The organism is Rathayibacter sp. PhB152 (assembly GCF_003751395.1).
Classification (GTDB): domain Bacteria; phylum Actinomycetota; class Actinomycetes; order Actinomycetales; family Microbacteriaceae; genus Rathayibacter; species Rathayibacter festucae.
Window position 1 is genome coordinate 57,672 of sequence record NZ_RJUT01000006.1, and the last position, 56,589, is coordinate 114,260.

A 56,589-nucleotide genomic window follows, 5' to 3' on the forward strand; every position below is an offset into this window, starting at 1 on the left:
GAAGGCGATCGCCTTCGTGACCGCCTCGTTCGCCGAGGACACCTCCGCGATCGACGCCGAGAAGGACCCGACCACGCCGGAGCCGGAGCCCACCACCCCGCCGTTCGTGCTCCCCACCAGGGAGCAGGTCCTCGGGCTGATCGCCGCCGGCCTCTCGCCGCGCGAGATCGCGGCCGAGCTCGGCATCACCGAGGCGATCGCGCGTCCCTACGTGCAGCAGATCATCGACCGCTACGGCGTCACCGACCGGGCGAGCGCTGAGCGCCTGATCCGCGAGTACCTCGCCGACCGCGGCGTGCTCATCGGCGCGTAGCCACCGCACCACCCGAGGCGTCCCGCTCCGGTCGACGCGTCCCGCTCCGGCAGGACGCCTCGACGGGGGCGGGACGCCTCGCTCGTTCGCGGCGGGCCGCCGCCGACCCGGACCGCTCGCACTGAACGACGGATGTCGTTGATAGCCTCGCGAGCGATGGAGCCTTCCTGGATCGTCGTCGTGGCCGCGGGCGAGCGGACCGGCGAGCCCGCCGTCCGGCCGCGGCGCGTGTTCGCCGGCGTGATCGCCGTCGCCCTGCTCCTGATCCTCGGCATCAGCGCCCTCGACGTCCAGGCTGCGCGGACGCTCGCGGAGTCCGAGGCCGTCGCCGACGCCTCCGACACCGCCGATCTCCTCGCGGAGGTGATCGTCGAGCCGGCTCTCGCGGACGCCGTGCTCACCGGCGACCCGGCGGCGCTGGAGCTCGTCGACCGCGAGGTCCGGGCGCACGTGCTCGACGACTCCCTGGTGCGCGTGAAGCTCTGGGACCGCTCGGGTCGCATCCTCTACTCCGACGACCGGCGCCTGGAGGGGCGGACCTTCACCCTGGACGAGGACGATCTGGAGGCCTTCGCCGACGTCGCTGTGCACGCCGAGGTCTCCGACCTGCAGGCCCCGGAGAACGTGTACGAGCGCGACAGCGGACGCCTCCTCGAGGCCTACCGGACCGTGCGGACGCCGTCGGGGACTCCGCTCCTGTTCGAGAGCTACTTCCGCTACGACGAGGTCGTCGAGCGCAGCGGCGAGCTCTGGCGCAGCTTCGCCGTCATCTCGATCGCGAGCACGGTGCTGCTGGTGCTCGTGCTGCTGCCGGTGCTCGCGCGCCTGCTCGCGCTGATCGGGCGGTCGCGGCGGAGTCGCGAGGCACTGCTGCAGCGCGCCCTGGACGCCTCGGCGGACGAGCGCCGGCGGATCGCGGCGACCGTCCACGACGGTGCCGTGCAGGACCTCGTCGCCGCCTCCTTCGCCGTGCACGGGCGGGCGGAGCGGGCCGAGGCGGACGGCGATCCCGCCCTCGCCGCGGATCTCCGCGAGGTCGCCGCGACCGTCCGCACCGGCCTCGGCGGTCTGCGGTCGCTGCTCGTCGACATCTACCCGCCGAGCCTCGCCGACGCGGGGCTCGCCGCCGCTCTGGAGGATCTCGCCGTCACGACCCGCGCGCGCGGACTGGACGTGGTGGTCGAGGCGCCGCCGCGCACCGGCCTGACCGCGGACGACGAGCGGCTCCTCTACCGGGTCGCGCACGAGGCGCTGACGAACGCGGTCAAGCACTCCGGCGCGCGGAGCGTCCTCGTCCGGCTGCGGCGCGCAGGCGATCGCACGGGCCGCTCGCTCGCGCTCGACGTCGTCGACGACGGGTGCGGCTTCGACGCGGCGACGGCGCTCGCGCACCCGGAGGCGGGACACCTCGGGCTGAGCATTCTGCGCGACCTCGCCCGCGAGCGCGGCGCCGAGCTGCGCCTCCTGACGGCTCCAGGCCGGGGGACGCACTGGCGACTGGAGCCGGCGCCGTGATCCGCGTCCTGATCGTCGACGGATCATCCGCTCGTCCGCGCGGGCCTCGCCGCGCTGATCTCGAGCGCGCCGGACCTGCTGCTCGTCGGGCAGGCGGGCAGCGGCGAGGAGGCGCTCGGATCGGCGGCGGAGTCCGCGCCCGACGTCGTCCTGATGGACCTGTCGATGCCGGGCATGGACGGCATCGAGGCGACCGCGCGGATGCTCGCCCTGCACCCGGCGATCCGCGTCGTGGTCCTGACCTCGTTCGACGACCGGGGCCGCGTCCTCGCCGCGCTGCGGGCGGGTGCCCAGGGGTACCAGCTCAAGGACGCCGACCCCGCCGTGGTGCTCGACGCGGTCCGCTCGGCGGCGGCGGGGCACGCCCCGCTGGATCCTCGGGCGGCCCGGGCTCTGCTGCCGGGCGGTGCCGGCGCCGCCCTGCCCGCGCTCAGCACTCGCGAGGAGCAGGTGCTGCGGCTGATCGCCTCCGGCCGAGCGAACAAGGAGATCGCGCGAGAGCTCGGGATCGCGGAGCGGACGGTCAAGGTGCACGTCGGGCACGCCTTCACGCGCATCGGCGTGCGCGATCGCACGAGCGCCGCGCTGTGGGTGCGCGACCACCTGCCCGGGTACTAGTACCAAGGTCCGATTGCCGCGCGGCGCGGCGCGGGCGAGGGTTGCCTCCTACCCGCACCGGCCCGGCGCCGGTCGACAGGAAGGCCACGATGTCCCCCCTCAGCAGAACCGCCCGCACTGCGGCGATCGCCGCGATCGCGCTGCTCCTCACCGGCCTCGCGGCCTCGCCCGCGCAGGCCAAGACCTCGTCCGTCGGAGGCGACTACTCCGTCACCGTGAACGGCACCACCTACGACCCGGCCGCCGGCAAGGACGTGAAGCTCAAGGACGTCGCCGTCGCCGGGACCATCGCCGTGCGCGGCGTCAACAACCGCTTCGACCTCCGCGTGTCGACGCTGGGCGTCTACGACTACACGCTCACCGGCGCCCCCGACACGCAGCGGATGGTCACCTCGCCGACGGTGGTCTTCGCGTCCAAGGTGCCGACGCTCACCGCGGCGCAGCTCGCGGGCGCGCGGCTCGACTCGCTGGAGGTGAAGGACGACACCCTGGTGGTGATCCTCCGGACCGCGGCCGGCAAGCTCAAGGTGCAGGCGAAGGACGGCGCGCAGGGCGGCATCTTCCAGATGGAGCCCGAGTTCGCCGGGAACGTCGAGCTCGTGCACACCCTCGGCCCCGGGCTGTTCTACTTCGTCAACAGCTTCACCGGCAAGATCAACTTCGGCAGTGGAGTCGACGCAGTGACCCCGGCCCAGAGCGCGACGGGCTACCACTCGATGCTGCTCGGCAAGGACAGCCCGCAGGTCGCCACGAAGACCTTCCAGAGCGGCACGGTCACGAAGTGGACCGTCGCCCCGGGTGGCCGCCTCGGCGGGGTGCTCGGCGAGGACGCCGTCGAGCTCTCGCAGGGAGCGACCAACTGCACGAGCCAGTGCCAGGCGCAGAACCGCATCAACGGCTCGCTGCCCGTTCCGCCGGACCCCGTGAACCCGACCCCGATCGGCTGAGCCGACCCGGACGCCCGAGGCGTCCCGTCCCTGTCGAGGAGTCCCGCTGCTGCTGGACGCCTCGACGGGAACGGGACGCCTCACGCGTTCCCTGCGTCCGCTTCCGGGCGGTCGGGCCCGCGTCAGGAACGGCGGGCGCGGGCGAAGGCCTCCTCGACGTCCTCGTCCGGGTCGGCGAGGAGGCGGAGGGTCGCGAGGGCGTGGAAGCGGCGGGGGTCCTCCTCCGAGCGCGCGGCGGCCTCGAGGACGGGGCCCGCGGCGTCGCCGAGCATCAGCAGCGCGCGGGTGAGGGCGCGCTGGTCCGGGCGGTCGCGCTCGCCGAGGTGCTCCGCGAGCTGCCGGGCCAGCGCGGGCCGCTCGGAGTCCGGGGCGAGCCGGGCGGCGGTGCGCCAGGCCGCGTGCGCGACCGCGGGGTGCTCGTCGTGCAGCAGCGCGGGCGTGATCGCCCGGAACGCGCGCGGATCGCCCACCTTCGACAGCGTGTGCAGCGCCTGGCTGCGGGCCTGCGGCGTCTCGGACTCGAGCTCGGGCAGCAGCAGGTCGACGGTGACCGCCGGATCGTGCCGGGTGAGCGCCCAGGTGAGCATCTCGCGCACGCCGAAGTCGGGCTCGACGGCGCAGCGGGCCACGAGCACCGGGGCGTACTCGCCGGCGGGCCGGGTGCCGGCGGTCATCGCCGCCTGCAGCCGGGACGACGCGTCGGGGGCGGTCAGGGCGGCGCGGAGCCTGTCGGCGGGCCGGTTCTCGTCAGTCATCGCCGTCCATTCGACACCCGCCGCCCGAAAGGACGTCGAGTGCCCCCCTCTGTCCCCGGCCGCGAGATGCCACTTGTGACGCGATTCCTCGGCGTGTCGCGTGCACAAGTGGCATCTCGCGGGAGGGGCGGGGCTTCCCGCCGCGGCGGCGCACGGTGTTCACTGGGGCCATGCGAGCCATCTGGAAGGGCGCGATCACCTTCGGCCTGGTCAACGTGCCGGTGAAGATCTACAGCGCCACCGAGGACCACGACGTCCCCCTGCACCAGGTGCACGACAAGGACGGCGGCCGGATCCGCTACGCCCGCAAGTGCGAGATCTGCGGCGAGGTCGTGACCTTCGATCACATCGACAAGGCGTACGACGACGGCGAGCGCACGGTCGTGCTGACCAAGGACGAGCTGAAGGCGCTGCCGGAGGAGCGCGACCGCGAGATCGACGTCGTGCAGTTCGTGCCGAGCGAGCAGGTCGACCCGATCATGTTCGACCGCGCCTACATCCTCGAGCCGGACTCCTCCTCCCCCAAGGCCTACGTGCTGCTGCGCCGCACCCTCGAGGAGACGGACCGCACCGCCATCGTCGAGTTCGCGCTCCGGCAGAAGACCCGGCTCGCGGCGCTGCGGGTGCGCGGCAAGCTGCTGATGCTGCAGACGCTGCTCTGGGCGGACGAGGTGCGCGAGGTCGAGTTCCCGTCGCTCGAGGGCACCACCCGGATCGCCGCCCGCGAGCTGGAGATGTCCTCGCACCTGGTCGACTCCTACTCGGAGGACTTCGACGCGTCGAAGTTCCAGGACTCCTACCAGGCCGAGCTGCGCACCCTCATCGACGCGAAGATCGAGCAGGGCGACGCCCTCGACACCTCCGCCACCTTCGGTGAGAAGCCCGAGGAGGAGGGCGGCGGCGAGGTGCTCGACCTGATGGAGGCGCTGAAGCGCTCGGTCGAGCGCAGCCGCGGGGCGAAGGCGGGGGCGAAGGCGGACCCCGAGGAGAAGGCGCCGGCGAAGAAGCGGGCGACGAGGAAGAAGGCGGACGAGGACTCCTCCGCCGACGAGGACTCGGCGCCGAAGAAGACCGCCGCCAAGAAGCCGCCGGCGAAGAAGAGCGCCGCGAAGAGCGACGACGAGAAGGCCGCTCCGGAGAAGATCACTCCGAAGAAGAAGCCCGCGGCGAAGAAGGCGGCCTCAACGGCCGAAGCGGAGGAGGAGAAGGCGGCGTCCTGACCCCCTCCGGCCCGGAGGATCGGCTCAGGCGAGCTCGTCCACGTCGTCGAGGTCGACCGCGACCGAGCTGACCAGCGCGAGCAGCGCCTCCGCATAGGCGTTCTCGGCGATCTCGTCCTCGAAGTCGCGCTGCTCGCCGGCGAGCTCGACGGTCACGGCGAAGCGCACCGGCCCGCCGTCCGCGACGCGGCGCAGCGAGCGGAACGTGCCGCGGAGCAGCTCGCGCAGCTGGTCCTCGCGCGGCAGCCAGAGCGAGTCGTCGAGCGCCACGGAGTCGAGCGCCCACTCGGTCGTGCCGTTGAAGCCGAGGACCGTGCCGGTCTCGTACTCGTGCGCCTCGATGGTCATGTCGCTCACGGTGAAGACGTCGCCGTCGAACCCCTCGCGCTCGATGCGGAAGCGGTCGCCGGTGACCGGTGCCCAGCGCAGCCCAGCGGTGCGCAGCGCCCTGGCCAGTTCTAAGGAGATCATCCCCCGATCATGGCGCGCGTTCCCGGACGGAGGCCGCGAAGACGGGACCGCGGCCCCGATGTCGGTGGGTGAGTTTACGTTCATGAAACGTCCGGTTCACAGGCCGGGCACCCGCACTGCATAGCGTGGCTCACTGTGCCCCTTTCAGGGGCGAAGGGTCGCCGTCGCCGTGCGGTGACGCACCACCGCTCTCCGGAGCGGCGATCGAGAGGACCACCATGCCCGACTCCCCCGCACCCCTCGCGGACAGGCCTCGCGCCCGCACACCGAGGAGGCGCCTCGCCCTCGCGGCCCTCGCCGGTCTCGCCCTGGTCGCCACGCCGCTGGTCGCGACCCCCGCCACCGCGGCTCCGAGCGGAGACGAGCTGGTCATCAGCGAGATCTTCGCCCGCGGCGGCTCGGCCGGCGCGACCTACAGCAACCGCTTCGTCGAGCTCTACAACCCGACCGGCGCCGACGTCGCGCTCTCGGGCCTCTCGCTGCAGTACCGCTCGGCCACCGGCACGGCGAACCCGACGACGACCGTCGCGCTCACCGGCACCGTCCCCGCCGAGGGCCACTTCCTGATCGCCGGTGCGAGCAACGGCAGCAACGGCGCGCCGCTCCCCGCCGCCGACCAGACCGCGAACGGCCTCAACATCGCGGCCGCGGGCGGCACGCTCTTCCTGGTCGAGGGCACCGCGACCCTCGTCGCCCCGCCGACCGGCACCGCCGAGCAGCCCGACGCGGTCCTCGACCTGCTCGGCTACGGCACCTCCAACACCTTCGAGTCGGCGGCCGCCACCGCGCCGACGCTGACCGAGTCGATCGCCCGCGCCGACACCGCGACCGGCGACACCGACTCCAACGCCGCCGACTTCACCGTCGGCGCGATGACCCCCGAGTCCGCCGGCGGCGGCGCCACCCCGGAGCCGACGCCCGCGCCGACCGGGACGCCGACCCCCACCGCGACCCCGACCGCCCCGCCGACCACTCCGCCGACGACGCCGCCCACCACCGCGCCAACCGTCTCGATCGCCGAGATCCAGGGCACCGGAGCCGCGTCTCCGCTCGTCGGGCAGACCGTCACCACCACCGGCGTCGTCACCGCGCGCTACCCCTCCGGCGGCTACAGCGGCTACGTGATCCAGACCGCCGGCACCGGCGCGCAGACCACCGGCCGCACCGCCTCCGACGCCGTCTTCGTCTACTCCTCCGCCTCGGTCGGCGCGGTCGCGATCGGCGACAACGTGCGCATCACCGGCGCCGTCAGCGAGTTCAACGGCCTCACCGAGCTCACCCCGACCTCGGCCGCGACCGTCGAGAAGCTCGGCACCCCGGCCGTCGCGCCGATCCCGGCCGCCGTCGGCCTGCCGCGCTCCACGGAGGAGCGCGAGACGCTCGAGAGCATGCTGATCGCCCCGCAGGGCGCGTTCACCGTGACCGACACCTTCGACCTCAACAGCTTCGGCTCCGTCGGCCTCGCCGCCGGCGACTCGCCGCTGCTGACCCCGACCGAGGTCGCCCGCCCCGGAACGCCCGAGCTGGCCGCGGTCGTCGCCGACAACGCCGCCCGCGCGATCGTCCTCGACGACGGCGCCTCGATCAACTTCCTCGGCGCCGCCGCGAACAAGGCGATCCCGCTGCCCTACCTCACCCCGACCGAGCCGATCCGCGTGGGCGCCCCGGCGACCTTCACGACCCCGGTCGTCCTCGACTACCGCAACGGCGGCTGGTCCTTCCAGCCGACGACGCAGCTGACGGTCGAGAACGCCGCGACCGTCCAGCCCGCGACCTTCGCGAACACCCGCGAGGCGGCCCCCGAGGCCGTCGGCGGCGACCTCTCGATCGCGTCCTTCAACGTGCTCAACTACTTCTCCACCACGGGTGACTCGATCACCGGCTGCACCTTCTACACCGACCGCGACGGCGACCCCGTCACGGTCAACAGCGGCTGCGACGCCCGCGGCGCCGCGAACGCGGACGACCTCGAGCGCCAGCAGGCCAAGATCGTCACCGCGATCAACAGCCTCGGCGCCGGCGTCGTCTCCCTCGAGGAGATCGAGAACTCGGCCAAGTTCGGCAAGCCGCGCGACGAGGCCCTCGCCACGCTGACCGCCGCGCTCAACACCGCCGCCGGCTCGGAGCTGTGGGCGTACGTGCCCTCGCCCGCCGCCCTCCCCGCGCTCGCGGACGAGGACGTCATCCGCACGGCGTTCATCTACAAGAAGGCCGTCATCGAGCCGGTCGGCGAGTCCGTCGTCCTGAACGACGGCGTCGCCTTCTCCAACGCCCGCAAGCCCCTCGCCCAGGAGTTCCGCCTGATCGGCGACAGCGCCAGCGAGTTCGTCGCGATCGTGAACCACTTCAAGTCGAAGGGCTCCGGCTCCGGAGTCGACGCGGACCAGGGCGACGGCCAGGGCGCCTCGAACGCCTCCCGCGTCAACCAGGCCACCGCGCTCGTCGCGTTCGCCGACCGCCTGAAGACCGAGAAGGCGACGGACCTCGTCTACCTGCTCGGCGACTTCAACGCCTACTCGCAGGAGGACCCGATCCAGGTCCTGCGCGACGCGGGCTACATCGACCAGGGCGCGAAGGACGGGAAGTACTCCTACTCCTTCGACGGCGCGGTCGGCTCGCTCGACCACGTCTTCGCCTCCCCGGCGGCCGACGCGACCGTGACCGGTGTCGACACCTGGAACATCAACAGCGGAGAGTCGGTGGCGCTGGAGTACAGCCGCTACGACTACAACGCGACGATCTTCTACGACACCTCGGCCTACCGCTCGAGCGACCACGACCCGGTCGTCGTCGGCCTGGACCTGCCCGAAACCGCGCCGGCGACCGTGATCGACGTCGCGACCAGCGCGAAGACCACGCGCCTCGCCGTGCTCCGCACGCTGACGGTCACGGCTGTCAACAACGGCCCGGAGGCGGTCGCGATCGAGATCTCGACGCCCTACGGCACTCGGACGAAGAGCTCGGTGAAGCCGGGCCAGTCGTTCACGACCTCCTACCTCACGGTGCTCCGCCCGATCAAGGCCGGTACCGCGACGATCGAGGTCACCGCGAAGGACGGCACGGAGCGGACGTACCAGCAGGCGTACAGCGCCCGCTAGAGCGCTAGCCCGCTAGCCGAGGCACGACCGACCGCCGGGGCGGGCCCGCTGAGAAGCGGGCCCGCCCTCGTCGCGCCACCCCTGACGTCGTCCGGGTCCGGCTCCTAGAGTGCGGAGCATGCCCGAGGGAGACAGCGTCCACCGTCTCGCCGCCCGTCTGAGGCGGTCAGCGGACGGCCGCACCGTCACGGACGGCGAGCTGCGCTCGGGCGACGCGGCCGGCAGCTCGCTCGAGGGCCTGCGGATCCTCGAGCACGACACGCACGGCAAGCACCTGCTCACCCGCTTCTCCGGTGACCTGACCCTGCACACCCACCTCCGGATGCAGGGCTCGTGGACGGTCACCTCGCCCGGCCGCTCCGTCCCGCGGGCCGTGCAGAAGGACGTCCGCGTCCGGCTCCGGCTCGACGACGGGGTGACCCTCTGGGGCGTCGACCTCCCCGTCGTCGAGCTGCTGCCGACCCGCGACGAGGCGCGCGCGGTCGCCCACCTCGGGCCGGATCCGCTCCGCGCCGACTGGAGCGCGGAGGAGGCCGTCGCCCGCCTCTCCCGCACACCGGAGCGGCCGGTCATCGCCGCCCTGCTCGATCAGCGCCTGATGGCCGGCCTCGGCAACCTCTGGGCGAACGAGGTCTGCTTCCTCCGCGGGCTCTTCCCCTGGCGGCCCGTCGGCACCGTCGACGTCCGCGCCCTGGTCGCCACCGCCGCCCGGGGCCTGCGCGCGTCCGTCACGGTGCCCGGGATGTTCCAGACCACCACCGGCGACACCCGCCGCGGCGAGCGGCACTGGGTCGCGGGCCGCGCCGGCCGGCCGTGCCTGCGCTGCGGCACCACGGTCCTCGTCCGCGCCGAGGTCCGCGACGACCCGGAGCAGCGGCGCACCTGGTGGTGCCCGCACTGCCAGCCCGAGCTCCCCTGAGGCGGGCCGTGCCCTCGACCGCCCGCCTGCGTAGGCTGGGCGGAACGAGCGGAGGGGTGTCATGAGCGACAACGTCTGGGGGTCCCCGGACCCGTCGGCCCGGCGCGATCAGCCGTCGGCGACCGGGGTCGAACGGAGCTCCGCAGCGCAGCCGCCTGCCGAGAACGGCGCCGAGACGCCGGCGGAGGCCGAGCTCGCCCGCCCCGAGGACATCGAGCGGGCGCAGGCCGTCAAGGACCTCAAGCGCCGCCGCGACTTCGCCGGCTCGGTCGGCGGCTGGGCGAGCGTCTCCGCGATCACCACCGGCGTCTGGTTCGCGACCGGCGCCGACGGCTACTTCTGGCCGATCTGGCCGATGCTCGGCATCGGCATCGGGGTGGTCAGCCAGGCCGCCGCCCTCTGGGGCCCGGCGAAGAAGGAGATCACCGAGGCGGACATCGCCGCCCAGATGCGCAAGCGCGAGTCCCGCGGCCGCTGACCCCCGGTCGCCCGCCTCCATGCTGGTCGAGTAGCCGCGCAGCGACGTATCGAGACCCACCGTCCTCAGCAGGGCGGGACTGCAGACTCCCGTCCTGACGCAGGTGGATCTCGATACGCCCGCTCCGCGGGCTACTCGATCACCATGACTCCCTCAATGCCGGCCGCGTCGCCGCTTGCATGCTGGTCGAGTAGCCGCGTAGCGGCGTATCGAGACCCACCCCGACAGCACCCGCCACCCCCTCCCAGGAGTCCCGTCGACCCCGGCTGCTAGGGTGCGTGTCGAGCGCGCCGACGTCCCGACGGCTGCGCTCACGGCACAGCGTGGCGCGCCGGACCCGAGGCGTGCCGCCTCCGGCACCGCCCACTGACGGTTTGGACACCCTTGGCCGACTCCTCCTCGCCCTCCTCCGCGCAGCCTCCCTTCGACGCGTCGCAGTTCCACGAGCTCCCGCCGAAGCGGCCCTCCCGTCGAGCCGTCGTGCTCGGCGCGGTCGGTGCCGGCCTCGGCCTCGTCGCCCTCGGCGGCGGCGGCTACGCCGCCTACCGCGCCCTGCAGCCCGACCAGCCCGGGGTCTCCGGCGAGCCGGGCACCCCGGCCGCCGAGCTCGACCTGCTGGCCGGCGTCCCGACTCCGACGCCCTCCTTCGGCCCGAACGGCACCCACTGGCCCTCGCGGACCCCGTGGTTCACCGGCGACGTCGACCTCGAGGTCGAGGTGGAGTGCTCCTGGTCGGCGATCAGCGAGGCGATCACCACCGCGCTCGACACCGCGGGCCCCGCCGACACCGTCCGCATCCTCGTCGCACCGGGCGAGCTGCCCGGCGGCGGCGCCGGATCGAGCTCGTCCCCGATGATGCAGGACATCGGCACGCTCGATCGCGACACCCGCGTCCTCGTCTACCCGCGCGACGGCTGGGGCACGGTCACCACCGCCAACTCCTGGCGTCTGCTCCGCGTCTACAACGTCGCGCTGGTCGGCATCGTCACCAACGGCGCCTTCCTCGCCTCCGGCTGCAGCAGCTCGGCCTTCGCGCGGATCACCACCAACGCCTACAACGTCTACGGCGTCGACGGCACCGACTTCACCGAGAACGTCGAGCTCGTCGAGGTGGTCGTCCCGGACGCCCAGCTCCGCGACGAGGACGTCTCGAGCATGCGCACCCCCACCGACGGCGCGGGCGGCCTCCGCCACATCTTCCGGATCGGCTGCTACACCGCCCCGGCGTACAAGGAGAAGGGCTCCGGCGCGCACACCGACACCGTGCAGTTCTCCGGCCAGGGCGGCAACTACTACGGCGACATCACGAGCATCGACTGCATCGACTTCGCCTCGACGAACACCGCGTTCCAGATCGGCTCGGCCGAGAACGTGCGCTACCAGCACTGCCTGGTCGTCGGAGCGGACGTCGTGAAGCGGGTCTTCCCGGTGCCGGACGAGGCCGATCAGGACGGCAGCTTCGGCGCCTCCAACGGCCCCGGCGTCGAGTTCGGCTGCTCGGCGCTCGACAGCACCTTCATCGGACCGATGGGCGCGGCGACCTGGGCGTCGGTGACGAACTCGACCGCCGGCTACGAGACCACCGGCGCGGCACCGAAGGAGGGCGAGTGGATCATCGACGAGTCGATCCTCGAGTGGAGCGCCGACGACGTGCACGAGCGCAGCCCGCAGGTGACGAGCGAGTACCTAGCCCAGATCTGGGCCTGACCGGCCGGGCGCTCGGGCGCGCGGCTTCCGGCGCTCAGCCCGCGTGCCGCCCGGCCCGCGCCGGTCGCGTCAGCGCGACGAGCGGCGCCGGCACCGTGAAGAGCGGATCCCCCGGGATCAGCGCCAGCACCCGGCGGATCCCGAGCGACAGCGCGACGATCGCCGCCGTGAGCACCAGCGGGTAGAGCAGCGCCGCGACCGGCTTCTCGAGCAGCCCCGTCAGCCAGGCGGCGTCCGGGTTCGCGACGAGCGACCACAGCCCGAGCAGCGGCACCTGCAGCAGGTAGATCGGCAGCGTCCGCCGCCCGATCGCCGAGCCGACCCGCGCCGCCGGCGCCCAGCGGCAGAGCAGAGCCGCGCAGGCCACGGCGAGCGGAATCGCGCTCGCGCTCACCACGAAGCCCGCGATCTGCCCGGCCGCCCCGTCGACGACACGCCCGCCCACGACCGCTACCAGGAACACCCCGAGCGGCACGAGCAGCACCAGCACGCCCGGCCGCGAGAAGCGGCGCAGCTGCTCCGCCCCGAGGACGCCGAGCGCGAAGAAGACGAAGTTGGCCAGCAGCGCGTCGCCGAAGAGGATCACCCGCAGGTTCGTCGCCAGGAACCAGGCGGCGGTGCCGAGCAGCAGGATCCCCCACCACGGCACCCGCAGCGCCCGCAGCAGCACCAGCACGAGCGGGTAGAGCGCGAGCGCGAAGAGGAACCAGAGCGTGGTCGTCGGGAAGACGAACTGCAGCAGGACGCGGTCGAGCGAGTCGATCGAGTGCGGGAAGTCCGGGCGCGCGAGCAGGGCGAAGAACACCGCGTAGAGCACGACCCACACCGCGTAGAGGTAGTAGTTCGAGACGAGCCGCACCCGCGCGGAGCCGCGACGCCAGCCGCGCAGCAGGCCGGACTGCGCGAGGAGCCCCGCCAGCGCGAAGAGGATCGGCATCCGGATGCGCCCGAGCGAGCCGCCGACCTGGTCCCAGAGCGCGGCGATCGAGGATCCGGGATCCGCGACGGTGGCGAAGCTCCAGATCAGGACGTGGAAGAGGACGACCGCGAGGACGCCGAGGCCGCGGGTCGTGTCGATCCAGGCGAGCCGCTCGCGCGCGACGAGCGCGTCCCCTGATCCCGTTGCCACGCGAACCAGTATGCGGGCTCGATGTGTCGCGGAAAACGCGACGTGCGGCGCGCGGCGTCGGTGCGCGGTGGTGGCTCGCGGTGTTCGATCACGCGTCGGCCGCCGATTCGCGCCGTCAGCTCGCCCCGTCGAGCCGCCCGACCGCGGTGACCCGCACGACCGCCGCACCCGCCTCGTCCGACTCCGCGAGATCGACCGTGGCGGAGATCCCCCAGTCGTGATCACCGGCCGGATCGTCCAGGATCTGCCGCACCCGCCACTCGGTCGGCGTCTCGGTGACGAGCAGCATCTTCGGACCGCGGGCGTCCGGCCCGATCCCGATCGAGTCGTGCTCGTCGTAGTAGTCGTCGAGCGCCTCTCCCCAGGCGTCGGCGTCGAAGCCGGCCGCCGCGTCCAGCTCGCCGAGCGCCTCGTGGTCGTCCAGCGCCGCGAGCGTGACCCGCCGGAACAGCTCGTTGCGCACCAGCACCCGGAAGGCGCGCTGGTTCGCTGTCAGTCGGCGCGGCGCGGGCGGCACGATCGCCTGGTCGGCGGCGTGCAGGGCCGGGTTGACCAGCTCCTCCCACTCGTCGACCAGCGAGGAGTCGACCTGGCGCACCAGCTCGCCGAGCCACTCGATCAGATCGTGCAGCTCCTCGTTCTTGATCTCGTCCGGGATGGTCTGCCGGGCGGCCCGGAACGCGTCGGAGAGGTAGCGCAGCACCAGGCCCTCCGAGCGGGAGAGCTTGTAGAACGCGCAGTACTCGCCGAACGACATCGCGCGCTCGTACATGTCGCGCACGACCGACTTGGGCGAGAGCTCGAAGTCGCGCACCCACGGCTGCACGGCGGTGTAGGTCTCGAAGGTCGCCTCGAGCAGCTCCTGGAGCGGCTTGGGGTGCGTGACGCTCTCGAGCAGCTCCATCCGCTCCTCGTACTCGATGCCGTCCGCCTTCATCGCGGCGACCGCGTCGCCCCTGGCCTGGAACTGCTGGGCGCCGAGGATCTGCCGCGGGTCGTCGAGCGTGGCCTCGAGCACCGAGATCACGTCCAGCGCGAAGGTCGGCGACTCCGGGTCGAGCACGTCGAACACGGCGAGCGCGAACGGCGAGAGCGGCTGGTTGAGCGCGAAGTTCGGCTGCAGATCGACGGTCAGCCGGATGCGGACCACGCCATCGGCGTCGACGATCTGCTCGACGACCTCCGCGGTGCGGAGCGTGCGGTAGATGCCCAGCGCCCGGCGGGCCAGCTGCAGCTGCCGCTTCCACGGCTCGTGGTTGTCGAAGATCAGCGCGTGCACGTTCGCGAAGACATCGCCGCCGCGCGCGATCACGTTGAGCAGCATCGCGGAGGTGATCGTCATGTGCGAGGTGAGCGTCTCGGGCTCGGCGTCGACGAGCTTGCGGAAGCTCGGCTCGCCCCAGCTGACGAAGCCCTGCGGCGCGCGCTTGCCGACCCATTTGCGCCGCTTCTTCGGGTCGTCGCCCATCTTGTCGAGCGCCTTACGATTCTCCGACTCGTGCTCGGGCGCCTGCACCACCACGGTGCCCGCGGTGTCGTAGCCCGCGCGGCCGGCCCGCCCGGCGATCTGGTGGAACTCGCGCGCCGAGAGCTGGCGGCTCTTCACGCCGTCGTACTTGGTCAGCGCGCTGAGCAGGACCGTCCGGATCGGCACGTTGATGCCGACGCCGAGGGTGTCCGTCCCGCAGATCACCCGCAGCATGCCCTGCTGGGCCAGCTGCTCGACCAGGCGGCGGTACTTGGGCAGCATGCCCGCGTGGTGCACGCCGATCCCGAGCCGGAGCAGGCGCGAGAGGGTCTTGCCGAACGCGGTCGTGAAGCGGAAGCCGCCGATCACCTCGGCGATGCGGTCGCGGTGCTCGCGGGTGGCGATGTTCGCGCTGGTCAGCGCCTGCGCGCGCTCGAGCGCGGCGGCCTGGGAGAAGTGCACGATGTAGACCGGCGCCTGGTTCGTCGAGAGCAGCTCCTCGATCGAGTCGTGGATCGGCGCGATCTCGTAGAAGAAGTGCAGCGGCACCGGCCGCTCGACGCCGGTGACCGTCGCGGTCTCGCGCCCCGTGCGCCGGGTGAGGTCCGCTGCGAGCGCCGTCACATCGCCCAGCGTCGCCGACATCAGCACGAACTGCACGTGCGGCAGCGTCAGCAGCGGTACCTGCCAGGCCCAGCCGCGGGACGGGTCGGCGTAGAAGTGGAACTCGTCCATCACGACCTGGTCGACGTCGGTCTCGGCGCCGTGCCGGAGTGCCAGGTTGGCGAGGATCTCGGCGGTGCAGCAGATGATCGGCGCGTCCGGGTTCACCGAGGAGTCGCCGGTCACCATGCCGACGTTCGCGGCGCCGAAGACGTCGACCAGCGCGAAGAACTTCTCCGAGACGAGCGCCTTGATCGGCGCGGTGTAGTAGCTGCGCCGGCCGTTCGCCAGCGCGGCGGCGTGCGCCCCGATCGCGACCAGCGACTTCCCGGTGCCGGTCGGCGTCGACAGGATCAGATTCGCCCCCGACGAGATCTCGATCATCGACTCGTCCTGCGCCGGGTACAGCGGCAGCCCCCGCGCCTCGGCCCACTCCGTGAACGCCAGGTACACCGCGTCGTCGTCGACGCGCCCGTCGGCGTCGGGCGTCGGCATCCGTTCGAGCAGCGTCGCAGTCATCCCCCCATCCTCCCGGAGTTTCCTGCGCCAGGCCCCCTCCCTGCTGGTCCAGTGCCTCCGCAGCGGCCGCACCCTGCTGGTCGAGTAGCCGCGCAGCGGCGTATCGAGACCCACCCACCCGGACACCGGTGGATCTCGATACGCCCTCTCCGAGGGCTGCTCGATCACCATGCCGATGCCGGTCGAGCAGCCGCGCAGCGGCGTATCGGGACCCGCGCTCACGGTCGCGCTCGATCCGCGAGGGCCCGGCGTAGCCGCTCGACCGAGCGCTCGGGGTGCGGCAGGAACTCGGCCGCGACGATGCGCACCGGGTGCACACCGATCGCGAGGAAGTCGTCGTAGCGGCCGACGTCGCGCGCGAACCGGCGGTTGCTCGTGCGGTGTCCGTCGCCCTCGTACTCCCAGGACACCCGCTCCCGCTCGTACCAGCCGTCGGGCCGCCCGACGAAGACACCCGCCGACGTGAACAGCGCCACCTGGAGCTGCGGCTCCGGCAGTCCTGCCCGCACCGACGCGAGCCGGAAACGGGACTCCGGCCGCGACTCGGCGCCGTCGCGCACCAGCGCGATCGCCTCGCGCAGCCGCGCCGCCCCGCGCCCGCAGAACCACGCCACTCGCTCGCGGAGCTCCCCCAGCGGCACCCAGGGGCGCGGATCCTCCGAGTCTCCGCGGTGCGGCGTCCGCACGAGCGCGTCGCCCACCGCCACGAGATCGTCGAGCTCGAGCAGCGTGCCCAGATGGCAGAAGAGCGACGCCCCGTCGGTCATCGGCAAGCCGTGCCGGACGACGCGCCGTACCCGCGCATCGGAGACCGCGTGCCCGGCCACTCCCGGACGCCGTGCCGCCCGAGCCGGCGCGCGCACGCTGACATGCAGCGGCTCACCCGGCAGGGCGCGCGGGAGCTCCAGCGGCCAGAGCCTCGCCGCGGTCAGATGGCTGAGGACCGCTCCCGGCCCGAGCAGGGCGAGGAGCGCCCGCGCGCGGATCTCGAGGTCCGGATCGACGCCCTCGACCCGCACGCCGTGGAACGGCGCCGTCAGATCGCCGCTGCGCAGGCGACCCCGGGCGAGACCGACGCGAGCGGCCTCGGCGACGGTGAACGGCCGCCCGAGGAGCTCGGAGGGAAGACGGGACGGCTGCGGCATCCCGCCACCGTGCCGCACGCGGACCCCTGAGAACCGCTCTTCACAGACCCGCCTGTTCTCCACACCCCGACCGCGCCAGTCGATCCGTCACGAACGGTCCCCTCGCGCATCCGGAGACGACCGTTCGTGCCGGATCGACGCGAGCAATGGGCTGGGCGATCAGCAAGCTGGGGCCGGTCAGCAGTCCGCGGGTCAGGCGAGCGCGCGCTCGACGTAGGGGCGCAGGTCGGCGGCGAGGCGCAGCTCGCCCGCGGCCTCGGCGTCGAGGAGGGTCTGCGCGTCGTCCGCGCGGCGCTCGACGAACCAGCGGCGCAGCGGCACGGCACGCTCCGGGCGCGAGAGCAGCTCGACCGCGTCGCCGGCCTCGATGCTCCCCCGGTGCAGGACCCGCAGATAGGCGCCGGTGCGGCCCTCGTCGGCGAAGCGCTTGACCCAGTGCGGCTCGCCGAGCACGCGCTGGAAGGTCGCGCACGGCGTCCGCGGCATCGTCACCTCGACCTCGACCTTCTCGCCGATCCGCCAGCGCTCACCGATCACGGCGCCGGTCAGATCGAGCCCCTCGACGCGCAGGTTCTCGCCGAACCGTCCGGGGGGCATCTCGTAGCCGAGCCGCTCCGCCCACCACTCGGCGTCCTCGCGGGCGTAGGCGTAGAGCGCCTTCGCCTCGCCGCCGTGGTGCGCGCGGTCGGCCTGCACGTCGGCGTAGACGCCGAGATCCCGGATGACGACCGGCCCCTCGACGGGGCGCTTGTCGATGGCGGTCACGCCGACCAGGCCCGGGTCCAGGAGCAGGCGGTCGACGCGGCAGACGGCGAGGAGTCGGGGCATGCGGTCATGCTCTCACCGCCGGGCCCCGCTCGCGCGCAGAGGCTCGCCGGTGGGCGGTGCGCGGGTGCTCGCCGCGTAGGCTCGCCGGGTGCGCGCCGCCCTCCCCTCCCCCCGCTTCGATCCGCTCGTCCTCGACGGCCTCGCCGAGGGCTACGCCGGCGACACCGGCGCTCGCGAGCACGCGGAGGGGCTCCGCTTCGACGGCGTCGACCTGACCGGCGCCGACCTGACCGCAGCCTCGTTCAGCGAGTGCGTGCTCGACGGCGTGGTCCTCGAGCGGGCGCAGCTGCGGGCCGCCTCCCTCGTGGAATCGCGGCTCGAGCGGCTGGACGTGCCCGGGCTGTCCGCGCCCCGCAGCCGCTGGCGCTCGATCGAGCTCGCCTCCTCCCGGCTGGGCTCGGCCGAGCTCTACGAGAGCACCTTCGAGCAGGTCCGCATCACGGACTGCAAGCTCGGCTACGTCAACCTGCGCGGAGCGACCCTGCGCGACGTCCTCTTCGAGCGCTGCACGATCGACGAGCTCGACCTGGGCGGGGCCACCGGTTCGCGAGTGGCCTTCACCGACTGCGACGTCCGCTCCCTGGAGCTGCCCGGCGCGAGGATCCAGGACCTCGACCTGCGCGGCGCCGAGCTGCACGTGCTCGGCGGTCTCGACGGGCTCCGCGGCGTCGCGCTCACGGAGCTGCAGCTCAGCCTGATGCTGCCGCTGTTCGCCGAGCACTTCGGCGTGCGGGTCCTCGGCTGAGCGGACCCCCGGCCCTACGCGCGCCGCCGGCCGATCCGCCGGCTGAGCGCCCGGCGACCGAGCAGGAACACTCCGAGCACGATCGTCGTGACGACCACGAAGCTCAGCTGCACGCCCTGCCCAGAGAGCACCCGCAGCAGCATCCCGCCGGCCACGGTCACGACCCAGACCACGATCCCGGAGACGACGATGCGATCCGGCGTCCGCCAGGCGCGCGCGATGACCCAGCCCAGCAGCAGCGCCGCGAGGAAGGGCCAGAGCGTCACGAGGAAGCCCTCCAGCACCGAGTCGCCGTCGTGCGTCCGCCGCCCGATCAGCACGAAGACCGCGACGAGGAGGACGTCCACCGCCAGGCCGAGCCCGGCGCGGCGGGTCATGCCGGCTCCGTCACGAAGTCGATCAGCTGCTCGACCCGGCCGAGCAGCGCCGGCTCCAGGTCCTTGAAGGTCCGGACCTGCCCGAGGATGCGCTGCCAAGCGCGCGCGATGTCGGCCTGCTCGTCGTGCGGCCAGCCGAGCGCCTGGCAGATGCCCTTCTTCCACTCGATCGAGCGCGGGACGTCCGGCCAGCGCTCGAGGCCGACGCGGGCCGGCTTGACCGCCTGCCAGACGTCGACGAAGGGATGGCCGACCACGAGGACGTGCGCGCCGTGCGGGCCCGCGGCGACCGCGTCGGCGATCCGCGACTCCTTCGACCCGCGGACGAGGTGGTCGACGAGCACGCCGATCCGCCGTCCGGGCCCTGGGGCGAAGGCGCGGACCAGCTCGTCGAGGTTGTCGACGCCCTCGATGTACTCGACGACGACGCCCTCGATCCGCAGGTCGTGGCCCCAGACCTTCTCCACCAGCTCGGCGTCGTGCCGGCCCTCGACGTAGATGCGGCTCGGCAGCGCGACGCGCGCCTTCGCATCCGCGACGTGGAAGGAGCCGGAGGCGGAGCGCGCCCGGCCGAGGTTCGCGTCGCGCTTGAGACCGGGGGCCTTGAGCGACACCGGCTTGCCGTCAATCAAAAAGCCGGGGCCGATCGGGAAGACGCGGACCTTGCCGAAGCGGTCCTCGAGCTTCACCATCCGCAGCTCCACGCCGACGACCGCGCCGACGAAGCCGGAGGCGACCTCCTCGACGACGAGATCGCGCTCGGCCTCGACCACCGCGACCTCGACCGTGTTCTTCGCCCGCCAGTTCCCGGCGAGCACGTCCTGCCCGTACCTGTCCTCGTCCATCGCCTCGAGGGTAGCCCGCTGCTGCGGATGATCATCACTCTCGATTACCAGAATGTATTGCGATGCGTTTATAGATCTGGTCCACTGGTTCTGGCCGCCGACCGGTGGCCGCGTTCCTCGAAAGGCAGCACCATGAGCAGCACCGACCTCCACGCCGAGCACGACCTCACCGAGCACCAGCACGGCGACGGCTGCGGCCACACCACCGTCCAGCACGACGACCACGTCGACTACGCGCACGGCACCCACCGCCACGCCCTGCACGGCGACCACTACGACGAGCACGGCGCCCACGCCGAGCACGTCGCCGCCGCCGACCAGTCCTGACCCGCGCGCGGCAGCATGCTGGTCGAGTAGCGCGAAGCGCGTATCGAGACCCGCCCACCGGACGACGGCGGATCTCGATACGCCCTCTCCGAGGGCTGCTCGATCAGCATGAGCGAGCCGCCCATGCAAGACGGCGGCCGGCCCCGTCTGCCGGCGAGCACGCCGCCGCCACCGCCCTTGCATGCTGGCCGAGGAGCGCGAAGCGCGTATCGAGACCCCGCCGCCGGCGAGCATGACGCTGCGAGACCCCGCTCCCAGCCGTGGTGAGTAGGCTGGCGGGGATACAACGTGCTCCGGGGTCGGTGAGAGTCCGAACCGGCGGTGACAGTCCGCGAGCCGCTGACCACTTCGGTGGGAGGCGGTTGACCTGGTGGAATTCCGGGACCGACGGTGAAAGTCCGGATGGGAGGCAGCACGAGCGTCGCGCGCGAGCGCGGCGCTGAACGACGGTGCCCGCGCACCGCCGCTCGCACCCCGGAGTTCGGCGACGAACGGAACCGGGAATGACGATCGACTTCGAGCACGCGATGCGCAGGGCGCTGGCCCTCGCCGAGCGCGGCCCCGCGCGCGGCGTGAACCCGCGTGTCGGCTGCGTCCTCCTCGCGCCGGACGGCACCGTGCTCGCCGAGGGCTGGCACCACGGCGCCGGCACCGCGCACGCCGAGGTCGACGCCCTCTCCGCCCTCGCCGCTGGCGCCGCGACCGGCGCCACCGCCGTCGTCTCCCTCGAGCCCTGCAACCACACCGGCCGCACCGGCCCCTGCAGCCGGGCCCTGATCGACGCCGGCGTCGCCCGCGTGGTCTACGCCGTCGGCGACCCCGGCGACCGCTCGGCCGGCGGCGGCGGCACCCTGCGCGCGGCCGGCGTCGACGTGATCGAGGGCGTCCTCGCCGAGGAGGCGGAGGAGTTCCTGCACATCTGGCTCGCCGCGACCCGCCGCCGCCGCCCCTGGGTGACCCTCAAGTGGGCGTCCACGCTCGACGGCCGCACCGCCGCCGCCGACGGCAGCAGCCGCTGGATCACCGGCGCCGCGGCCCGGCAGCGCGTGCACGAGCAGCGCGCCGCAGCGGACGCGATCCTCGTCGGCACCGGCACGGTCCTCGCCGACGACCCGAGCCTCACCGCCCGCGGCGACGCCGGCGAGCTCCTCGCCGAGCAGCCGCTCCCCGTCGTCGTCGGCACCCGCGCCGTCCCCGTCGGCGCCCGCGTCCTCGAGCACCCGCGCCCCCCGGTCCTCGAGCGCACCCACGACCTCGCCGCGGTCCTCGACCGCCTCTACGACGCCGAGATCCGCCACGTCTACGTCGAGGGCGGCCCGACGCTGGCCTCCGCCCTCGTCGCCGACGGGCTCGTCGACGAGTTCCTGGTCTACCTCGCCCCGGCGCTGCTCGGCGGCCCGCGCCTCGCCCTCGACGACCTCGGCGTCGCGAGCATCGCCGGCGCGCACCGCCTCGATCTCCGCTCCGTGGAGGTCCTCGGCGGCGACCTCCTCGTCACCGCCCGGCCGGGCTCCCCCGCCCGCCGGCAGCCCGCCCCGCAGAAGGAGTCCTGATGTTCACCGGAATCATCGAGGAGGTCGGCGTCGTCACGGCCGTCTCGGCGGGGAGCGACGCGATCCGCCTGACCGTGCGCGGCCCGCTGGCCGTCGAGGGCGCCCGGCACGGCGACTCGATCGCGGTCTCGGGCGTCTGCCTCACCGTCGTCGACCAGTCGGCGGACGGCTTCACCGCCGATGTGATGGCGCAGACCCTGCGGATGTCCACACTCGACGGCGTCGCGGTCGGCGACCCCGTCAACCTCGAGCGCGCGGCGCTGGTCGGCGACCGCCTCGGCGGCCACATCGTCCAGGGCCACATCGACGGCACCGCGACGCTGCTCGCGGTCACGCCCGGCGACGCCTGGCGCGTGCTGCGCTTCTCCCTCCCGCCTGCGGCCGCTCCCCTGGTCACCGACAAGGGCTCGATCGCGGTCGACGGCGTCTCGCTGACCGTCTCGGCGATCAGCCCCGCCACCGAGCCGGAGCAGTGGTTCGAGGTCTCGCTCATCCCCGAGACCCTGGCCGCCACCACCCTCGGCGCCCGCGCCGTCGGCGACCGCGTCAACATCGAGACCGACATCCTCGCCCGCCACGTCGAGCGGATGCTCGCGCTGCGGTCCGCCGCCACGACAGGAGGCCGAGCATGAGCCTCGCCACGATCCCCGAGGCCGTCGCCGCCCTCCGCGCCGGCCGCCCGATCATCGTCGCCGACGACGAGGGCCGCGAGAACGAGGGCGACGTCATCGTCTCGGCCCAGCTCGCGAGCCAGGAGACGATCGCCTGGATGGTGCGCCACTCCTCCGGCTTCATCTGCGCGCCGATGACCAACGAGATCGCCGACCGCCTGGAGCTGCCGCTGATGGTCGTCGACAACGAGGACCCGCGCGGCACCGCCTACACGATCTCGGTCGACGCCGCCGACCGCCTCTCCACCGGCATCAGCGCGTCCGACCGCGCGCACACGCTCCGCGTGCTGGCCGACCCGGAGGCGACCCCGGCGCGGCTGCACCGGCCCGGCCACATCCTGCCGCTGCGCGCCGTGGAGGGCGGCGTGCGCGAGCGCGACGGCCACACGGAGGCGGCGGTCGACCTGATGAAGCTCGCCGGGCTCGAGCCCGTCGGCGCCATCTCGGAGATCGTGGCGGAGGACGGCGAGATGATGCGCCTCCCCGGCCTGATCGCGCTCGGCGAGCGCGAGGGCGTGCCGGTCACCACGGTGGCCGCCCTGATCGCCTACCTCGAGGAGCACCACGCCGAGCTGGACGCCTCGAGCGTGGAGCCCGCCCGGGACACCCCGCGGGTGATCTTCGAGGTCGAGACGACCGTGCCCACCACGCACGGGCCGTTCCAGCTGCGCGCCTACCGCGACCGCCAGACCGGCGCCGACCACGTCGCCGTCGTGGCGGGCGACATCGGCGACGGCCACGGCACGCTCGTGCGGGTGCACTCCGAGTGCCTCACCGGCGAGGCCTTCGGCTCGCTGAAGTGCGAGTGCGGCCCGCAGCTCGACGCCGCGCTCGACACGATCCAGCGCGACGGCGGCGTCGTGATCTACCTCCGCGGGCACGAGGGCCGCGGCATCGGCCTGATCAACAAGCTCCGCGCCTACCGCCTCCAGGAGGACGGGCTCGACACCCTCGACGCCAACCTCGCCCTCGGCCTGCCCGCCGACGCCCGCGACTACGGCGCCGCCGTCGGCATCCTCGAGGACCTGGGCGTCACCGACGTCCGCCTGCTCACCAACAACCCGGAGAAGGTGCGCCAGCTCACCGACCGCGGCATCACCGTGTCCGAGCGCGTGCCGCTGGTGGCCGGCGTCGGCGCCTTCAACCAGGGCTACCTCGCGACCAAGCGCGACCGGATGGGCCACTTCAGCGATCTCGACCCCCTCGTCGGACTCGACCCCCTCGACGCCGGACCCTCCGGCGCGACACCGAAGGAGTAAGCCATGGCCGGTAGCGGCGCCCCCACCACCTCCCCCGTCGACGGGAGCGGCCTCCGCGTCGTCGTCGTCGCGGGGACCTGGCACCAGCAGATCAGCGACGGGCTGATCGCCGGCGCGAAGGCCGCGCTCGACGAGTCCGGCGCCTCCTGGTCGCTCGTGCGCGTGCCCGGCTCGTTCGAGCTGCCGGTGGCCGCGAAGGCCGCGCTCGAGGCCGGCGCCGACGCGGTGGTCGCCCTCGGCGTCATCATCCGCGGCGGCACCCCGCACTTCGAGTACGTCTCGGACGCGGCGACCTCGGGCCTGACGAACGTCTCGATCCAGACCGGCAAGCCGGTCGGCTTCGGCGTGCTCACCCTCGACACCGAGCAGCAGGGCATCGACCGCGCCGGCCTGCCCGGCTCGAAGGAGGACAAGGGCCGCGAGGCGGCGGAGGCGGCGATCGCGACCGCGCTCGTCCTCCGCGAGCTGCGCGGCTAGACGCGACCCCGAGCGCCGACGCCCCCCCCTTGTCGGGGGCGTCGGCGCACTTCGCGGAGAGGCGCTCTTGCTGAGAAGACCCGGAGTAAAGTGGACGGGTCGTCACGAGCGGCCCTACCCTTCCTCCCCCTCGGCCCCCGCGGCCCGCAGCGCCCGATCGACGCCGCCCCCGCCGGCACCGGGAGACCCCTCCACCGGAGCAGCCCTCTTCCATGTCTTCTTCCCGTACCGCAGCCGACGCTCCCGCCGCCGCCCCGCAGAACTCCCGGGGCCGGGTCATCCTGGCGAGCCTCATCGGCACCTCGATCGAGTTCTACGACTTCTACGCCTACGCGACGGCCGCCGTCCTGGTCTTCCCGTCGCTCTTCTTCGTCAACGAGGACCCGGCGGTCGCCCTCCTCGCCTCCTTCGCGGTTTTCGGCGTCGCCTTCATCGCCCGCCCGATCGGGTCGATCATCTTCGGCCACTTCGGCGACCGCGTCGGCCGCAAGGGGACCCTCGTCGCCTCGCTGCTCACGATGGGCATCGCGACCTTCCTGATCGGCTGCCTGCCGACCGCCCTCACGCCGGGCTGGGAGTTCCTCGCTCCGTTCCTGCTCGTCGTGATGCGCTTCTGCCAGGGCCTCGGCCTGGGCGGCGAGTGGTCCGGCGCCGCGCTCCTCGCGACCGAGAACGCTCCCGCGAACAAGCGCGCCATCTACGGCACGTTCCCCCAGCTCGGCGCCCCGATCGGCTTCATCGTCGCGAACGTGCTCTTCCTCGTCCTGGCGAGCACCATGAGCGACGAGACCTTCGCGGCCTGGGGCTGGCGCGTGCCGTTCCTCGCGAGCGCCGTGCTGGTGATCGTCGGCCTCTACGTGCGCCTCAAGCTCGTCGAGACCCCCGCGTTCCAGAAGGTCGTCGACAACGGCGAGGTGGCCAAGCTGCCGCTCGCCCGCGTCTTCAAGACGAGCTGGCGCCCGCTCATCCTCGGCACGTTCATCATGCTGGCGACCTATGTGCTCTTCTACCTGATGACCACGTTCACGCTGACCTACGGCACCACGCCCTCCGATGCGGCGACCCCGGGCCTCGGCTACAGCCGCAACGACTTCCTGATCATGCTGATCGTCGGCGTCGTCTTCTTCGGGATCTTCACGCTCGTCCCCGGCCCGCTGGCCGAGAAGTTCGGCCGCCGTCGCACGCTGCTCGTCGTCACCTCGGCGATCCTCGTCTTCGGCCTGCTCTTCGTCCCGCTGTTCAGCGGCGGCTTCGCCGGTGTGATGGCGGTGCTGATCCTCGGCTTCACGCTGATGGGCCTCACCTTCGGCCCGATGGGCGCCGTCCTGCCCGAGCTGTTCCCGACCAACGTCCGCTACACCGGCTCGGCGATGTCGTACAACCTGGCGTCGATCCTCGGAGCGGCGCTCGCGCCGATCATCGCGGTGGCGCTCTGGCAGTCGGCCGGCGGCAGCACGCTGCTGGTCGGCCTCTACCTCAGCGGCGCGGCGGTGCTGACGCTGATCGCGCTCCTGCTCTCCAAGGAGACGCAGCACACGGCGTACCACGACAACGTGTCGTAGGACACTCCCGCCCTGCACGTCCGGCCCGTCGGTTCCCCCGGCGGGCCGGACCTGTCTCCGGGCCCGTGCGAAAGGAAGCGGCGCCGGCCCTTCATGCCGGTCGACCCTTCATGCCGGCCGACCTTCATGCCGGTCGACCCTTCATGCCGGTCGGCCCTTTATCCCGGTCGACTCTTCATGCCGGTCGACCCCTTCATGCCGTTCGACCCTTCATGCTGGTCGAGTAGCCCCGCAGGGGCGTATCGAGACCCACCGTCCCCAAGAGGGCGGTTCTGCGGACTCGCGTTCTGACGCCGGTGGATCTCGATGCGCCCGCTCCGCGGGCCACTCGATCACCACGGCTTCCCGTCCCGATCGAGGGCCGGTTCGCAGCCACGAAGGGGCAAGATGGACGGCGGTCCACAAGAAGTACGGCAAGGCGTGAGCGAGGACGAACGAGCGATGAGCAGCACCACGGAGAGCACGCGCGGCGGACGGCGCCCCCGCCGCGGCAAGGACGACGGACCCCGCGCCTCCTTCTCGCAGCTCGTCCCCTACCTGCTCGAGCACCGCGGCATCCTCTCCGTCGTGGTGGTCCTCAGCCTCTTCGGCGCCGCCGCCAGCCTCGCCCAGCCGCTCGTCGTCGGCCAGGTCATCACCCGCGTGCAGGACGGCCTCGACCTCGGCCCGCTGGTCTGGGCGCTCCTCGTCCTCGTGGTCGCCTCCGGCCTCATCTCCGGCTTCGCGCACTACCTCCTCCAGCGCACCGGTGAGGGCATCGTCCTCTCCAGCCGCCGCCGCCTCGTCGCGCGGCTGCTCCGCCTGCCGATCCGCGAGTTCGACGCCCGCCGCACCGGCGACCTCGTCTCCCGCGTCGGCTCCGACTCCACGCTGCTGCGCGCCGTGCTCACCCAGGGCCTCGTCGACTCGATCGCCGGCTCGCTGCTCTTCGTCGGCGCGATCGTCGCCATGGCGATCATCGACTGGGTACTGCTGCTGATCATCGTGGTCGTCGTCGCCGTCGCCCTCGGTGCGGCGCTGACCCTCGGGCGCGGCATCCGCGTCGCCAGCCGGAAGGCCCAGGAGAAGGTCGGCGACCTCGCCGCCGCCGTCGAGCGCGCGATCAGCGCCGTCCGCACCATCCGCGCCGCCGGCGCGACCGATCGCGAGATCGCCGTCGTCGACACGCACGCGACCGAGGCCTACCGCCTCGGCATCCGCGTCGCGCACATCTCGGCGCTCGTCGTCCCGGTGGCCGGCATCGCGATGCAAGTCGCCTTCCTCGCCGTGCTCGGCGTCGGCGGCTACCGCGTCGCCTCCGGCGCGATCGACATCGCGCAGCTGGTGTCGTTCATCCTCTTCCTCTTCATGATGGTGATGCCGCTGGGCAACTTCATCGGCGCGATCACCTCGGTCAACTCGGCGCTCGGCGCGCTCGGGCGGATCCAGGAGATCATCGACCTGCCGATCGAGGGCGACGGCGAGCGCGACGGCGGCGGCCTCGGCCCGGGCGTCGCGGACTCCGCGATCGCCTTCGACGACGTCGTCTTCTCCTACGACGAGAAGGCCCTCGACGCCGACGAGGACGCCCGCGACCGCACCGTCCTGCGCGGCGTCTCGTTCACCGTCCCGCGCGGCAAGCGCACCGCCCTGGTCGGCCCGTCCGGCGCCGGCAAGAGCACGATCCTCGCGCTGATCGAGCGCTTCTACGACCCCGAGGCCGGCGTCGTCCGGCTCGGCGGCGTCGACATCACCGCCATCGACCGCGACGCCCTCCGCGCCCAGATCGGCTACGTCGAGCAGGACGCGCCGGTGCTCGCCGGCACCCTCCGCGAGAACCTCGTGCTCGGCCGCCCCGACGCCTCCGACGAGGACTGCCTGCGGGTGCTCGAGGCCGTGAACCTCACCGACGTGCTCGAGCGCAACCCGCTCGGCCTGAACGCCCCCGTCGGCGAGAGCGGCGTCATGCTCTCGGGCGGCGAGCGCCAGCGCCTCGCCATCGGGCGCGCGCTCCTCGCGGCCCCGCCGATCCTGCTGCTCGACGAGTCCACCTCGAGCCTGGACGGGCTCAACGAGCAGCGACTGCGGCTCGCGATCGACGCCGTGGCCGAGAACCGGACGCTGCTCGTCATCGCGCACCGCCTCTCGACGGTCGTCGACTCCGACCAGATCGTGGTGCTGCAGAAGGGCGAGGTCGTCGGGATCGGCACGCACTCCGAGCTCGTCGAGACGACGCCGCTCTACCGCGACCTGGCCAAGCACCAGCTGCTGGTCTGAGCGCGGCCCGCAGCCCGGTCAGCGCGGCGGCATCCGCAGCGCGCCGTCCAGGCGGATCACCTCGCCGTTGAGCATCGGGTTCTCGATGACGTGGCGCACGAGCGCGGCGAACTCCGACGGCCGGCCGAGCCGGGCCGGGTGCGGCACCGCCTCGCCGAGGGCGGCGCGCGCCGCCTCCGGCAGCCCGGCGAGCAGCGGGGTGTCGAAGGTGCCGGGCGCGATCGAGACGACGCGGATCAGCGCGGACGCCAGCTCGCGCGCCAGCGGCAAGGTCAGCGCGGCCACGGCGCCCTTCGAGGCGGCGTAGGCCGCCTGCCCGATCTGCCCCTCGAAGGCCGCGATCGACGCCGTGGTGATCAGGACCCCGCGCTCCCCCTCGACCGGCTCGCCCTCGGCGATCGCGGCCGCCGCGAGCCGCAGGACGTTCAGCGTGCCGACGGTGTTGATCCGGAGGACCCGCTCGAAGGCGTCGAGCGCCAGCGGCCCGTCACGGCCGAGGAGCCGGCCCGGCGTGGCGACGCCGGCGCAGGTCACCGCGATCCGCAGCCCCTCGGCGGCCGTCACGGCCCGCTGGACGGCGTCGGCGTCGAGGACGTCGCCCGGGATCCGCAGAATCGACTCCGGCAGGTCGGCGCTGTCGAGCGCCGTCGGCAGATCGAGGACGACGACGCGCGCTCCGGCCTCGGCGAGGGCCCGCGCCGTCGCGGCCCCGAGCCCCGAGGCTCCCCCGGAGACCAGCGCCGCGCAGCCCTCGACGCGCATCAGGGCGCGATCGTCGGGGCGGGCGCGTCGGTGGAGAGCGCCTCGGCGGAGCAGTCGGTGAGGGTGCGGTCGTAGTCGGCGATCGCCTCCTGCGCGGCCAGCCACTCCGACTCGCTCAGGGAGCCGTCCGGGGCGGCGGGCCGCTCGTTGAGGCCGTAGCGCGCGAGGCACCGGGTGATCAGCTGCGAGACCTCATCGCCCGCGGTCACCGCTCCGGTCGCGACGGGCGTCGGTTCGGTCGCCCGGATCGTCCGCGCGGGGCTGGCACCGGAGTCGGGCACCTCGGCCGGGTCCAGCGCGCAGCCAGCGAGCGGCGCCAGCAGCAGCACGGCCGCGACGGCCGACGGCAGGCGGGCGGCGCGGAGCCGGGAGCGCTCGGGCATGGACGACCTCGGGGGTGGATGACGGCGGAGGGACGGCGCGGTGCCGAGAAGAGCGGGGCCGGCCGGGTTCGTGGCGAGCGTAGCGCAGGCGCTCGGACCGGGGCGTCCGGGGTGCGCGGAACGACGGGCCGCGGCCCTGACGGGGGGTCAGAGCGCCGCGAGCGCCCACATCGCGACCGCACTCGCCGCCGCGACGTTCAGCGAGTCGATCCCGTGCCGCATCGGGATCTGCACCGCGACGTCCGCGGCGGCCAGCGCCTCCGCGGTGAGCCCCTCCCCCTCGGTTCCGAGCACGAGCGCGACCCGCTCCGGTGCGCCCGCCGCGAACTCGCGCAGCGGCACCGCGTCCGGCGTGAGCGCCATCGCGGCGATGGTGAAGCCGGCCTCGTGCAGCAGCGCGCGCGTGCTCGGCCAGTCGCCTACCCGCGTCCACGGCACCTGGAGCACCGTGCCCATGCTGACGCGGATCGCCCGGCGGTAGAAGGGGTCGGAGCAGCGCGGGGTCACCAGCACGGCGTCGGCGCCGATCGCGCCGACCGAGCGGAAGATCGCGCCGACGTTGGTCGGGTCGACCACGTTCTCGAGCACGACCACGCGGCGCGCGCCGGCGAGCAGCTCCGCCGGGTCGGCCAGGACGGGCCGGTCCAGCGCGGCGATCAGGCCGCGGTGCAGAGTGTAGCCGGTCAGCTCGGCCAGCAGCTCGCCGGGCCCGGTGAACACCGGGACGTCGCGGTCGCCGAGCAGCCGCTCGGCCTCCTCGACCGAGCCGCCGAGCGAGAGCACCGAGCGCGGCCGGTGCCCGGCGGCGAGCGCCCGCTCGAGCACCAGCGCCGACTCCGCGAGGTAGAGCCCGTGCGGTCCGCGGGCGTTCTTCAGCGCGACGTCCGTGGCGTGCGCGTAGTCACGCAGCCGCGGATCCTCGAGCGAGCGGACCTCGATCAGCTCCACGGATCAGGCGAACGGGTCGGGGGTGAGCGTGTACTTGGTGCTGAGGTACTCGTGGATGCCCTCGAGCCCGCCCTCGCGGCCGAGCCCCGACTGCTTGACGCCGCCGAAGGGCGCCGCGGCGTTCGAGACGACGCCGACGTTCAGACCCATCATCCCGGTGGCGAGCCGCTCGATCATCCGCTGCCCGCGGGCGAGGTCGCGGGTGAAGACGTACGAGACCAGCCCGAACTCGGTGTCGTTGGCGAGGGCGACCGCCTCGTCCTCGTCGCTGAACGGCACGATCGCGAGGACCGGGCCGAAGATCTCGGTGCGCAGGATCTCGCTGCCGGCCGCGACCCCCGCGAGCACCGTCGGCTCGTAGAAGTGCCCCGCTCCGTCGATGCCGTGCCCGCCGACGCGGACCTCGGCGCCGCGCTCGACAGCGTCCTGAACCAGCGAGGCCGCCTTCTCGACCGCGCGGTCGTCGATCAGCGGACCGATCGTGATGCCCGCCTCGGTGCCGCGGCCGACGGTCAGCGCGCGGACGCGCTCCGTGACGCGGGCCGCGAACTCCTCGGCGATCGACTCGTGCACGAAGAAGCGGTTGGCGGCCGTGCAGGCCTGGCCGATGTTGCGGAACTTCGCGAGCATCGCGCCCTCGACCGCGCGGTCGAGATCGGCGTCCTCGAAGACGACGAACGGCGCGTTGCCGCCGAGCTCCATCGAGGTGCGCAGCACGCCCTCGGCCGCCTGCTGCAGCAGCGTCCGCCCGACCGGCGTCGAGCCGGTGAAGGAGAGCTTGCGCAGTCGCGGGTCCGACAGGATCGGCTCCGACACCGCACCGGCCGAGGAGGTGGTGACGACGTTGACGACGCCGTCCGGCACCCCCGCCTCGGCGAGCAGGGCCGCGAAGGCGAGCGTCGTCAGCGGCGTCAGCTCGGCGGGCTTCACCACGACGGTGCAGCCGGCGGCGAGGGCCGGGGCGATCTTGCGGGTCGCCATCGCGAGCGGGAAGTTCCACGGGGTGATCAGGTAGCACGGGCCGATCGGGTGCTGCGAGACGATCATCCGCCCCGTGCCCTCCGGGTTCACGCCGTAGCGGCCCGAGATGCGCACCGCCTCCTCGCTGAACCAGCGGAGGAACTCGCCCCCGTAGGCGACCTCGCCGAGCGCCTCGGCGAACGGCTTGCCCATCTCCAGCGTCATCAGCAGGGCGATGTCGTCCTTGCGCTCCTGCAGCAGGTCGAACGCGCGGCGGAGGATCTCCGCACGCTTCCGGGGCGCGGTCGCGGCCCAGGCCGGCCCCGCCTCGACGGCGGCGTCGAGCGCCCGCAGGCCGTCCTCCGGAGTCGCGTCGGCGATGGTGCGGATCACCTCGCCGGTGGCCGGATCCTCGACATCGATCGTGCCGCCGCCCGAGCCGTCGACCCAGGCGCCGCCGATGAGCAGCTGCGACGGGACGCGGGCGAGCAGGGCCGCCTCGGCGGCGCTTCGAACGACGGAATCACTCACGAGAACACTCTTCCTGTGCGGATCGAGTCGCGCGGACCCCGCACGACGATGCTTCTCAGTCTACGACCGCCCCCGGACGCACCTCAGGAGTTCGTCGCCCCTGTGGACGGACCGGCCCCTGTGGAGGAGGGAAGCACGGTGGAGGAAGCCTCGACGCGCACACCCGCCTCGGTCAGCTCGCGCAGCGCGGCGGCGCTCGCCTCGGGCGAGACCCCGGCGACGAGGTCGGAGAGCACGCGCACCTCCAGGCCGGCCGCGCGCGCATCGAGGGCCGAGGCCCGCACGCAGTGGTCGGTGGCGAGCCCCACGACGTCGAGCTCGGTGACGCCCAGGCGCTCGAGCAGCGCCGGAACCGGCGCGCCGTCGTCCGCCGTCCCCTCGAAGGCCGAGTAGGACGGCCGGCCCTGGCCCTTGCGGATGTGCACGTCGACCGCGTCGACCGCGAGTGCCGGGTGGTACTCCGCACCGGCCGTCCCCGCGACGCAGTGCACCGGCCAGGTGTCGAGGTAGTCGGGCTCGGCGGCGAAGTGCCCGCCGTTGTCGGAGTCGCCGTCGTGCCAGTCGCGCGAGGCGAGCACCGTCGTGTAGCGGCCGACGCTCGCGACCAGGTGCGCGGTGATCGCCTCGGCGACGCGTGTGCCGCCGGCGACGGCGAGCGCGCCCCCCTCGGTGAAGTCGTTCTGCACGTCGACGATCAGGAGTGCCGTGGTCATGGTGGTCCTCTCGGAACGGGAGCGGGAGCGGTGCGGGTGGGAGGTCAGGAGTCGGAGAGCGCGCCGCCGCAGCGGTAGACGCCGGTGACGAGCGTGTCGATGGCGGTCTTCGCCGAGTCGGAGACGTCGCCGAGCGCGTAGACGGCGAAGGTGAGCGCCGTGCCGTCCTGGGCGTCGACGACGCCGGCGAGCGTGTAGCCGGTGTCGATCCAGCCGGTCTTCGCGCGGACGGCGCCGTCGGCCACCGCGTTGTCGCCGGCGAAGCGGTCGGCGTAGGAGAGCGAGCCGGTGCGCCCCGAGACCGGGAGGCCGTCGAGGAGGACGCCGAGCTGCCCCTCCCGGGCCTGGATCTTCCGCAGCAGGCTCGTGAAGTACGCCGGTGCCACCGCGTTGTCGTCGCTGAGTCCCGAGCCGTCGACGATCGTGATACCGGCCGTGTCCACTCCGTAGCCGGCGAGGCCCTGGAGGACGCCCGCCTGCTCGGCGCCGAAGTCGTTGCCGGACCCCGTCCGGATCGCGACCAGCCGCGCGAGCATCTCGGCGATCGCGTTGTCCGAGACGAGCAGCATCTGCTGCACGAGGGTGCTCACCGGGGCGGACTCGACGGTGCCGAGCACTCGCGCGCCCGCCGGGGCGGTGCCGGTGCTCACCGTCGGCGAGCCGGACAGCTCGCCGGCGAAGGCCTCGCCCGCGCGACCGACCGGGTCGTCGCCCCGGCGGGAGGTGGAGGCGGTCGGGTCGGCCCGGTCGCCGTCGACCTGCAGCGCGGTGATCTCGGGCATGTAGCCGTCGGTCTGCTCCTTGCGGTTCCAGCTCGGCTGCCAGGTGTCGCCGGAGTAGAGCGAGGCGTCGAGCACGACCGAGGAGATCCTGGTGCCCGCGGTCGCCGGGTCGGCGTCCCAGGCAGCCTCGACCTGCGCGGCGAGGTCGTCGAGGTGCGCGGCGCCGGCGTAGACCGACTCCTGACCACTCGGCAGCCGGCTCAGCGTGAGGTCTCCCCCGCCGACCAGCACGACGCTGCCGGGAGCGTCGCCCGCGACCACGGTCGTGGCGATCCGGGTGTCCGGGCCGAGGACGGCGAGCGCGCTGGCGGCGGTGAGGATCTTCAGGGCGGAGGCGGTGCGCGAGGCGGTCGTGCCGCCGCGGTCGAAGAGCACCTCGCCGGTCGCCGCGTCGACGACCCGCGCCTGCATCGAGCCGAGGCGCGGATCCGCGGCGAGCCCGGCGACGGAGCAGGTGCGCAGCGCCTCGGCGGTCTCGGTGCCGGCGGGGCGGGCGGTCGGCGTCGGCGTCGGCGTGGCCATCGTCGTCGCGGTGGTGGGTGCCGAGGCGGTGGGCGCCGCGGCGGGAGTCGCCGTGCGGCCGATCGCCGTCCCGGCGCCGAAGGCTCCGACGCCCAGCAGCACGGCGACGATGGCCGCGGCGACGACGAGGGCGCGCGGCCGGCGGCGGGGCGAGGTGTCGGTCATCCGGACCAGGGTAACGGGCCGGGATCGACGGGGCCTGGGGGCCGGAGATACGGGGCGAAGGCTGCACTCGCGGCTACACCACGGGGAAAGACGCGGAGCCGCCTGTCGGAATCGAACCGACGACCTTCTCATTACGAGTGAGACGCTCTACCGACTGAGCTAAGGCGGCGTGCTCGCGAGGCGCTGGCCCCGGACACGATTACACAGCATAGCCTGCTCGCGGGCCGGGGCGTGAATCGAGGCGCGGGCCCGCCGGCTACTCGGCGAGCGCGCCGCGCAGCTCCTCGAACGAGTGCACGATGAGTCCCGGGAGCGCGTCGCGACCGTCGTGGTCGACCCAGCCGGCCCAGGCGTGCCGCATGGCGGCGAGGCCGAGCAGGGTGAGCATCCGGGCCCGGCTGCGCACCGCCTCGGCGTCCGTCCCGCCACGGGTGAGGCGCTCGGCGACCAGGTCCTCGATCGCGAGCTCGAACTCCCGCATGCCGGCGATCTTGAGGCCGACGAGCTGCGGGTGCTCGCGGAAGAGGCTGCGCCGCAGCAGGTGCAGCTCGCGGTCTTCCTCCCCCGGGACCTCCGCCGCCGCGACGAAGACCGCCTGCAGGTCGACGAGGAGCGGCGCGTCGCCCGCGAGGAACGCGGCGGCCGTCTCGTCGGAGATCACCGGCAGGCCGCCCACCAGCGCGTCCTCCTTCGAGGCGAAGTAGTTGAAGAAGGTGCGCGTGGAGACGTCGGCCGTCCGCGAGACGTCCTCGATCGTGACGCGGTCCGGCCCGCGCTCGCTCGCGAGCCGCAGCACCGCGGTCTCGATCGCGCGCCGGGTCGCGAGGCGCTTGCGCTCCCGGAGGCCCGGCTGCTCCGGCGCGCCGCGGCGCTCCTGCTCGGTCAGCACTGCGGGTCCTCCTCGGGGACGACGCCCTCGAGCAGGTACGCGTCGACCGCGTCGTTCACGCACGAGTTCGACTTGTTGTAGGCCGTGTGGCCCTCGCCGTCGAAGGTCACGAGGTGCCCGTCGGACAGCTCCTCCGCCAGTGCCTGCGCCCAGACGTAGGGGGTCGCCGGGTCGTTCGTGGTGCCCACCACGAGGATCGGGCCCGAGCCCTCCGCCGTGATCGGCGCCCGCGAGCCCTCGAAGGCGGCCGGCCACTCGCCGCAGAGGATGTCGCCGTAGGCGAGGTAGCGGCCGAGCGTCGGCGCCGCCGCCTCGAGCTCCGCGGCGTCCGCCCGCATCGACTCCGTCTCGGCGTCGTAGGCGTAGTCGACGCAGTTGATCGCGAGGAAGGCCTCGGTCGCGTTGTCGCTGTAGTCGCCGTCGGCCGTCCGGCCGTTGTAGGCGTCCGCGTACTGGAAGGCGATCTCCGCGCCGCCTTGCCGCACGTCCGTGAGCATCTCGCTCAGCCCGCCCCAGGAGGAGGCGGAGTAGAGCGGGTAGACGATCGCGGTGAGCAGCGTGCTCGAGCCGAGCTGCCGGCCGTCCTGGGCGCGGATCGGCGAGGCGTCGACCCGCTCCAGCATCGCGGCGACCTGCGCCATCGCCTCGTCGACCGTGCCGGTGAAGGGGCAGCCCTCGCCGCCGAGGCAGGCGGTGAGATACGCGCGCAGGGCGCTCTCGAAGCCGATCGCCTGCTCGCGGACGACGTCGAGCGAGGTCGCGGCCGGATCGATCGCGCCGTCGAGCACGAGCCGGCCGACGCGATCGGGGAACAGCCCGGCATAGGTGGCGCCGAGGAAGGTGCCGTAGGAGTAGCCGAGGTAGTGCAGCGCCTGGTCGCCGAGCGCCGCCCGCAGCACGTCGAGATCGCGGGCCGCGCTGGTGGTGCCGACCTCGGGCAGCAGCGCTCCGCTGCGCTCCTCGCAGGCGGCGGCGAAGGCGGCCGAGGCGGTGCGCTGGGCGGCGATCCACTCGTCGCTGCCGCGCTCGCCCGGGACGATGTCGTAGAGGTAGGAGTCGAGTCCGGCGGCGTCGAGGCAGGACACCGCGGTCGAGGCGCCGACACCGCGCGGGTCGAAGCCGACCACGTCGAAGCGGGCGGCGAGCTCGTCGTCCACGGCGAAGTCCAGGCTGTCCCGGATGAGGTCGACCCCGGACCCGCCGGGCCCGCCCGGGTTGACCAGGAGGGAGCCGATCGCGTCCCCGCCCGTCGCCGGGTGGCGGACCAGGGCGATCGAGGCGGTCTCGCCGGCCGGGGCGTCCCAGTCGAGCGGCACCGTCGCGTCGGTGCACTGCATGCCCTCGCCGCAGTCGTCCCAGACCAGGACCTGGCCGTAGTACTGCTCGAGATCGGCGTCGACCGCCTGCGGGGCGGGCGTCGAGGTGCGCTCGGGCGAGGGTCCGGGAGCGAAGCAGCCGGAGAGCAGCGCGACCGCTGCGCCGACCGCGGCGAGCGCCGTCCAGCGGCCCGGGCGCCTCACGCGGCCACCGGGCGCCGCGCGGCGACCACGAGCATCGCCTCGAGGGCGAGGACGGGCGAGACGTTCGCGTCGATGCGCTGCCGGGCCTCCGCCACGGCGTCGAGCACCGCGAGCGTGCGCTCGGGGGCGGTGGCCGAGGCGAGCGCCGTCATCTCGCTCCGCACCTCCTCGTTGATCACGCCGCCGGGGGCGCCGAGCTGGAGGCGCACGACGTCGCGGTAGAGCGAGAGCAGGTCGACGAGGATGCGGTCGAGGCCGTCGCGGAGGCTGCGCGTCGCCCGGCGCTTCTGGTCCTCCTCGAGAGTGCGCAGCTGCGAGCGGAGCTGGGCGGGGATCGTGCCGCCGGGCTCGACGCCGAGCGAGCGCAGCGCCTGCTGGCGCTCGACCTCGTCGCGCTCGAGCGTGTAGGCCTTCGCGTCCTCGGTGGCGACCTCGATCATCCGCGCGGCACCGAGCACCGCGTCGGACACCCCACGCAGACTCAGGGCGATCCGGAGGGTCTCCTCGCGCCGCTCGCGGGCGTTCGCATCGGTCGCGAGCCGGTGCGCCATGCCGATGTGGCTCTGTGCCTGGCGGGCGGCGCGCTCCGCCGTCTCCGCGTCGACGCCGTCGCGGCGCTCGAGCAGGCCGGCAACGTCCTCGACGCTGGGGACGCGCAGGCGCACCGAGCGCACCCGCGAGCGGATCGTCGGCAGGAGGTCGGCCTCGCTGGGCGCGCAGAGGATCCAGACGGTGCGCTCGGGCGGCTCCTCGAGCGCCTTCAGCAGGACGTTCGAGGTGCGCTCGCTCATCCGGTCGGCGTCCTCGATGACCATCACCCGGTAGCGAGAGACCGACGGCGAGTACTGCGAGGACGAGACGAGGCGGCGCACCTCCTCGATCGAGATGATGACGCGCTCGGTGGCGAGGACCGCGAGGTCGGGGTGCGAGCGCGCGGCGACCTGCGCGCAGTCCGGGCACTCGCCGCAGCCGCCGCGGCGGCAGAGCAGCGCGGAGGCGAACGCGTAGGCGAGGTTGGAGCGGCCCGAGCCGGGCGGCCCGGTGATCAGCCAGGAGTGGGTCATCGAGGTCGACTCGTGCCCCCTCTCGTCGCGGGGGGTCGAGGCGTCGCGCAGGGCGCCGATGGCGTGCTCCTGGCCGACGAGCTGGCTCCAGACGGTCACGGATCCAGGCTAACCGCGAGGTCCGACAGCGGGCCGGGCGTCGCGGGGTCCGGCGCCGAGCAGGGGCTCGATGCGGGCGCGGACCACGGCGGCGAGCTCCTCGACGGGGCGGCTCGCGTCCAGGACGAGGAAGCGCTCCGGGTCGCCCGCGGCGAGGTCGAGGAAGGCCTGCCGGACGCGGCCGTGGAACTCGGCCTTCTCCGCCTCGAGCCGGTCGTAGCGGGTGCGCGCGGCGTCCAGCCGGGTGCGGGCGACGGCGGGATCGAGGTCGAGCAGGACGGTGAGGTCGGGGCGGAGGTCGCGGGTCGCCCATTCCGAGAGGGAGCGGACCTCCGCGGCGTCGAGCACCCGGCCGGCGCCCTGGTAGGCGACGGAGGAGTCGATGTAGCGGTCCTGGACGACGACCTCGCCCCGCTCGAGCGCGGGCCGGACGAAGGTGCCGATGTGCTGCGCGCGGTCCGCGGCGTAGAGGAGCGCCTCGGCCCGCGGATCGATCTCGCCGCGGTGGTGCAGCACGATCTCGCGGATCTGCACGCCCACCTCGGTGCCGCCGGGCTCGCGGGTGCGCCGCACGGTCTCGCCGCGCGAGCCCAGCCACTCCTCGAGCAGCCGGGCCTGCGTGGTCTTGCCCGCGCCGTCCCCGCCCTCGAGGGTGACGAACAGCCCGGTCACGACTCCGTCGAGCCCGTCGCCTTCGCCGCAGTGCTGCGGGCGCGGGTGGTGGCCGGCTTCTTCGCGGCGGTGGTCTTCGCCGCCGACGTCGTCTTGGCGGCGGTGGTCTTCGCGGCCGTGGTCTTCGCGGCGGTGGTCTTCGTCGTCGTCGCCTTCGCCGCCGTGGTCTTCGCGGCGGTGGTCTTCGTCGCCGTCGCCTTGGCCGCCGTCGTCTTCGCTGCGGGCTTCTTGGCCGGGGCGCGCTTGGCCGGGGCCTTCTTGGGCGCGGGACCCTTCGCCCGCTTGTCGGCGAGCATCTGCACCGCCTGCTCGAAGTCGATCTCCTCGATCGGCTGGCCCTTGGGGATCGTGACGTTGGTCTCGCCGTCGGTCACGTAGGCGCCGAAGCGGCCGTCGCGGATCCGGATCGGCTTGCCGCTGACCGGGTCGGCCTCGAACTCCGCGAGGGCGCTCGTGGCGCGCTTGGCGCCGTACTTGGGCTGGGCGAAGACCTCGAGCGCGGTCGGCAGGTCGACCTCGAAGATCTGGTCCTCGCTGGTGAGGGAGCGGCTGTCCGTCCCCTTCTTCAGGTATGGGCCGTAGCGGCCGTTCTGCGCGGTGATCGGCTCGCCCGACTCCGGGTCCTCGCCGACGGTGCGCGGCAGGTCGAGCAGGCGCAGAGCGGTGGCGAGGTCGACGGTCGCGACGTCCATCGACTTGAAGAGGGAGGAGGTGCGCGGCTTCACCACGGCCGCCTTCTTCGCGCCGCGCTTCGCCGGCGCAGGCTCGACGACCTCACCGGTCGCGGGGTCGGCGGTGGTCTCGGGCTCGGGGTCGACCTCGGTCACGTACGGGCCGAAGCGGCCGTCCTTGACGACGACGGTCTTGCCCGAGTCCGGGTTGCTCCCCAGCACGCGGTCGGTCTGCACGGGAGCGTCGACGAGCTCCTGCGCCTTCGCGGGCGTGAGCTCGTCCGGGGCCAGCTCGAGCGGCAGGTTGACGCGGCGCGGCGTCTCCTGCCCCTCCTCCTGGGCGACCTCGAGGTAGGGCCCGTACTTGCCGATGCGCAGGGTGATGTCGTCGGTGATCCGGACGGAGTTGATGCTCTTCGCGTCGATCTCGCCCAGGTTGTCGACGACGTGGCGCAGGCCCGGCTGGTCGCCGCCGCCGAAGTAGAAGCGGTTCAGCCAGTCGACCCGGTCCTCCTCGCCGCCGGCGATGCGGTCGAGGTCGCCCTCCATCGCGGCGGTGAAGTCGTACTCGACGAGGTCGGAGAAGAACTCCTCGAGCAGACGGACCACCGAGAAGGCGATCCAGTTGGGCACGAGCGCCGTGCCGCGCGGCGTGACGTAGCCGCGGTCGACGATCGTCGTGATGATCGAGGCGTAGGTCGAGGGGCGCCCGATCCCCAGCTCTTCGAGCGACTTGACGAGGCTAGCCTCCGTGTAGCGCGGGGGCGGCGAGGTCTCGTGACCCTTGGCCTCGACCTCGGCGACGACGAGGCTCTGGCCGACCTCGAGCACGGGCAGCTTGGCGTCCTTCTCGTCGCGGGCGCCGTGGCGCTCCTCGTCGCGGCCCTCCTCGTAGGCGAGCAGGAAGCCGCGGAAGGTGATGACCGTTCCCGAGGCGGTGAACTCGGCGGTGCGCTCGGTGTCGCCGGCGGGGTTGGCGAGCAGGGTCACGGTGGCGGTCGAGCCCTTGGCGTCGGCCATCTGCGAGGCGACGGTGCGCTTCCAGATCAGGTCGTAGAGGCGGTGGTCGTTGCCACGGAGGGTGCCGGCGAGCTGGTCCGGGGTGCGGAAGGTCTCGCCCGCGGGACGGATCGCCTCGTGCGCCTCCTGCGCGCTCTTGTTCTTGCCGGAGTAGAGGCGGGGCTTCTCGGGGACCGTCTCGGCGCCGTAGAGCGAGGCCGCCTGCGAGCGGGCGGCGTTCAGCGCCTGCTGCGAGAGGTTCGGCGAGTCGGTCCTCATATAGGTGATGAAGCCGTTCTCGTAGAGCGACTGCGCCACGCTCATCGTCTGGCGCGCCGAGAACCGGAGCTTGCGCGCCGCCTCCTGCTGGAGCGTCGAGGTGGTGAACGGGGCGGCGGGGCGCCGCGAGTAGGGCTTGGATTCGAGATTCGAGACGCGGACGAGCGTCTTCGGGTCGCGCAGCGCGTCGGCGAGGGCGCCGGCGGAGGCCTCGTCGAGGACGGTGACGTCCCCCTTCAGCTGACCGCGGTCGTCGAAGTCGCGGCCGCTGCCGATCCGCTTGCCGTCCAGGCGCGCCAGGCGTGCGTCGAACGCCGCCGAGGCGTCGGCCTCGGGCGCGAGGACCGTGGCGAGGTCCCAGTAGGAGGCGGAGACGAAGGCGAGGCGCTCGCGCTCGCGGTCCACGACGAGGCGCGTGGCGGCGGACTGCACGCGGCCGGCGGAGAGGCCGGGCCCGACCTTGCGCCAGAGGACCGGGGAGATCTCGTAGCCGTAGAGGCGGTCGAGGATGCGGCGGGTCTCCTGCGCGTCGACGAGGGAGGTGTCGATGTCGCGGGTGTTGTCGCGGGCCGTCTGGATCGCGTCCTTGGTGATCTCGTGGAAGACCATCCGCTTGACGGGGACCTTGGGCTTGAGCTCCTCGAGGAGGTGCCACGCGATGGCCTCGCCCTCGCGGTCCTCATCCGTCGCGAGGAAGAGCTCGTCGGCGTTCTTCAGCGCGCGCTTGAGGTCGGCGACCGTCTTCTTCTTCTGATCGGAGACGACGTAGTAGGGCTCGAAGCCGTTGTCGACGTCGACGGAGAACTTGCCCAGCCCGCCCTTCTTGAGCTCGGGCGGCAGGTTCTTCGGCTCGATGAGGTCGCGGATGTGCCCGACGGAGGCGAGCACCTCGTAGCCCTCGCCCAGGTACTGGGCGATGGTCTTGGCCTTCGCCGGCGACTCGACGATCACCAGCTTCTTCGTGCCGGACACAGTTCTCCTCGATTGATGCTGTCGGATCGGACGCTCAGCGAGTCCGACGGTTCCCCTTCGGCGGGGAGGCGGTGCGCGGCGTCCGCAGGAGGAACGACGATCCGTTCGCGTCGGCTTCGGGGCGCCCGACAGGCACACCATACACACTGACTCCGGGCGTCCCTCGCCGTCGTCCACTCGCCGCGCGCTGGGAGCACTCCGGCCGCCGCCCGGGAATCCGCCGAATCGGGAGGACCGCACCCGGTGACGGATCGCGGCGATCGGCGCATGATGAGGGGCATGGCAACGACGCACACCACCTCCGCTCCGACCACCTCCGCCTACACCGCGAAATTCCTCGACGGGCCGCTCGAGGGTAAGACGCTCCGCCGCTCCTACGGCGAGGCGACGGCCCCCGCGGGCCGCCTCGAGATCCCGGCCGCCCGCGAGGGCACCCGCTACCTCTATCTCCTCGCCGGCGCGCTCGAGCACGACGAGGGAGCGGGCGCGCTGCCCACCGCGGCGGCCTACCGCTACCTGCGGGTCAGCGCCGACTGAGCCCCGGTCCCACCGGTGCGATCGGACCAACCGGCCTCTCGCCGGCATCCCGGTCGAGCTCGGGAGCGCTGCTGCTGCGCCCCGGGCGCGGCGGGAGCCGTTGTCGGCGCGCCCCGTCGCGGGAGGAGCGTCACGGCGGCGGCCCGGCGCGCGACCGGGCGGGGAGCGCGAGCGGCCCGACGGACACGACGACCTCGACGGTCGCCACTCCTCCTTCCACCGCGCAGCCCGCGACGGTCGCCGTCATCGCCCGCGCGACACGCTCGGCCGCCCCGCACGGCTCGCCCGGCAGCAGCCCGGAGGCCACGTCCGCCGCTGCGAGCGCCGCCGCATCCGCCGCGGCCACGGCACGCTGGTGCCCCGCGACTCCCCCGCAACCGGCGAGCACGGCCGCGGTCACGAGGATCGTCCCCGCGACGACGCCGACCGCGACGACCGCCGCCGAGCCGTCCTCCCCTGCGCGGTCCGGCTCCAGCCGGGGGATCACCGCCCTCCGCCCAGCGCGCAGGACCGGACCGAGACCGGCAGCTCCAGCGCCGGCAGCGGCCGGAGCCGCGCGGCGACGTCCACGCAGACGAGCCCGCCGTCCGCGGAGGTCGCGACACTCGCTCCCGCATCGACCCGCGCGACGGGCCGAACCGGATCGTCCCCCCGCGCCAGCGACCGGGCGCCGTCCGCCGCTGCGTCGACCAGGCGGACGTACTGCGCCGAGGCCGCCACCGAGCCGAGGCAGAGCGCCAGCACAACCACCACCGCCGGCAGCACGACCGCCAGCTCGGCCGTCGCGGAGCCGTCCTCGCCTCGACGGCCGACGCCGGTCCGCATCCCGGCCTCCTCCGCTCCCGTCGCCACGCGGGCACCACTCGGGAACCGCACCGCTCATCCGCCCGCGGTGAGCGCCCGGGTGACCAGGTCCGTGAGGATCCCGCGCACCTCGTCGCCCTTGAGGATCACCACCAGCAGACCTGCGAAGCCGACCGCGGCCATCGTCGCGATCGCGTACTCGGCCGTGGCCGAGCCCTCCTCGTCGCGCCACCCGCTCAGCGGCCGCGCCTCCCACGCGGGCTGCGGGAAGCGCTCCCGACCGGCACCGCCCGTCCCTCGTCCGATCGTCCCCGCACCACTGCTCCGACTGCCGTTCATCCGCTCGCTCCGTTCGTCGTCACTGCCCCCACTCAAGGATCGCCGAGCACGGAGCGGGTCGGGGTGGCGAGCTCGCGAACGGTGGACAAGAGGAGAGAGGAACGGCCTGTGGAGAGCTCCCGCACCCGCTCACCGCTGTGCCGCGAACGTCGACAGCAGCACCGAGATCATCATCGGAGCCACGCCCAGCAGGAGGAACGCCGGCAGCACGCAGACTCCGAGCGGCAGCAGCAGCGTCACGCCGAGCCTCGCCGCCCGCTCCCTCGCCTCGGACGCGGCCCGAACCCGCGCCAGTGCCGCCTCGCTGCGCAGCAGCCGGCCCGCGGGGACCCCCGCCGCGCTCGAGAGCGCGAGCACGGGCTCCGCCGCGGCCAGCGCAGGCGGCCCCGACGCGAGCCCGCACTCGGCGAGCGCCGCCAGCACCCGCTTCCGCCCGCCCCCGATCGATCCCCCGCCCGCGAGCGCGACCGCGAGCAGGTCGAGCGCCAGCCCCGGTGCCGGGTCCCCCGGGCCGGCGCCGCGGACGAGCCGGCGCGTCCACGCCGCGGCACCGAGCATCAGCCCGAGGCCGCCCACCAGGCAGACGAGTCCCGGCACCGTCCCGATCAGCACACCCAGCACATCGAAGCCCAGCAGCGTCCCGAAGCCGAGCGCCACCAGCGGCAGCCCGCCGACCACCCGGCTCGTCGCGAGCGGCCCCGCCAGGGCGACCTCGATGTCGCGCCGCGCCCGGCCGAGCTCCCGGAGGGATTCGGCCAGCTCGCCGAGGGCCGCGGCGATCGGCGCCCCGGAGTCCGCGGCGACCCGCCAGCAGGCGGCCAGGGCCGCCCAGGCCGTCTCCTCGCCGCGATCACGCGAAGGCCGCGCGGCGCCTCCCCTGCGGCGAGGGACCCGCTCCCGCTCCCGCCGCCCCTCTTCTCGGCGGGAGGCGGGCACGCCCGCCAGGAGCGCCGCCGTCACGTCCGCGCCGCGCGCCGCCTCGACCGCCACCGCGCGCAGCAGCCGACGACGTCGTGCGGCACCCGCCGCCTCCGAGTCGTCCGACGCCGCGAGGTGCGCCAGCGCCGACGCCGGCGCGACGCCCGCCGCGAGCAGCACCGAGAGGCGGTGCACCACGGCCGCGACCTCGTCGACCCCCTCCCCGCGCTTCACGGCGAGCCCCGCTGCGGCACGGCGCCCTCCTCGATCCGGAGCCGCCCGGCGTGATCGAGCCGGAAGCAGCCCGACGCGGCGAGCCGGCGCCGACCGCCCCGTCGCTCGAGGTGCAGCACCAGGTCGATCGCGCTGACCGTCTGCCGCGCGACGGCCTCCGGCCCCATCCCGGCGAGCGACCCGAGCGCCTCCAGCCGCGCGGGGACGTCGGCGAGCGAGTTGGCGTGCAGCGTCCCCGCTCCGCCGTCGTGCCCGGTGTTCAGCGCGGACAGCAGATCGCGCAGCTCCACGCCGCGGCACTCGCCGAGGACGAGCCGGTCCGGCCGCATCCGCAGAGCCTCGCGGACCAGACGGTCGAGGCCGACGCCGCCCGCGCCCTCGAGGTTCGGCTGGCGCGCCTCGAGCGAGACGACGTGCGGATGCGCGGGCCGCAGCTCGCCGACGTCCTCGATCACGACCAGGCGCTCGTGCGGCGGCGCGCAGCCGAGGAGGGCGCCGAGGAGCGTGGTCTTGCCCGATCCGCCGGCTCCGGTGACGAGCAGGTTCCAGCGCGCGGAGACGGCCCGGCGCAGCAGGCCGCGGCCCGCGTCGTCGAGCATCCCCGCCGCGTGCAGCTCGTCGAGACTCCAGGCATCGGCCCGCGGCACGCGCACCGAGATCAGCGTCCCCGCCGTCGCGACCGGCGGCAGCACCACGTGCACGCGGACGCCGTGCTTCAGCCGCACGTCCACGCACGGGCTCGCCTCGTCGACGTGCCGCCCGCCGGCCGCGACCAGCGACACCGCGAGTCGCCGGGCGCCCGCGGCGTCGAGCGTCCAGGTCGGCTCTCGCACTGCGCCCCCGCCGCGGTCGACCCAGAGGCCCGAATCCCCGTTGACGAAGAGGTCGGTCACCGCCGGATCCGCCGCGAACGGCGCGAGCAGGCCGAGCGCCGCCGCCGCCGGACGGACCGGCGCCGGTCGCGGTGCACCGCCGTCGTCCTCACCCGGCGGGCGAGGTGCGTCCGGGCGATAGGCGGCGGGAACGAGCGGGACGAAACCAGTGGTCATCCGGGAACGCTAGGAGCGCGCGCCCTCCGGTGGCGCGCCGAAGCCCCCATCGGTGGACGGCAGGGCCGAGGACGTCCCTGGGGAGGAGCGACGAGCTCCGGCCCGAAGGCGTTCTCGCGAGCCGACGACGCGCCGCTCCGAACTCCGGCTCGCGATCCGCGCCCCGGCTCGCCGGAACCGGCCGATCCAGCGTGCCGGAGGCGTTTCCGCGAGCCGAAGGTCCAGCAGCCGAAGCTCGGGCACGCGACCCGAGCCCCGGCACGCCGGAACCGGCCGATCCGGCCTGCCCGAGGCGTTTCCGCGAGCCGAAGGTCCACCGGTCGAAGCTCCGGCACGCGACCCGCGCCCCGGCACGCCGGAACCGGCCGATCCGACGTGCCCGAGGCGTTTCCGCGAGCCGAAGGTCCACCGGTCGAAGCTCGGGCACGCGATCCGAGCCCCGGCACACTGAAACCGGCTGATCGGGCGTGCCCGGCGCGTTTCCGCGAGCCGAAGGTCCAGCAGCCGGAGCTCGGCCACGCGATCCGCGCTCCGGCTCGCCGGGACCGGCCGGTCCGACGTGCCGAGCGTGTTCTCGCGGGCCGAGGATGCGGCCGGCCGGCGGCCTCGCGGATCCTCCGGGGAGCGGGACGCTCGACCAGCGGAGGGAAGAGAAGGGGGCGGCACCCATTGGGGGGAACAGGTGCCGCCTCGGCGGCGCTGGATTGGGGGGAATCACTCGCGCCGCTGAGCCGAAGTTCATTCGGCCGTATGCAACGTTAGGGCACGGAGGCGATTTCGCCAAGTCGGATCCGCGTTCTGAGCCGACTCTTCACGAAACCCCGCCGGACGGTCAGCTTCGCGTCGACCCCTCCCCACCCGAGAGCCGGACGCTACGGTGGTCCGGAACCGACCACGCCGGCCGGCGCACGTCGCACTCGCGAAGGAGCGAATCGCAGATGTCCACACCCCTCGACGCGTCCGGGGCCGCAGGCTCGAGCGCCATCGACAGCCTCCAGCAGGAGACGCGCCGCTTCCCGCCGCCCGCCGAGTTCGCCGCCGGGGCCGCCGCGACCGCCGGGCAGGCGGAGCAGGCCACCGCCGACCGCCTCGCCTTCTGGGCCGACCGCAGCCGCGAGCTGCTGCACTGGCACCGGCCGTTCACGCGCACCCTCGACTGGAGCGAGCCGCCCTTCGCGCGCTGGTTCGACGACGGCGAGCTCAACGTCGCCTACAACTGCCTCGACCGGCACGTGCTGGCCGGTCACGGCGACCGCGTCGCGATCCACTGGGAGGGCGAGCCCGGCGACAGCCGCGACCTGACCTACGCCGAGCTCACCGCCGAGGTGAAGCGGGCGGCCAACCTCTTCACGAGCCTGGGCGTGCAGGCCGGCGACCGCGTCGCGATCTACCTCCCGATGATCCCCGAGGCCGTCATCGCGATGCTCGCGGTCGCCCGGCTCGGCGCCGTGCACTCGGTCGTCTTCGGCGGCTTCAGCGCCGAGAGCCTGCGCGCGCGGATCGACGACGCCGAGGCGAAGCTCGTCGTCACCGCCGACGGCGGCTGGCGGAAGGGCTCGGTCTTCCCGCTCAAGCCCGCGGTCGACGCGGCGCTGGCGCTGGACGGCGGCGAGTCGAGCGTCGAGCACGTCCTCGTCGTCCGCCGCGGCGGCAACACCGTCGAGTGGAGCGCCGGCCGCGACCTGTGGTGGCACGAGGAGATCGTCGCGGTGGACGCCGACCACGTCGCGCGGCCGTTCCCCGCCGAGCAGCCGCTGTTCATCCTCTACACGAGCGGCACGACCGGGAAGCCGAAGGGCATCCTGCACACCAGCGGCGGCTACCTCACCCAGGTCGCGTACACCCACCGCACGGTCTTCGACCTCAAGCCCGAGACCGACGTCTACTGGTGCACCGCCGACGTCGGCTGGATCACCGGGCACAGCTACGTGGTCTACGGACCGCTCGCGAACGGCGCCACCCAGGTGATGTACGAGGGCACGCCCGACACCCCGCACGCCGGACGCTGGTGGGAGATCATCGAGAAGCACGGCGTCACGATCCTCTACGCCGCCCCCACGGCGATCCGCACCTTCATGAAGCTCGGCCGGCAGATCCCGCAGCGCTTCGACCTCACCAGCCTCCGCCTGCTCGGCTCGGTCGGCGAGCCGATCAACCCCGAGGCCTGGATCTGGTACCGCGACGTCATCGGCGGCGGCCGCACCCCGATCGTCGACACCTGGTGGCAGACCGAGACCGGCGCGATCATGGTCTCGCCCCTGCCCGGCGTCACGACCCTGAAGCCGGGCTCGGCGCAGGTCCCCGTCCCCGGGATCTCGATCGACGTCGTCGACGACTCCGGCGCCCCGGTCGGCGCGGGCTCCGGCGGGCTGCTCGTCATCACCGAGCCCTGGCCGTCGATGCTGCGCGGCATCTGGGGCGACCCGGACCGCTACGTCGAGACCTACTGGTCGAAGTTCGGCGACCGCTACTTCGCCGGCGACGGCGCCCGGCTCGACGAGGACGGCGACCTCTGGCTGCTCGGCCGCGTCGACGACGTGATGAACATCTCCGGCCACCGCCTGTCGACGGCCGAGATCGAGTCGGCCCTCGTCTCGCACCCGGTGGTCGCGGAGGCGGCCGTGGTGGGCGCCGCGGACGAGACCACCGGCCAGGCCGTCGTCGCCTTCGTCATCGCCAAGGCGAGCCAGGCGGAGGCGCTCGCGAGCGGCCACGACGAGCTCGAGGCGACGCTCAAAGCGCACGTCGCCGAGCACATCGGCGCCATCGCCCGGCCGAAGCGCATCTTCATCGTCCAGGAGCTGCCGAAGACCCGCTCCGGCAAGATCATGCGCCGGCTCCTGCGCGACGTGGCCGAGGGCCGCGCCGTCGGCGACACGACCACGCTGGCCGACACGCAGGTGATGTCCGTCATCTCCTCCGCGGTCGCCGCGGACGACTGACCCCGGGAGGACCGAGCGGTCCTGCACGCCGAAGGGCGCCGTCTCCCGGCAGGGAGAGCGGCGCCCTTCGGCGGGAGCCGGTTCAGGCGAAGGCGACGATCAGCTCGACCTCGACCGGAGCGTCGAGCGGGAGCTCCGCCACGCCGACGGCCGAGCGCGCGTGCCGGCCCGCCTCGCCGAAGATCTCGCCGAGCACCTCGGAGGCGCCGTTGATGACGCCGGGCTGGCCGTTGAAGCCGGGAGCGGAGGCGACGAAGCCGGTCACCTTGACGATCCGGGTCACGCGGTCGAGCGAGCCGATCACGTCGGCGATCGCGGCCAGCGCGTTCAGCGCGCAGACGCGCGCCAGGTCCTTGGCGACCTCGGGATCGACGCCCGCGCCGACCTTGCCGGTCGCGGGCAGCGCGCCGTCGACGAAGGGGATCTGCCCGGCCGTGAAGACCAGGTTCCCCTCGCCCACGGCCGGGATGTAGGCACCGGCCGGCACCGCGACCGCGGGGAGCTCGATGCCCAGCTCGGCCAGGCGCTCGGCGATCACGCGCCGGCCTCGGCGACCGGGCGCTTGAGGTAGGCCACGAGCCCGCCCTCGGGACCGGTGACGATCTGCACCAGCTCCCAGCCCTCGGAGCCCCAGGTGTTCAGGATCGCGGTGGTGTTGTGGATCATCAGCGGGGTCGTGATGTATTCCCAGCGGGGGACGGACATGGCTCTCCTCGTGAGGCAGGGGTGCGGATGCCGGGCGCACCGCACCCGGAGGAGTCGGTGCCGGCGGGTCGAGCGCCGCGTCCGGTGTCAGGAGCGGCGGTTACGCTGATTCTATGTCGGGGGCAGTCGGGAACAGGGTCGTCACGTCCATCGGCGCCGCGGTCGGAGGACTGATCGGGATCGTCGCCATGAGCGTCATCGCCGGAGTCCTCGTCGCGGCGTCGGTCACTCCGGCGATCGCGCTCGGCGGGATGGCCGCGAACAACACGGTCACCATGTTCGACAACCTCCCGGGCTACCTGGAGATCGGCACGCTCGCCGAGAAGAGCGACGTCTACGCGAAGGGCGCGGACGGCCAGGACGTGCTCCTCGCCTCGTTCTACGCGCAGAACCGCGTGGAGGTCGGCTGGGACGACATCTCCCCCTTCGTCAAGGACGCGGTCGTCGCCTCGGAGGACCCGCGCTTCTACGAGCACGGCGGCATCGACCTGCTCGGCACGATCCGCGCCGCGGCCACGGTCGCCTCCGGCGGCAACGTGCAGGGCGGCTCGTCGATCACCCAGCAGTACGTCAAGAACGTGCTCGTGCAGAAGGCGGAGGCGCTCTCGGATCCGATCGAGCGCGACGCCGCCTACCGCGAGGCCACCGAGACCACGGCCGAGCGCAAGGTCGCCGAGATGCGGCTGTCGATCGGGCTCGAGAAGGAGTACCCGAAGAACGACATCCTGCTCGGCTACCTCAACATCGCGCTCTTCGGCGGCACCGTCTACGGCATCGAGGCAGCGGCGCGGTACTACTTCGACACCAGCGCGCGCGATCTCACCCTCGCGCAGTCCGCCGCCCTGATCGCGATCGTGAACAACCCTGAGAAGTTCCGCTTCGACCGGCCCGACGACCCGGCCAACCTCGCGGCCGAGGGCTACCCGGAGACCCTCAACCGCCGGAACTACATCCTGACCCGGATGGGGATCGAGTCGAAGGTCACCCCGGAGCAGATCGCCGAGGCGTCCGCGACGCCGGTCGTCCCCGCGATCACGGAGCCGAGCACCGGCTGCCAGACCGCCGGCATCGCGGCCTACTTCTGCGACTACGTGACCTGGGTGATCAAGAACGACGACGCCTTCGGCGCCAGCCAGGACGAGCGCGACGCGACCTTCAAGCGCGGCGGCTACCAGATCTACACGACCCTCGACTCCGATCTGCAGGAGGCCGCGGTCGCCGCCACCGAGGACTGGGTGCCGAAGTCGATGGCCCGGGTGAACATCGGCAGCGCGAGCGTCTCGGTCGAGGTCGGCACCGGCCGCATCCTCGCGATGACGCAGAACAAGGACTACTCGAACGATCCCGACGTCAGCGGCGCCAACTACACCAGCGTCAACTACAGCACCGACTTCGGCTACGGCGGCTCCAGCGGCTTCCAGGTCGGCTCGACCTACAAGGTCTTCACCCTCGCCGAATGGCTGCAGGAGGGCCGGGCGCTGAACGAGACCGTCGACGGCACCCGGCGCGCGTACACGACCTTCCGTGACAGCTGCGAGCCGGACGGCACCTACTACGGCGAGCCCTGGGACCCTAAGAACGACGAGGGCGGCAACGGCGGCGTCTACTCCGCGCTCGACGCGACGAAGGGCTCGATCAACACCGGCTTCGCCGCGATGGCGCAGCAGCTCGACCTCTGCGGCATCCGCAACACCGCGCTCGCGATGGGTGTGCACCGCGCCGACGGCACCGAGCTGCAGAAGTTCGCGCCGACCATCCTGGGCACCAACGAGATCGCCCCGCTGACCATGGCGACCGCGTTCGCCGGCTTCGCGAACAAGGGCACCGTCTGCACGCCGATCGCGATCGACCGGATCGTCGACCGCGGCGGCGCCGACGTCGCCCCACCGGCGAGCACCTGCACGCAGGGGATGTCCGAGGAGGTCGCCGCGACCGCCGACTTCGCCCTGCAGCAGGTGATGACGGGCGGCACCGGCCGCGCCTCCGCGACCGGCACCGGCGTCCCGCACATCGGCAAGACCGGCACCACCGACAACGCGGTGCACACCTGGATGGTCGGCGCCAGCACCGAGGTGGCCACGGCGACCTGGGTCGGCAACGTCAGCGGCTTCACCTCGATGCGCGGCTTCAGCCTCAACCGCGTCAACGCCGGGCAGGTGCGCCACCAGATCTGGCCGCGGATCATGCGCGTCGCCGACCAGAAGTACGGCGGCTCGGCCTTCCCCTCGCCCCAGCAGTCGCTCGTCGACGCGCCGCAGCAGGCGGTCCCGGAGGTGACCGGCCAGAACCCGGCCGCCGCCACCGCGCGCCTGCGCGAGCTCGGCTTCGTCGTGACGGTCGACCCGAACCGCGTGCCGTCCGATCGACCCGCGGGCTCGGTCGCGCAGACGAACCCGCCGGCCGGCTCCCGCCTCTCCCGCGGGGCCCCGATCGCACTGCAGATCAGCGCCGGTCCGTCCACCCCGCCGCCGGGCGGCTGAACCCGGGCGGTCCCCCGGGCCGCGTCGGGCAGACTGTACGCGGCTGCTCCCGCGGCCCCGCCCCGACGAGAGAAGGATCCATGACCGGACGCAGCAGCGCTCGCCCCCTCACCACGGCCCTCGCGGCCGTCGCCGCCGTCGGGAGCGCCGCCGCCGTCTGGGGCATCGCCGTCGAGCGGACGATGTTCACGGTCCGCCACGAGTCGGCGCCCGTCCTGCCCGCGGGCTCCGCACCGCTCCGGATCCTGCACTTCTCCGACCTGCACATGGCGCCGTGGCAGACGAAGAAGCAGGACTGGCTGCGCTCGCTCACCGCCCTGGCCCCCGACCTCGTCGTGGGAACCGGCGACAACCTCGGCCACCGCGACGGCGTGCTCGGCATCCGCCGCGCCCTCGAGCCCTTCGCCGGCGTGCCCGGCGTCTTCGTCCACGGCTCCAACGACTACTTCGGCCCCCGGGTGAAGAACCCGCTGCGCTACTTCCGCGGTCCGTCGAAGAACCCTGCGCGCAACGCCAGTGACCTCGACACCGCCGCGCTGACCGGGTTCTTCACCGACGAGCTCGGCTGGCAGGACCTCAACAACACCGCGCACGCCCTCACCGTCCGCGGCACCCGCGTCGAGCTCTTCGGCGTCGACGACCCGCACATCGGCCTGGACCGGATCGACCTCGTGGCGGGCGCCGTGGACGAGCTGCGCGCCTCGGCCGAGGAGCCGGCCGGCGTGAGCATCGGCGTCGCGCACGCGCCCTATCAGCGCGTCCTGGACGACTTCGTCGCGCGGGGGGCGGAGGTGATCCTCGCGGGCCACACCCACGGCGGCCAGGTCTGCGTGCCCGGCTTCGGCGCGCTGGTGACCAACTGCGACATCCCCCGCGACAAGGTCTCCGGCTTCTCCACCTGGGACAACGGCCTGCACAGCTCCTTCCTCAACGTCTCCGCGGGAGTGGGCACTTCGATCTACGCGCCGGTGCGCTTCGCCTGCCGACCCGAGGTCAGCCTGCTGACGCTCGAGCCGGTCGCCTGAGCGGTCCCGCTCGAGTCGCCGCGACCGGTGTCCGACACCGCCGCGGAAATCGGCTACTATTGACGAGGCTCGTGAGCGGTTCGCCGCGAAGAGTCCACCGGGGTGTGGCGCAGCTTGGTAGCGCGCCTCGTTCGGGACGAGGAGGTCGTGGGTTCGAATCCCGCTACCCCGACCGGTGAGAAGCCCGGCCAGGATCGATGATCCGGCCGGGCTTCGTCGTTCCGCGGTGCGGACGGACAGAGCGACGTCGCGGTGCGGGCAGGCGGCGCCGCGGTGCGGACGGACAGGCGGCGCCAGGGAGCCGATGTTCCGGCGCCAGGGCGGTCGGCGCCCGACGCAGCCGGGAAGACTGGGGCGCTCTCGCCGTCGCTGCCGACGCGCTCCCTCCCGTCGCCGCAGCGACCCTCGCCGAGACGAGCACCATGCCTCGACCCCCGACCCGGCTCACCGTCGTCGTCGCCCTCGCCTACGCCCTGGTCCTGGCCGCCGTGGTCTTCTGGCCGACACCGGTCGACGGCGGGCACGCGGGCGAGCTGAAGCAGGTCCTCGCGCAGCCCCGCGCCGACGGCCTCGGGCTCCCCGGCTACGGCGGGATCGAGGCGACGGCGAACGTGCTGCTCTTCGTCCCGCTCGGACTGCTCGCGGCGCTGTACCTCCGCGGGCACCGGGCGTGGCTCGCCGTCCTGCTCGGCGCGGCGACGAGCGCCGCCGTGGAGACCGTGCAGCTCCTGCTGCTGCCCCAGCGCCACGCCGACGTGCACGACGTGCTGGCGAACACCGCGGGCGCCGCGATCGGCGCGGCCCTCGGCGTCGTCCTGCGCCGACGACTCCCGGTACGACGACGCCGGAGGGCGGCGGAGCGGGACCGCGCTCGCGCGCGTGTCCCGCTCCGCCGCCCTCCGGCGTGACGGGGGTCGATCCCCCGGGTGGAACGGGGCGGCCGCCGGTCAGCGGGCGGCCGTCAGTCGCCGAGGATCAGCGGCCGAGGCCGCGGTACTCCCAGCCGGCGGCGCGCCAGGCGTCCTGGTCGAGGCAGTTGCGGCCGTCGACCACGAGCTTCCCGGCCACCTTCTCGCCGGCGGCGACGGGGTCGATCGCGCGGAACTGCTTCCACTCGGTGACGACCACGACGGCGTCGGCACCGCGCAGGGCCTCGTCGATGTCGGTCGTGTAGGTGATGTCGGGGTAGCGGCGGCGGGCGTTCTCGATCGCCTCGGGGTCGGTCGCCACCACGTCGGCGCCGAGGTCGTGGAAGCGGGTCGCGACGTCGAGCGACGGCGAGTCGCGGACGTCGTCCGACTCCGGCTTGAACGCGAGGCCGAGAACGGCGATCTTCCTGCCCTCGACCGAGCCGCCGAGGCCCTCGGTGACGAGGTCGACCACGCGCTGGCGGCGGCGCAGGTTGATCGCGTCGACCTCCTTGAGGAAGGCGACCGAGTCGCCCACGCCGAGCTCGTCCGCGCGGGCCGAGAAGGCGCGGATGTCCTTGGGCAGGCAGCCGCCGCCGAAGCCGATGCCGGCGTTCAGGAAGCGGCGGCCGATGCGGACGTCGTAGCCGATGGCGTCGGCGAGCTGCGTGACGTCGGCGCCGGTGACCTCCGCGATCTCGGCGATGGCGTTGATGAACGAGATCTTGGTGGCGAGGAAGGCGTTCGCCGAGACCTTGACCAGCTCCGCGGTCGCGTAGTCGGTGACCACGAGCGGCGTCTCGGCGGCCAGCGCCGTCGCGTAGACCTCGTCGAGGGTCGCCTTGGCGGCCTCGCCGGCCGCGCCCGCGGGCACGCCGTAGACGAGGCGGTCGGGGCTGATCGTGTCCTCGACGGCGAAGCCCTCGCGGAGGAACTCCGGGTTCCAGGCGAGCGTCGCGCCGCTGGCGGCGATCCGCTCGGCGAGGCGGGCGGCGGTGCCGACCGGGACGGTCGACTTGCCGACGACGAGCGAGTCCGCCGTCAGCAGCGGCAGGATGCCGTCGATCGCGGCGTCGACGTAGGTCATGTCGGCCGCGTTCTCGCCCTTCTTCTGCGGCGTTCCCACCGCGATGAAGTGCACGGCGGCGTCGGCGGCGTCGGCCGTGTCGGTCGAGAAGCGGAGGCGGCCGGAGGCCACGCCCGAGGAGAGCAGCTCGGGCAGACCGGGCTCGAAGAACGGAGCGGTGCCGGCGGAGAGCGCCTCGATCTTCGCGGGGTCCACGTCGATGCCGATGACGTCGTGGCCGAGCTCGGCCATCGCGGCGGCGTGGACGGCTCCGAGGTAGCCGCAACCAATGACAGAAAGCTTCACGGGATTTCTCCGAATCGTAGGCGGGTCGATGTCGCGTCGGCGACTGCAGGAGGGAGGAACGGGTGGAGCGGAGGGATCCCGCGCGGCGCGCGCGAGGTCAGCTCCGCGCCAATGCTCTCAGATCCCGGGAGATGTCGTGGACGGCCGCGGCGATCTCCTGAGCGACGCGGACGTGCGTGCTCTCGCTGCGGCCGATCGGATCGTCGATGTCGTCGCCGTCTCCGCGGGGCGCCCGGCCGCGATTCGCGGCAGCGAGGCGCACCACCGCGCGCAGTCGGGCGGCGGGGTCCTCGACCTCGGGGATCGGCACCTCGGCGACGACGAACGGGAGCACGCGGGCGAACTCGCGGAGGGTGAAGCCGCGCAGCAGGAGCGGCGGGTGGCGTCGCGACGCGTCGACGAGGTGGTCGCGCGTCATCGCGAGCATCAGGTCCGCCTCGCCCGCGATGCCGTCGGAGAGCTTCGCGCTGAGGTGACCGGACGGGTCGCCGCCGAGCTCGGCGGACAGGCGCGCGGAGGTCGGCTCCATCGGGTAGCCGTCCCGCGTCTGCACGCCCGCGCTGCGGAAGGCGAGGAGCGCCGCTCCGCTCGGTGCGGTGAGGTCGCCCAGCTGCGCCCGCAGGAGCTGCTCCGCCATCGGCGAGCGGCAGATGTTGCCGGTGCAGACCGAGAGGACGGTGAAGACCGGAGCGGCGGGCGTCGAGGCCGCCTCACCGGGGCGCCACCCGCGCCGGGCGCGCCGCAGGCCGTCGTCCCCCGGGAACGTCATCCGCGGCCGCTCAGACCGCGCTGGGGGCCGGAGCAGGAGCCGGAGCGGCTGCCGCGTCCGGACGCGCGCCCGACTTCTGCGAGCCGTAGTAGCTCGTGTAGTAGTAGCCGTAGCCCCGGCCGACCTGGCCCCGCGGGGGGACGCGGTTGAGGATGACGCCGAGGGTGTGGCCGCTGACGCGCTCGAGGTTCTGGATCGCCTTGCCGAGCTCGTCGGTCGTCGTCCGGCCGGCCGAGATGACGACGAGGGCGCCGTCGGTGCGGGCGGTGAGGATCGCGCCGTCGGTCACGGGCAGCAGCGGCGGGGCGTCCACGAGCACGATGGCCTCGCGGGCGATCTCGTGGAGGAGCATGTCCATGCCGTTCGAGCCGAGCAGCTCGCTCGGGTTCGGCGGGATCGAGCCCGCGCCGAGGATCCAGAGGTTGCCGGAGGGACCCCAGGGCTGGAGCACGTCCTGCAGCTCCGCCTTGCCGATCAGCAGGTCGGTGAGGCCGACGCCGGGGACGAGGCCGAAGGACTTCGCGACGGTGGGCTTGCGGAGGTCGCCGTCGACGACGACCGTGCGCTGGCCGGACGCGGCGAGCGTCACCGCGAGGTTCGCGGTCACGGTCGACTTGCCGTCGGAGGGCAGCGGGCTGGTCACGACGATGATCCGCGGCGGGCTGTCGACGTTCATGAACTGCAGGTTCGTGCGCAGCTCGCGCAGCGCCTCGGCGAGCGCGTGCTTGCCGTCGGACTTCACGTAGTCGGTCGTGTCCGCCTCGGGCACGATGCGGTTGGTCTCGTTCAGGCGCTTGTCGACGGGGAGCGTGCCGACGACCGGGAGGTCGAACAGCCGCTCGACCACCTCGGCGGTGCGGATGCGGCGGTCGAGGGTGTTGCGGACGAAGGCGTAGACGAGGCCCAGCACGAGGCCGGCCAGCGCGCCGACGCCGAGCACCAGGCGCACGTTCGGGAACTCCGGGGAGGACGGCAGAGCGGCGGACTGGACGCCGGAGAGGCTGACGGTGTCGCCGGCGCCGGACTCCTGGTTCACCTGCTGGATGCGGACGGCGATCGCGTCGATCCAGGCGTCGGCGAGGGTGCGGGCGCCCTCCGGGGTGGACGCCGTCGCGCGGACGTTGAGGATCGGCGACTCCGGGTCGGGAGTGACCTGCACGGCGGTGATCAGCGACTCGGCGGTCACGTCGAGCCCGAGGTTGCCGATGACGATCTCGGCGACGTTCCGCGACTTCGCGATCGGGACGTAGGTGAGGGTGCTCGACTTCGCGACGGAGTCCGCGATCTGGCGCAGGTAGATCGCCTGGCTCGGGTCTCCCCCGGCGTCCGCGACGGCCGCCGAGACGAGGCCCTGCGCCTCCGCGGCGTAGCGCGGCTTCTGGGTCAGCGACCAGCCGTAGGCGACGAGGGTGCCCAGGAGCACGGCTGCGACGAGGGCGATCCAGTGATCGCGGAGAAGTCGGAGGACGTCTCTAAGTTCCACAGTGTCAAGTTCCTTCACTGGTCCGGACCGATCGGCGACTGCCGGAGACGGGCTTCAAGATCATTGCACGCCGGTGTATCGGCCCCGTTTCGGGGACCGTCAGACGTGCACCCCTTCCGGGGTGGGCGGGAGCGGAGTCGCTCTCGCCATCACGCCGAGCCCGAGCAGCTCGTCGACGGCGGCGGACACCGCGGCCGAGGCGTCGATCCCCTCCGGCGGTCCGCCGAG

Annotated in this window: 52 protein-coding genes, 2 tRNA genes and 1 riboswitch (2 of these 55 running past the window's edge); of the genes, 23 read left to right on the forward strand and 31 right to left on the reverse strand. The window is 73.4% G+C overall.

All coding sequences use genetic code 11. The annotated features are described in order from the left end of the window. The 4 genes from EDF36_RS14745 to EDF36_RS14760 all read left to right on the forward strand — a co-directional run. Positions 1–313, forward strand: the final stretch of a protein-coding gene (locus EDF36_RS14745) for a M28 family peptidase (RefSeq protein WP_260300736.1). It extends 1,379 nt beyond the left edge of the window; only the last 313 of its 1,692 coding nucleotides appear in the window; its start codon lies off the left edge, out of view; it ends in the stop codon at positions 311–313. A 156-nt stretch (positions 314–469) separates the two neighbouring features. Then, complete coding sequence (locus tag EDF36_RS14750; protein ID WP_123733588.1) at positions 470–1,828, forward strand: ATP-binding protein; 1,359 nt, start codon at positions 470–472, stop codon at positions 1,826–1,828. 78 nt (positions 1,829–1,906) lie between these two features. Then, positions 1,907–2,446 (forward strand): response regulator transcription factor, encoded by a 540-nt coding sequence (locus tag EDF36_RS14755; protein WP_311316380.1) that lies wholly within the window; start codon positions 1,907–1,909, stop codon positions 2,444–2,446. Positions 2,447–2,535: 89 nt separating this feature from the next. Continuing rightward, a complete protein-coding gene (locus tag EDF36_RS14760; protein ID WP_123705169.1) occupies positions 2,536–3,393 on the forward strand; it encodes a hypothetical protein in 858 nt (285 codons plus the stop codon). 122 nt (positions 3,394–3,515) lie between these two features. Here the strand turns inward: EDF36_RS14760 and EDF36_RS14765 are convergent, their stop codons facing one another. Next, positions 3,516–4,148, reverse strand: a complete 633-nt coding sequence (locus EDF36_RS14765) for a HEAT repeat domain-containing protein (RefSeq protein WP_123733589.1) — start codon at positions 4,146–4,148, stop codon at positions 3,516–3,518. 170 nt (positions 4,149–4,318) lie between these two features. Here EDF36_RS14765 and EDF36_RS14770 point away from each other — a divergent pair, with 170 nt between their 5' ends. Beyond that, positions 4,319–5,368, forward strand: a complete 1,050-nt coding sequence (locus tag EDF36_RS14770; RefSeq protein WP_123733590.1) for a Ku protein — start codon at positions 4,319–4,321, stop codon at positions 5,366–5,368. A gap of 24 nt (positions 5,369–5,392) precedes the next feature. Here the strand turns inward: EDF36_RS14770 and EDF36_RS14775 are convergent, their stop codons facing one another. Beyond that, the gene (locus tag EDF36_RS14775) at positions 5,393–5,839 is read right to left on the reverse strand and encodes a hypothetical protein (RefSeq protein WP_123733591.1); all 447 of its coding nucleotides are present in this window, start codon (positions 5,837–5,839) and stop codon (positions 5,393–5,395) included. 218 nt (positions 5,840–6,057) lie between these two features. Here EDF36_RS14775 and EDF36_RS14780 point away from each other — a divergent pair, with 218 nt between their 5' ends. From EDF36_RS14780 to EDF36_RS14795, 4 genes are all read left to right on the forward strand, one after another. Beyond that, the gene (locus EDF36_RS14780; RefSeq protein WP_185020495.1) at positions 6,058–8,937 is read left to right on the forward strand and encodes an ExeM/NucH family extracellular endonuclease; all 2,880 of its coding nucleotides are present in this window, start codon (positions 6,058–6,060) and stop codon (positions 8,935–8,937) included. A gap of 118 nt (positions 8,938–9,055) precedes the next feature. Beyond that, on the forward strand, positions 9,056–9,856 hold the full coding sequence (locus EDF36_RS14785; protein ID WP_123733592.1) for an Fpg/Nei family DNA glycosylase: 801 nt from the start codon (positions 9,056–9,058) through the stop codon (positions 9,854–9,856). A gap of 61 nt (positions 9,857–9,917) precedes the next feature. Then, positions 9,918–10,334: a 2TM domain-containing protein gene (locus EDF36_RS14790; protein ID WP_123733593.1), complete on the forward strand. Its 417-nt coding sequence runs from the start codon at positions 9,918–9,920 to the stop codon at positions 10,332–10,334. A 384-nt stretch (positions 10,335–10,718) separates the two neighbouring features. After that, a complete protein-coding gene (locus tag EDF36_RS14795) occupies positions 10,719–12,041 on the forward strand; it encodes a hypothetical protein (RefSeq protein WP_123733594.1) in 1,323 nt (440 codons plus the stop codon). 34 nt (positions 12,042–12,075) lie between these two features. On the opposite strand, the gene EDF36_RS14800 is transcribed toward EDF36_RS14795, so the two are convergent. The 4 genes from EDF36_RS14800 to EDF36_RS14815 form a co-directional block, all read right to left on the reverse strand. Next, positions 12,076–13,170, reverse strand: a complete 1,095-nt coding sequence (locus tag EDF36_RS14800) for an acyltransferase (protein WP_185020294.1) — start codon at positions 13,168–13,170, stop codon at positions 12,076–12,078. 115 nt (positions 13,171–13,285) lie between these two features. Continuing rightward, on the reverse strand, positions 13,286–15,820 hold the full coding sequence (locus EDF36_RS14805; protein ID WP_123705178.1) for an RNA helicase: 2,535 nt from the start codon (positions 15,818–15,820) through the stop codon (positions 13,286–13,288). Between the two features lie 218 nt (positions 15,821–16,038). Next, positions 16,039–16,965: a hypothetical protein gene (locus tag EDF36_RS14810; protein ID WP_123733595.1), complete on the reverse strand. Its 927-nt coding sequence runs from the start codon at positions 16,963–16,965 to the stop codon at positions 16,039–16,041. A 192-nt stretch (positions 16,966–17,157) separates the two neighbouring features. Next, positions 17,158–17,793 carry an MOSC domain-containing protein gene (locus EDF36_RS14815; protein WP_123733596.1) on the reverse strand — a complete coding sequence of 212 codons (636 nt, stop codon included), beginning with the start codon at positions 17,791–17,793 and terminating at the stop codon, positions 17,158–17,160. Positions 17,794–17,881: 88 nt separating this feature from the next. Between EDF36_RS14815 and EDF36_RS14820 the strand changes: the two genes are divergently transcribed. Then, positions 17,882–18,538 (forward strand): pentapeptide repeat-containing protein, encoded by a 657-nt coding sequence (locus tag EDF36_RS14820; protein ID WP_123733597.1) that lies wholly within the window; start codon positions 17,882–17,884, stop codon positions 18,536–18,538. Positions 18,539–18,552: 14 nt separating this feature from the next. On the opposite strand, the gene EDF36_RS14825 is transcribed toward EDF36_RS14820, so the two are convergent. Then, complete coding sequence (locus EDF36_RS14825; protein ID WP_123447665.1) at positions 18,553–18,915, reverse strand: DUF3054 domain-containing protein; 363 nt, start codon at positions 18,913–18,915, stop codon at positions 18,553–18,555. Continuing rightward, entirely contained in the window at positions 18,912–19,760 is an 849-nt protein-coding gene (locus EDF36_RS14830; RefSeq protein WP_123447666.1) for a DUF3097 domain-containing protein, read from the reverse strand. Before EDF36_RS14830 ends, EDF36_RS14825 begins: the two co-directional genes overlap by 4 nt. Positions 19,761–19,892: 132 nt before the next feature. Between EDF36_RS14830 and EDF36_RS14835 the strand changes: the two genes are divergently transcribed. From EDF36_RS14835 to EDF36_RS14865, 7 genes are all read left to right on the forward strand, one after another. Then, entirely contained in the window at positions 19,893–20,087 is a 195-nt protein-coding gene (locus EDF36_RS14835; protein ID WP_123447667.1) for a zinc transporter permease, read from the forward strand. A 285-nt stretch (positions 20,088–20,372) separates the two neighbouring features. Beyond that, positions 20,373–20,506: riboswitch (FMN riboswitch) on the forward strand. Positions 20,507–20,590: 84 nt separating this feature from the next. Then, on the forward strand, positions 20,591–21,640 hold the full coding sequence (gene ribD / locus EDF36_RS14840; RefSeq protein WP_260300737.1) for a bifunctional diaminohydroxyphosphoribosylaminopyrimidine deaminase/5-amino-6-(5-phosphoribosylamino)uracil reductase RibD: 1,050 nt from the start codon (positions 20,591–20,593) through the stop codon (positions 21,638–21,640). Beyond that, positions 21,640–22,272 carry a riboflavin synthase gene (locus tag EDF36_RS14845; RefSeq protein WP_123733598.1) on the forward strand — a complete coding sequence of 211 codons (633 nt, stop codon included), beginning with the start codon at positions 21,640–21,642 and terminating at the stop codon, positions 22,270–22,272. Before ribD ends, EDF36_RS14845 begins: the two co-directional genes overlap by 1 nt. Further along, positions 22,269–23,570 (forward strand): GTP cyclohydrolase II, encoded by a 1,302-nt coding sequence (gene ribA, locus EDF36_RS14850; RefSeq protein WP_123733599.1) that lies wholly within the window; start codon positions 22,269–22,271, stop codon positions 23,568–23,570. The genes EDF36_RS14845 and ribA overlap by 4 nt, the downstream gene beginning before the upstream one ends. A 3-nt stretch (positions 23,571–23,573) precedes the next feature. Continuing rightward, entirely contained in the window at positions 23,574–24,047 is a 474-nt protein-coding gene (gene ribH, locus EDF36_RS14855) for a 6,7-dimethyl-8-ribityllumazine synthase (protein WP_123447670.1), read from the forward strand. Between the two features lie 212 nt (positions 24,048–24,259). Continuing rightward, complete coding sequence (locus EDF36_RS14860) at positions 24,260–25,609, forward strand: MFS transporter (RefSeq protein WP_123733600.1); 1,350 nt, start codon at positions 24,260–24,262, stop codon at positions 25,607–25,609. A 441-nt stretch (positions 25,610–26,050) separates the two neighbouring features. Next, positions 26,051–27,865 carry an ABC transporter ATP-binding protein gene (locus EDF36_RS14865; RefSeq protein WP_123733601.1) on the forward strand — a complete coding sequence of 605 codons (1,815 nt, stop codon included), beginning with the start codon at positions 26,051–26,053 and terminating at the stop codon, positions 27,863–27,865. 18 nt (positions 27,866–27,883) lie between these two features. Here EDF36_RS14865 and EDF36_RS14870 read toward each other — a convergent pair whose 3' ends face one another. The 12 genes from EDF36_RS14870 to topA form a co-directional block, all read right to left on the reverse strand. After that, a complete protein-coding gene (locus EDF36_RS14870; protein ID WP_123705189.1) occupies positions 27,884–28,627 on the reverse strand; it encodes an SDR family NAD(P)-dependent oxidoreductase in 744 nt (247 codons plus the stop codon). Next, the gene (locus EDF36_RS14875; protein ID WP_123733602.1) at positions 28,627–29,010 is read right to left on the reverse strand and encodes a hypothetical protein; all 384 of its coding nucleotides are present in this window, start codon (positions 29,008–29,010) and stop codon (positions 28,627–28,629) included. Before EDF36_RS14875 ends, EDF36_RS14870 begins: the two co-directional genes overlap by 1 nt. Positions 29,011–29,157: 147 nt before the next feature. After that, positions 29,158–29,958 carry an RNA methyltransferase gene (locus tag EDF36_RS14880; protein ID WP_123733603.1) on the reverse strand — a complete coding sequence of 267 codons (801 nt, stop codon included), beginning with the start codon at positions 29,956–29,958 and terminating at the stop codon, positions 29,158–29,160. Between the two features lie 3 nt (positions 29,959–29,961). Then, positions 29,962–31,449 carry an NAD-dependent succinate-semialdehyde dehydrogenase gene (locus tag EDF36_RS14885; RefSeq protein ID WP_123733604.1) on the reverse strand — a complete coding sequence of 496 codons (1,488 nt, stop codon included), beginning with the start codon at positions 31,447–31,449 and terminating at the stop codon, positions 29,962–29,964. 83 nt (positions 31,450–31,532) lie between these two features. Then, positions 31,533–32,162: an isochorismatase family protein gene (locus EDF36_RS14890; RefSeq protein WP_123733605.1), complete on the reverse strand. Its 630-nt coding sequence runs from the start codon at positions 32,160–32,162 to the stop codon at positions 31,533–31,535. Between the two features lie 44 nt (positions 32,163–32,206). Beyond that, positions 32,207–33,631 (reverse strand): D-alanyl-D-alanine carboxypeptidase/D-alanyl-D-alanine-endopeptidase, encoded by a 1,425-nt coding sequence (gene dacB / locus EDF36_RS14895; protein ID WP_123733606.1) that lies wholly within the window; start codon positions 33,629–33,631, stop codon positions 32,207–32,209. Between the two features lie 96 nt (positions 33,632–33,727). Next, positions 33,728–33,800 (reverse strand) — tRNA-Thr (locus EDF36_RS14900). An 87-nt stretch (positions 33,801–33,887) separates the two neighbouring features. Next, the gene (locus tag EDF36_RS14905; protein ID WP_164874522.1) at positions 33,888–34,520 is read right to left on the reverse strand and encodes a TetR/AcrR family transcriptional regulator; all 633 of its coding nucleotides are present in this window, start codon (positions 34,518–34,520) and stop codon (positions 33,888–33,890) included. Beyond that, positions 34,514–36,040 (reverse strand): alpha/beta hydrolase, encoded by a 1,527-nt coding sequence (locus tag EDF36_RS14910; protein WP_123733607.1) that lies wholly within the window; start codon positions 36,038–36,040, stop codon positions 34,514–34,516. Before EDF36_RS14910 ends, EDF36_RS14905 begins: the two co-directional genes overlap by 7 nt. Next, the gene (locus tag EDF36_RS14915) at positions 36,037–37,203 is read right to left on the reverse strand and encodes a DNA polymerase III subunit delta' (protein WP_123705195.1); all 1,167 of its coding nucleotides are present in this window, start codon (positions 37,201–37,203) and stop codon (positions 36,037–36,039) included. The genes EDF36_RS14910 and EDF36_RS14915 overlap by 4 nt, the downstream gene beginning before the upstream one ends. Before the next feature lie 9 nt (positions 37,204–37,212). Then, the gene (gene tmk / locus EDF36_RS14920; protein ID WP_123733608.1) at positions 37,213–37,875 is read right to left on the reverse strand and encodes a dTMP kinase; all 663 of its coding nucleotides are present in this window, start codon (positions 37,873–37,875) and stop codon (positions 37,213–37,215) included. After that, positions 37,872–40,796 (reverse strand): type I DNA topoisomerase, encoded by a 2,925-nt coding sequence (gene topA / locus EDF36_RS14925; protein ID WP_123733609.1) that lies wholly within the window; start codon positions 40,794–40,796, stop codon positions 37,872–37,874. The genes tmk and topA overlap by 4 nt, the downstream gene beginning before the upstream one ends. 279 nt (positions 40,797–41,075) lie before the next feature. Between topA and EDF36_RS14930 the strand changes: the two genes are divergently transcribed. Next, a complete protein-coding gene (locus tag EDF36_RS14930) occupies positions 41,076–41,333 on the forward strand; it encodes a hypothetical protein (protein WP_123447682.1) in 258 nt (85 codons plus the stop codon). A gap of 130 nt (positions 41,334–41,463) precedes the next feature. Here the strand turns inward: EDF36_RS14930 and EDF36_RS14935 are convergent, their stop codons facing one another. From EDF36_RS14935 to EDF36_RS14955, 5 genes are all read right to left on the reverse strand, one after another. After that, positions 41,464–41,820 carry an Rv3654c family TadE-like protein gene (locus tag EDF36_RS14935; RefSeq protein ID WP_260300738.1) on the reverse strand — a complete coding sequence of 119 codons (357 nt, stop codon included), beginning with the start codon at positions 41,818–41,820 and terminating at the stop codon, positions 41,464–41,466. After that, positions 41,817–42,158: a TadE family type IV pilus minor pilin gene (locus tag EDF36_RS14940; RefSeq protein ID WP_123733610.1), complete on the reverse strand. Its 342-nt coding sequence runs from the start codon at positions 42,156–42,158 to the stop codon at positions 41,817–41,819. Before EDF36_RS14940 ends, EDF36_RS14935 begins: the two co-directional genes overlap by 4 nt. A 54-nt stretch (positions 42,159–42,212) precedes the next feature. After that, positions 42,213–42,377 carry a DUF4244 domain-containing protein gene (locus tag EDF36_RS21995; RefSeq protein WP_260300747.1) on the reverse strand — a complete coding sequence of 55 codons (165 nt, stop codon included), beginning with the start codon at positions 42,375–42,377 and terminating at the stop codon, positions 42,213–42,215. Positions 42,378–42,605: 228 nt separating this feature from the next. Then, positions 42,606–43,628, reverse strand: coding sequence for a type II secretion system F family protein (locus EDF36_RS14950; RefSeq protein WP_123733612.1), 1,023 nt, complete (start codon positions 43,626–43,628; stop codon positions 42,606–42,608). Beyond that, complete coding sequence (locus EDF36_RS14955) at positions 43,625–44,677, reverse strand: TadA family conjugal transfer-associated ATPase (protein WP_123733613.1); 1,053 nt, start codon at positions 44,675–44,677, stop codon at positions 43,625–43,627. The genes EDF36_RS14950 and EDF36_RS14955 overlap by 4 nt, the downstream gene beginning before the upstream one ends. 938 nt (positions 44,678–45,615) lie before the next feature. Here EDF36_RS14955 and acs point away from each other — a divergent pair. Continuing rightward, complete coding sequence (gene acs, locus EDF36_RS14960; RefSeq protein WP_123733614.1) at positions 45,616–47,619, forward strand: acetate--CoA ligase; 2,004 nt, start codon at positions 45,616–45,618, stop codon at positions 47,617–47,619. 82 nt (positions 47,620–47,701) lie between these two features. Here the strand turns inward: acs and EDF36_RS14965 are convergent, their stop codons facing one another. Then, positions 47,702–48,157, reverse strand: a complete 456-nt coding sequence (locus tag EDF36_RS14965) for a RidA family protein (RefSeq protein ID WP_221181670.1) — start codon at positions 48,155–48,157, stop codon at positions 47,702–47,704. Then, on the reverse strand, positions 48,154–48,324 hold the full coding sequence (locus EDF36_RS21330; RefSeq protein WP_164861113.1) for a hypothetical protein: 171 nt from the start codon (positions 48,322–48,324) through the stop codon (positions 48,154–48,156). Before EDF36_RS21330 ends, EDF36_RS14965 begins: the two co-directional genes overlap by 4 nt. Positions 48,325–48,437: 113 nt before the next feature. On the opposite strand from EDF36_RS21330, the gene EDF36_RS14970 reads away from it, so the two are divergent. From EDF36_RS14970 to EDF36_RS14985, 4 genes are all read left to right on the forward strand, one after another. Then, the gene (locus tag EDF36_RS14970) at positions 48,438–50,804 is read left to right on the forward strand and encodes a transglycosylase domain-containing protein (RefSeq protein ID WP_123733615.1); all 2,367 of its coding nucleotides are present in this window, start codon (positions 48,438–48,440) and stop codon (positions 50,802–50,804) included. 80 nt (positions 50,805–50,884) lie between these two features. Beyond that, positions 50,885–51,829 carry a metallophosphoesterase gene (locus EDF36_RS14975; protein WP_123733616.1) on the forward strand — a complete coding sequence of 315 codons (945 nt, stop codon included), beginning with the start codon at positions 50,885–50,887 and terminating at the stop codon, positions 51,827–51,829. Positions 51,830–51,927: 98 nt separating this feature from the next. Continuing rightward, positions 51,928–52,001, forward strand: a tRNA-Pro gene (locus tag EDF36_RS14980). A gap of 250 nt (positions 52,002–52,251) precedes the next feature. After that, the gene (locus tag EDF36_RS14985) at positions 52,252–52,737 is read left to right on the forward strand and encodes a VanZ family protein (protein ID WP_123733617.1); all 486 of its coding nucleotides are present in this window, start codon (positions 52,252–52,254) and stop codon (positions 52,735–52,737) included. Positions 52,738–52,804: 67 nt separating this feature from the next. Here the strand turns inward: EDF36_RS14985 and EDF36_RS14990 are convergent, their stop codons facing one another. From EDF36_RS14990 to EDF36_RS15005, 4 genes are all read right to left on the reverse strand, one after another. Further along, a complete protein-coding gene (locus EDF36_RS14990; protein WP_123733618.1) occupies positions 52,805–54,109 on the reverse strand; it encodes a UDP-glucose/GDP-mannose dehydrogenase family protein in 1,305 nt (434 codons plus the stop codon). A gap of 97 nt (positions 54,110–54,206) precedes the next feature. Next, entirely contained in the window at positions 54,207–54,878 is a 672-nt protein-coding gene (locus EDF36_RS14995) for a low molecular weight phosphatase family protein (RefSeq protein ID WP_123733619.1), read from the reverse strand. A 10-nt stretch (positions 54,879–54,888) separates the two neighbouring features. Then, positions 54,889–56,361: a polysaccharide biosynthesis tyrosine autokinase gene (locus EDF36_RS15000; protein WP_185020496.1), complete on the reverse strand. Its 1,473-nt coding sequence runs from the start codon at positions 56,359–56,361 to the stop codon at positions 54,889–54,891. Positions 56,362–56,460: 99 nt separating this feature from the next. After that, positions 56,461–56,589: the final stretch of a hypothetical protein gene (locus EDF36_RS15005; protein ID WP_148060055.1), read on the reverse strand. Its footprint extends 1,008 nt past the window's final position; the window shows 129 of its 1,137 coding nt (coding positions 1,009–1,137); its start codon lies beyond the right edge, outside the window; it ends in the stop codon at positions 56,461–56,463.

Excerpts from the sequence above, each read along its gene's own strand:
- EDF36_RS14865 (WP_123733601.1), top strand. The coding sequence starts at position 26,051 with ATGAGCAGCACCACGGAGAGCACGCGCGGCGGACGGCGCCCCCGCCGC.
- dacB (WP_123733606.1), bottom strand. The coding sequence starts at position 33,631 with ATGACCGACACCTCGCCCCGCCGCCGGCCGCGCGCCCTCGTCGTCGCC.
- EDF36_RS14985 (WP_123733617.1), top strand. The coding sequence starts at position 52,252 with ATGCCTCGACCCCCGACCCGGCTCACCGTCGTCGTCGCCCTCGCCTAC.
- EDF36_RS14765 (WP_123733589.1), bottom strand. The coding sequence starts at position 4,148 with ATGACTGACGAGAACCGGCCCGCCGACAGGCTCCGCGCCGCCCTGACC.
- EDF36_RS14875 (WP_123733602.1), bottom strand. The coding sequence starts at position 29,010 with ATGCCCGAGCGCTCCCGGCTCCGCGCCGCCCGCCTGCCGTCGGCCGTC.
- EDF36_RS14750 (WP_123733588.1), top strand. The coding sequence starts at position 470 with ATGGAGCCTTCCTGGATCGTCGTCGTGGCCGCGGGCGAGCGGACCGGC.
- EDF36_RS14955 (WP_123733613.1), bottom strand. The coding sequence starts at position 44,677 with ATGACCACTGGTTTCGTCCCGCTCGTTCCCGCCGCCTATCGCCCGGAC.
- EDF36_RS14770 (WP_123733590.1), top strand. The coding sequence starts at position 4,319 with ATGCGAGCCATCTGGAAGGGCGCGATCACCTTCGGCCTGGTCAACGTG.
- EDF36_RS21330 (WP_164861113.1), bottom strand. The coding sequence starts at position 48,324 with ATGTCCGTCCCCCGCTGGGAATACATCACGACCCCGCTGATGATCCAC.
- ribH (WP_123447670.1), top strand. The coding sequence starts at position 23,574 with ATGGCCGGTAGCGGCGCCCCCACCACCTCCCCCGTCGACGGGAGCGGC.
- EDF36_RS14835 (WP_123447667.1), top strand. The coding sequence starts at position 19,893 with ATGAGCAGCACCGACCTCCACGCCGAGCACGACCTCACCGAGCACCAG.
- EDF36_RS14830 (WP_123447666.1), bottom strand. The coding sequence starts at position 19,760 with ATGGACGAGGACAGGTACGGGCAGGACGTGCTCGCCGGGAACTGGCGG.
- EDF36_RS14780 (WP_185020495.1), top strand. The coding sequence starts at position 6,058 with ATGCCCGACTCCCCCGCACCCCTCGCGGACAGGCCTCGCGCCCGCACA.
- EDF36_RS14810 (WP_123733595.1), bottom strand. The coding sequence starts at position 16,965 with ATGCCGCAGCCGTCCCGTCTTCCCTCCGAGCTCCTCGGGCGGCCGTTC.
- ribA (WP_123733599.1), top strand. The coding sequence starts at position 22,269 with ATGAGCCTCGCCACGATCCCCGAGGCCGTCGCCGCCCTCCGCGCCGGC.
- EDF36_RS14970 (WP_123733615.1), top strand. The coding sequence starts at position 48,438 with ATGTCGGGGGCAGTCGGGAACAGGGTCGTCACGTCCATCGGCGCCGCG.
- EDF36_RS14775 (WP_123733591.1), bottom strand. The coding sequence starts at position 5,839 with ATGATCTCCTTAGAACTGGCCAGGGCGCTGCGCACCGCTGGGCTGCGC.
- EDF36_RS14890 (WP_123733605.1), bottom strand. The coding sequence starts at position 32,162 with ATGACCACGGCACTCCTGATCGTCGACGTGCAGAACGACTTCACCGAG.
- EDF36_RS14940 (WP_123733610.1), bottom strand. The coding sequence starts at position 42,158 with ATGCGGACCGGCGTCGGCCGTCGAGGCGAGGACGGCTCCGCGACGGCC.
- EDF36_RS14870 (WP_123705189.1), bottom strand. The coding sequence starts at position 28,627 with ATGCGCGTCGAGGGCTGCGCGGCGCTGGTCTCCGGGGGAGCCTCGGGG.
- EDF36_RS14785 (WP_123733592.1), top strand. The coding sequence starts at position 9,056 with ATGCCCGAGGGAGACAGCGTCCACCGTCTCGCCGCCCGTCTGAGGCGG.
- EDF36_RS14930 (WP_123447682.1), top strand. The coding sequence starts at position 41,076 with ATGGCAACGACGCACACCACCTCCGCTCCGACCACCTCCGCCTACACC.
- EDF36_RS14760 (WP_123705169.1), top strand. The coding sequence starts at position 2,536 with ATGTCCCCCCTCAGCAGAACCGCCCGCACTGCGGCGATCGCCGCGATC.
- EDF36_RS14825 (WP_123447665.1), bottom strand. The coding sequence starts at position 18,915 with ATGACCCGCCGCGCCGGGCTCGGCCTGGCGGTGGACGTCCTCCTCGTC.
- ribD (WP_260300737.1), top strand. The coding sequence starts at position 20,591 with ATGACGATCGACTTCGAGCACGCGATGCGCAGGGCGCTGGCCCTCGCC.
- EDF36_RS14975 (WP_123733616.1), top strand. The coding sequence starts at position 50,885 with ATGACCGGACGCAGCAGCGCTCGCCCCCTCACCACGGCCCTCGCGGCC.
- EDF36_RS14845 (WP_123733598.1), top strand. The coding sequence starts at position 21,640 with ATGTTCACCGGAATCATCGAGGAGGTCGGCGTCGTCACGGCCGTCTCG.
- EDF36_RS14790 (WP_123733593.1), top strand. The coding sequence starts at position 9,918 with ATGAGCGACAACGTCTGGGGGTCCCCGGACCCGTCGGCCCGGCGCGAT.
- EDF36_RS14995 (WP_123733619.1), bottom strand. The coding sequence starts at position 54,878 with ATGACGTTCCCGGGGGACGACGGCCTGCGGCGCGCCCGGCGCGGGTGG.
- EDF36_RS14860 (WP_123733600.1), top strand. The coding sequence starts at position 24,260 with ATGTCTTCTTCCCGTACCGCAGCCGACGCTCCCGCCGCCGCCCCGCAG.
- EDF36_RS14815 (WP_123733596.1), bottom strand. The coding sequence starts at position 17,793 with ATGCCCCGACTCCTCGCCGTCTGCCGCGTCGACCGCCTGCTCCTGGAC.
- EDF36_RS14805 (WP_123705178.1), bottom strand. The coding sequence starts at position 15,820 with ATGACTGCGACGCTGCTCGAACGGATGCCGACGCCCGACGCCGACGGG.
- acs (WP_123733614.1), top strand. The coding sequence starts at position 45,616 with ATGTCCACACCCCTCGACGCGTCCGGGGCCGCAGGCTCGAGCGCCATC.